A 57,671-nucleotide genomic window follows, 5' to 3' on the forward strand; every position below is an offset into this window, starting at 1 on the left:
TAAGGGTCTTTATCATTAAATTCAGAAGCATCTTGAGTGCTTCCCAATTTAGTTAAAATATCTTGAATAGTCATACGGCCATTACCGAACTCTTGACCATCTAAGAAGACAGCTGGTACAGCCATGATGTCTTCAGACTCCTCACGGAAAACTGCGCCATCAATCATAGTATGCGTAATGTTAGGATTAATAACACTCATCAAATTCAATGCTTGAACAACGTCAGGGCATTTTTGACAAGTTAAACTAACGAAAGTCTCGAAATGAAATGGCCCTTCAAGCCCTTTAATTTGGTCAATCACAGATTGTTTTTCTTTAGGAGCACGGCCACTTACTTGTAATATCGCTAATACAAGTGAGTTAAACTCATGACCTAATGGAATACCTGCGAATGTAACTCCTGTTTCTTCACCTGGGCGGTTTACAGAGAAACTTGGTGTACGTTTTAAATCTTTTTCAGTTACAGTGATGCGCGCTGACATATCAGCAATTTCATCTAGTAACTCTTTAAGTTCTTTAGATTTATCATCTGAGCCAAGGCTAGCGACGAACTCAACGTCGCCCTCCATTAGCTCTAATAATTGTTTTAATTGTTGCTTTAAATCAGCATTAAGCATTTTTTAATGCCTCCTTAGATTTTACCTACTAAGTCTAAACCAGGTTGTAATGATTCAGAACCTTCTTCCCATTTAGCTGGGCAAACTTCGCCTGGATGTTGACGTACATATTGAGCTGCTTTAATTTTGTTAACTAATGTACTAGCGTCACGACCGATACCGTCAGCGTTGATTTCAGCTGCTTGAACTACACCATCAGGATCGATGATGAATGTACCACGTTGAGCTAAACCAACTTCTTCATCTAATACATCGAAGTTACGAGTGATTGTTTGAGATGGGTCACCAATCATTTGATATTGGATTTTGCTGATTGCATCTGAATGATCATGCCAAGCTTTGTGTACAAAGTGAGTATCAGTTGATACTGAGAATACGTTGACACCTAATTCTTGTAATTTATCATATTGGTTTTGTAAATCTTCTAATTCTGTAGGACATACGAAAGAGAAGTCAGCAGGATAGAAGCATACTACACTCCAAGAACCTTTAAAATCTTCTTGAGAAATTTCTTTAAATTCATCATTTTTTGGATCATAAGCTTGCGCTGTGAAAGGTAAGATTTCTTTGTTAATTAAAGACATAGGTAAATACCTCCTGAAATTTTTAAGTATAAATTAGAATTAGTTAACAATAATTGTTTGTTTATAATAATTCTAATCTCTTGATAAGTATTATCACATCTACAATCTAAATAGTCAACTTTAGAAACTTTTTAATTGAGAAAATGAATAACAATAGCCTTTATATAGCGTCATGTTAGAGATGAACAATGCGAACTATAAAGTGATAAGAAGCTTAATTTATCGAATGTAATATTCTTTTTCAACCACTTCTTATACCATAAATAACACATATCATTCTCAACTAAACATGTTTCATTGATAATAGAGTGTAATTTTATTACATCTATACATTAATGATAACATCTGTACCTTCAATTTTCTTTTATGACAGTTTATATAAATAAAATAGAGCTAAATACAAAATAACTGTTACTATTTTGAATTTAACTCTATTTGGTTTAGTTTTATTTAGAAACCTTAAACTCTACGGTACCTATTCCACTATATTCTGCACGATACGTACCATACTCTAATTTAAGCGGAGAGATGAATGTTCCTGAAGAAATGACTTGTCCCTTTTTTATTTGTTTACGGTGGGAATGTAACTTTTTAATAAGCCAAAGTACAGCATTGAGAGGGTTACCTAATACTTCAGATGAGTCACCTGTAGCAATTAATTCTTCATCTTTATATAAATTCAATTGTACATGCGCAAATGCGTCTATATCTAAAGGATCTACTTTATTTCCTACAACAATCAATCCAGTTGCAGTATCATCGCAAATTAAATCACCAAGAGTGAAATTCGGGAACCAATCTTTATATCTTGCGTCAGGTATCTCAATGCCGGCAGCGATTTCAGTATTAAGAATAATTGTTTGTAAATCTGCATCATAAGGTAAGTCTTCTTTTGCAATAAACATAATTTCTGGTTCTAATAATGGGGAAAATAATGAAGAAAGTGAGACAGCGTCACCATTATTTACTATTTTATCTGATAAAATCGTGCCATAAGCAGGCTCATTAGTATGAGCAATTGCTTGTGTTGTAGCGCTCGTCATACTCACTTTGTATCCAGCAACATGTGTACGATCTTTAAATTTTAGCTGTTCAATTAAATCATCTTGAGTTAAATAAGCTTCTTCCTCAGTGATATTGTAATTTTCGCTTACAAAATCAATAGGTTTTTTATTTTTAAAAGAATTGAAAAGGGCATTTGAAATATTTTTAATAGCTTGAGTCATGATATCTCTCCTTAAAATATCTGAAAATTAATACTATTATGATAACTTTTAAATAAGCTGTGTGCAAATAAATTTAAAAGTCCTTTGTTCAGGGTATAAAATATTTAAAGACAAATTAGGATTCATTATATGTGTATAAATTTATTAGGAGTGATTAGTGTGTCAGATTATGTATACAACTTAATGCGTAAGCATCATTCAGTAAGAAAGTTCAAAGATAGCCCTCTTAATGATGATACTGTGAAGAAATTAGTTGAGGCTGGACAAGGCGCATCAACTTCTAGTTATCTTCAGACTTACTCAATTATAGGTGTTGATGATCCCGAAATTAAAGAAAATTTAAAAGAAGTTTCAGGGCAACCTTATGTATTAGATAATGGTTATTTATTCGTCTTCGTTCTAGATTATTACCGTCATAGTTTAGTAAATGAAAAAGTGGATTCAGATATGGAAGTCTCATACGGTTCAGCTGAAGGCTTATTAGTAGGCACGATTGATGTGGCTCTTGTATCTGAGAATATGGCTGTAGCAGCTGAAGATATGGGTTACGGTATCGTTTATTTAGGTTCCCTACGTAATGATGTAGGTCGTGTTCGTGAAATTTTAGACTTACCTGACTATACTTTCCCTCTATTTGGTATGGCTGTAGGAGAACCCGCTGAGGATGAAGATGGTGAGCCTAAACCACGTTTACCATTTGAACACATTTTCCACAAAAATAGTTACGATGCAAGTAATGATAAACAACGTCGTGAATTAGATGAATATGACCAAGTGGTTAGTGATTATTATAAAGAACGTACAAATGGCGAAAGAACTGAAACTTGGACCGAACAAATTGAATCTTTCTTAGGAAGAAAAACTAGGCTAGATATGCTAGACCAACTTAATAAAGCTGGATTTATAAAACGATAATGCAAATAAAAAAAGACGCACCCACTTAGTTGTGAGTGCGTCTTACTTATTGTTCAAATCAGTTTGAAGATAATTCCCCATAATTATTAGATTCAAATGTTTGTTTATCCCAATTTTTTGTTAAGCGTGCAGTACCTGTACCAGCTAAGATTGAATCATTCACGTTCAATGCAGTACGCCCCATGTCTATGAGCGGTTCAATAGAAATGAGTACACCTGCAAGTGCCACAGGTAAGTTTAACGTAGATAGTACTAAGATGGAAGCGAATGTAGCGCCGCCACCAACACCTGCAACACCAAATGAACTTATGATAACAACAGCTATTAGCGTAATGACAAATTGAAAATCAATGTGTACATGTGCCACAGGCGCAACCATGATTGCTAGCATAGCTGGGTAAATTCCCGCGCAACCGTTTTGTCCTATTGATAAACCAAATGTAGCTGAGAAGTTTGCGATACCTTCAGGTACACCTAGACGTTGTGTTTGGGTTTGGATATTTAATGGCAGAGAACCCGCGCTTGAGCGAGAAGTAAAAGCAAAGATTAGTACTTCTAAAGTTTTCTTAACATATCTTACTGGATTAATACCTAATACTCCTAAAATGATTAAATGTATGAGATACATTGTGATTAAAGCAGCATAAGATGCGAGTAAGAATTTTCCTAAAGTCCAGATTGCCGCAAAGTCACTGGTTGCTAATGTAGAAGCCATAATTGCTAGTATACCGTATGGCGTTAATCTTAAAACGAAAGTTACAATGGCCATAACGATTGAGTATACAGCTTCAATGCCGCGTTTTAACAGATTTCCATACTCTGGTTCTTTGCGTGCAACACGTAAATATGCAAAACCGACGAAAGTTGCAAAAATGACAACTGCGATAGTTGATGTCGTACGTTGACCTGTAAAGTCCAAGAATGGATTACTTGGCAGTAATTCAAGAACTTGTTGAGGTAACGTGTTTGCAGTTAAATCTTTAGCTTGCTTACTAATTTCAGTACCGCGAGAATGTTCTGCACTACCTAAATCGATTGAAGAAGCATCAAGTCCAAAGATTAAAGCGTAAATGATGCCGACAATAGCTGCAACGGCTACAGTGCCAATTAAAAACATAAAAATGAATGTCCCAATTTTAGCAAATTTATCTCCAATCTGAATTTTACTGAAAGCTGCCACAATTGAAACGAAGATCAGTGGCATTACAATCATTTGAAGTAAGGCAACATAGCCATCGCCCACGATACTAAACCAATCTGTGGATTGTTTTAATACCTTCGATTCTGCTCCGAATATAAGATGTAAAGCTATTCCTAATACAATCCCTATACCTAAAGCGGTAAATACACGTTTAGGAAATGAAACATGTTTTCTAGCCATTATGTTTAACATAATAATGAAAATAATTAACACTACTACGTTAATAATAGTGAAGAATGCTTCCATAATGTATATACTCCTTTGTTCTAAAATATAGTATTCCGACATATATAATAAGGATATTACTCGCGATTATAGAATTCAAGGTAGTTGAATTCATTTTTTATGGAAATAATATAGAAATAATTTTCTGAATAATTAAATAAAAGAGAATGTGTAGAGTAGGGTGTGGGTAGTTGCGATGAAACACGGTGATTTAAAAAACACTTACCTAAATATGTGTATTTAACACATACTCAGATAAGTGTTTAGAAGTTGTATGCTCATTTATAAATTAAATAAACGCGCAAAGAATCCTTTTTTCTCTTCTCTAGGTTGAGTGTTCATTTCGTTAGGTGAATGAGACGATGTTGTTGAGTTAGAGTTAATAGTAGATTCACTATTAGTTGACTCTGGTTGTTCTGAAGTACTTACAGTAGTACTTGGTGATTGAGAATTTGATGCACTTCCGTTTAATGAATTACTGCTTTCTGATTGAGATGTAGAGAGAGAGTCAGATGTGCTTGCACTTTCACTTTTAGTAGATGATGCACTTTCAGAAATAACTTTCTCCTTATTCTCACTTGATGATAGTGAGGATACAGTTTCACTAGATTGCGTATTCGCCTTCTCGATTTCTTTTGCTTGTTTCTCTTGAGAAGATTGAATAGCTTCTTGTGAAGTTTGAATAGTTTTTAAAGATTCAGTGTTCGCATCAATTTTGTTTGTGATTTCAGTTTGTAAATCTTTAAGTTCTTGCTGTTGTTGATGAACTTGATTGATCATTTGGCCAAGCATTTGGCGTTCTTCGCGCATTTTTTGAATTTCGCTACGTAAATCTTCAACTAACTGCGCAACATTTTGGTCAGTAGGTAATTGGCTATCTTCATCTTTTACAATTACTTGTAAGAAATCTTTTTCTTTTTCAAGTTCATCAAATGCTAAATCATAGCTATTAGTTTGCTTTACTTTATCAGCGATATCTCTAAATAATTCAATATCTTCTTCTTTAAAATCTGTAGCTTCACGTCCACGATATTCAGTTTTACTAAGTTGATATCCACGTTCTTCTAAGTGTTGTACGATTTTACGGACTTGTTTTTCACTTAGTTCGACACGTTGTGCAAATTCTTTGGTTAACATTGAAAAAGTCCCTTCATATTTGGTTTATGTATAGTGACGTTTGTCTTCGGTCAGTGAAACGTCAGTCTTACCTCATGTGATAGTTTACTCTTTCTCGCTTGTGATTTCAAGTTGTTCTATAGAGGGGTTCTTAAATTCATTTCTTCTAAAAGGGGATAAATAATATCGCGTGAAATTCCATTAGCGAAGACATATTTAAGAATGTAATTGGATTTAACACTCGTACCGTATATGTCTTTCGTGAGTTCAATATTGGCTTTAATAAATAAGTCAACTTTTTTAGATTCTTCATTTAAGGCGTAATTTGGGTGAATGTAGTCAATTTCTTTTTGCTTTTCAAATTCATGTTCATAAAGAAATTGTCTTCGATGTTCAAGAATTTTATCAGTTTTATCATCAACAGTCTTTGGTTCTTTTGGAACTTCGAGCATAATAAAATTAATGTCTCTATCATGAACTTCGTTGGATAAAAGATTAAGTTGTTTTTCGACTTCCTCTAACGTTAAAGTAATGAGCTCGTCATGATTAGGTCCATCTTGGGCGATTAAATAGATTAGAAACGCGGCATTGGTTGTCGCTTCATAGTGAGCTGTAGCAAGGCTAACCACTTGGTCATGTTCTACACCTACAACGAATGCATAGTCATTTTCAGTTTTGTTATTTTCAAGTGAACGTTTAAATATAGAACTATCTTCACTTAAACTAATATCTAATTTAGCATCATATAATTGGAGTGCTTTTTCAAATAAAGGATCTTTAGCGGTTTGAATCGTTTTAAACTCCATAACACTGCCCCCATCAAATTTTATTTATTCTATTATAGGATAATTATAAGCTCTATTCACTGCCTGTGAGTGATTTATTTATAAAAAAGCACCACAAGGTCTACGATTTTTAACGTAAACATTGTGGTGACGTAAATTGAAACGTTCTAATTATAAGTACTTATGATTTAGGACCTTTTGATTCAGCAGCATAATGCGTAATATCTATCTCTTCATAAGCTGAATTATTCTCTTCAACTTCATCGTGAGAAGAACGATCACGATTTGCTACAAGTAATAATTTGTCATTTAGAATATCGTTTTTATGTGATTCTAATTCATCTTCAGTTAAATTGTAACGAGAAAGAACAGCCTCTTCACCATCTTCGCCAGTTAATAAACGAGACATGCGATCACTAAATGAACCACTTGTGGCAATCATAGAGATTTGAGAATTGTGTAGGTCATCTAAGTGTAATTTACTTTTACTAATAACTGCTAATTCAGTTTCTAAATAGCCTTCAGATTTCTTTTGGTTAATGACATTATATAATTCACTTTTGTCATTTACTACAGTAATTTCTGCCATGGTTATCGCCCCTTCATCTTAAAACTTGCTTTACAAAGTTATACCCTTGTCCTTTTATATAAAACTTTTACATATATAATTATATAATTTTGATTTAGGTTTTTCCAATATGAATTAATAGTTGAAAATTAAAGCGATTTCACAATAAATTGTTGATATTGCAATCATTAACTTACCTCTAACCATATTGAAAATACATAAAAAGTTTGCTATTATCATTAAATAATTTATATGACTCATATAATCTAGAGAATATGGCTTTAGAAGTTTCTACCGTGTCGCCTCAAACGACATGACTATGAGTAACAATACAATACATTAAGAGCAGTTTAGATCGTAAAACAACACAAAGTAAAACGTTTTTGATATGCATGATAGCTATGAAGTGAGTATTTGTACATAAATACCTTTAGCGCAATTGTAATTAAGCTTTATCAAATTTTAACAAACGTTTTTAGGATTAATTTTGCGTAACTTCTTCTTATTTTTTGCTTTAATGCAAAGTATTGCATGTTCACTCGTAGATCCTGAAACTATTAAATTTTAGTTTGAGGATTTTTTTATATCTAATTTATTCAAATTATTAATTATTTGAGGAGGTTTTTTGAGTGGAGTCGTTAGGACGTAAAGTCAAAGAAGACGGTGTAGTCATCGATGAGAAGATTTTAAAGGTGGATGGATTTCTAAACCACCAAATTGATGCAACGCTAATGAATGAAGTAGGTCAGACATTTTATGACGCGTATAAAGACGCAGGAATAACAAAGATTTTAACTATTGAAGCGTCCGGTATAGCCCCTGCTATTATGGCGGCATTCCATTTTGATGTTCCATGTCTATTCGCTAAAAAAGCTAAACCTAGTACTTTGAAAGATGGATTTTATAGCACAGAGATTCATTCATTTACTAAAAACAAGACAAGCACAGTTATTGTCTCTGAAGAATTTCTTGGAGAGGGCGACAAAGTTCTTATTATTGATGACTTCCTTGCGAATGGAGACGCATCATTAGGTCTTAATGATATCGTGCAACAAGCTAAAGCAACAACTGTAGGTATTGGTATTGTGGTTGAAAAAAGTTTCCAAGACGGACGTCAACGACTTGAGAACGAAGGTCTAAATGTAACGTCACTATGTAAAGTGGCTTCTTTAAAAGGTAATAAAGTGACGCTCTTAGGTGAGCAATAATGAAGAATTTCATTTTAAGTCTTCAACATCTCTTAGCTATGTACGCTGGAGCAATCTTAGTACCTATTATAGTCGGTACGAGTTTGAAGTTCTCCTCTGAACAGATTGCTTATTTAGTAACAGTTGATATTTTCATGTGTGGTGTAGCAACATTTTTACAAGCTAATAAAATAACAGGTACAGGATTACCTATTGTTTTAGGCTGTACATTTACAGCAGTCGCTCCGATGATTTTAATTGGGCAGACAAAAGGTTTAGGAGTACTTTATGGTTCATTATTTGTATCAGGAATTTTAGTTGTTATTATTGCACCATTCTTTTCCTATTTAGTTAAATTCTTTCCACCTGTAGTAACAGGAAGTGTAGTTACAATAATTGGAATTAATCTTATGCCTGTCGCAATGAATTATCTAGCAGGTGGAGAAGGCGCTAAAAATTATGGGAATCCTAAAAATCTAATTTTAGGTGGCGTGACGTTAATTATCATCTTGGTATTACAAAGATTTACTAAAGGTTTCTTAAAATCGATAGCTATTTTAATAGGTCTAGTTCTAGGTACAGCTTTGGCAGCAGTGTTTGGTCTTGTAGATATTAAACAAGTGGGAGATGCCCACTGGGTAGGCTTACCTTTACCATTTAGATTCTCAGGTTTTGGTTTTGATTTAAGTTCGACACTTGTCTTCTTTATTGTAGCAATCGTAAGTTTAATTGAATCCACAGGTGTCTATCACGCACTTAGTGAGATAACTGGTAAAAAACTTGAGAGAAAAGATTTTCGTAAGGGTTACACTGCGGAAGGTCTAGCCATTATCTTAGGATCTGTATTTAATTCATTCCCATATACTGCTTATTCACAAAATGTTGGTCTCGTGTCACTATCAGGTGCGAAAAAGAACAACGTTATTTATGAGATGGTTATTTTACTACTCATTTGTGGTTGTATTCCTAAGTTAGGTGCATTAGCGAATATTATCCCACTTCCCGTATTAGGGGGAGCTATGATTGCCATGTTTGGAATGGTAATGGCGTATGGGGTAAGTATTTTAGGAAATATTAACTTTAATAATCAAAACAATCTATTAATCATTGCTGTATCTGTTGGTTTAGGAACAGGTATTAGTGCCGTTCCCCAAGCGTTCAAAAGCTTAGGAGATCAATTCGCTTGGTTAACTCAAAACGGAATTGTATTGGGTGCTATTTCGGCAATTATCTTAAATTTCTTTTTTAATGGTATAAACTATAAACAAAGTGATGAAAATGTGAAATAATGTAACTAATTATAAATAAAAATGGAGGCGGTTTTTAAATGTGGGAAAATAAGTTTGCTAAAGAATCTTTAACATTCGACGATGTATTACTCATTCCAGCTGAGTCAAATGTTTTACCAAGTGACGTAGATTTAAGCGTTGAATTATCAGATAAAATTAAATTAAACATTCCAGTAATTTCTGCAGGTATGGATACAGTAACAGAATCAAAAATGGCAATTGCAATGGCACGCCAAGGTGGATTAGGTGTTATTCATAAAAATATGGGCATTGAAGAACAAGCTGATGAAGTACAAAAAGTAAAACGTTCTGAAAATGGTGTCATCTCTAATCCTTTCTTCCTAACTCCTGATGAAAGTGTTTACGAAGCAGAAGCTTTAATGGGTAAATATCGCATTTCAGGTGTTCCAATTGTTGATAACGACTCTGACAGAAATTTAGTAGGCATCATTACTAACCGTGATCTACGTTTTATTGAAGATTTCTCAATTAAAATTTCAGATGTGATGACGAAAGAAGGTTTAATCACAGCTCCAGTAGGTACAACTTTAGATGAAGCAGAAGCAATTTTACAAGAACACAAAATTGAAAAGCTACCTTTAGTAGAAAATGGTAAATTGAAAGGTTTAATTACAATTAAAGATATTGAAAAAGTACTTGAATTCCCACATGCTGCTAAGGATGAATACGGTAGATTATTAGCAGCAGCTGCTATCGGTACGTCTAAAGATACTGAAATCCGCGCTCAAAAACTTGTTGAAGCGGGTGTCGATGCATTAATCATTGATACAGCTCACGGTCATTCGAAAGGTGTTATCGATCAAGTTAAACACATTAAAGAAACGTATCCTGAGGTAACTGTTGTAGCTGGTAACGTTGCCACTGCTGAAGCTACACGTGCGTTATTTGAAGCAGGCGCTGACGTTGTTAAAGTAGGTATTGGACCTGGTTCTATTTGTACGACACGTGTTGTAGCAGGTGTTGGTGTTCCTCAAATTACTGCTGTATATGATTGCGCGACTGAAGCACGTAAACATGGCAAAGCTATTATTGCCGATGGTGGTATTAAATTCTCAGGAGATATTATCAAAGCATTAGCAGCAGGTGGACATGCCGTTATGTTAGGTAGCTTATTAGCTGGTACTGAAGAAAGCCCAGGTGCTACTGAAGTATTCCAAGGAAGACAATATAAAGTTTATCGTGGTATGGGCTCATTAGGTGCTATGGAAAAAGGTTCAAACGACCGTTACTTCCAAGAAGATAAAGCTCCTAGAAAATTTGTTCCAGAAGGTATTGAAGGACGTACAGCATACAAAGGTCCTTTACAAGACACTGTTTATCAACTTATGGGCGGTGTAAGAGCAGGTATGGGTTATACTGGTTCGAAAGACCTTAAAGCTCTACGTGAAGAAGCCCAATTTACTCGCATGGGACCTGCTGGTTTAGCGGAAAGTCACCCTCATAACGTTCAAATTACTAAAGAATCACCAAATTATTCTTTCTAATTAGGAATTGAAATACATTCATTATTTTAGAGATCGCTCTTCATGACTATGTTATATGTTAGCTTGAAATTCTTTTTCGTATAATCGTATGAAAAATGATAGCGAAGTATAGCAATGGGAGGAGCGTTTCTCTAAGTTTTATACATAAAAATCACAATAATAAAGGAGATTCGCAATTATGGAGATGGCGAAAGAGCAAGAATTAATTCTTGTCTTAGACTTTGGTAGCCAATACAATCAATTAATTACACGACGTATTCGTGAAATGGGCGTCTACAGTGAATTACATGATCATGAGATTTCAATTGAAGAAATCAAACGAATGAATCCTAAAGGAATTATACTTTCAGGTGGTCCTAATTCTGTATATGAAGAAGGTTCATTTACAATTGGTCCTGAAATATATAATTTAGGTATCCCTGTATTAGGTATTTGCTACGGAATGCAATTAACGACAAAACTTCTAGGTGGTAAGGTAGAGCGTGCAAACGAGCGTGAATATGGTAAAGCTATTATCAACGCTAAATCTGATGAGTTATTCTTTGGACTACCTTCAGAACAAACTGTATGGATGAGCCACTCTGATAAAGTCATTGAGATTCCTGAAGGGTTTGAAGTGATTGCAGATAGTCCTAGTACAAACTATGCTGCGATTGAAGATAAGTCACGTCGTATTTATGGCGTTCAGTTCCATCCTGAAGTACGTCATACTGAATATGGTAATGACTTATTAAGAAACTTCGTACGTCGCGTTTGTAATTGTACAGGCGAGTGGACAATGGAGAATTTTATTGAAATTGAAATAGAGAAGATTCGTGAACAAGTTGGCGACCGTAAAGTTTTATGTGCAATGAGTGGTGGCGTAGATTCATCAGTGGTAGCAGTGTTGTTACATAAAGCAATCGGCGATCAATTAACTTGTATATTTGTTGACCATGGTTTACTTCGAAAAGGTGAAGGCGATATGGTCATGGAGCAATTCGGTGAAGGCTTTGATATGAATATTATTCGTGTTAATGCGCAGGACCGTTTTATGGACAAGTTAAAAGGCGTGTCTGATCCAGAACAAAAACGTAAAATTATAGGTAATGAGTTTGTTTATGTTTTCGACGATGAAGCGGCTAAATTAACGGATGTAGATTTCTTAGCTCAAGGTACGCTTTATACTGATGTGATTGAGTCTGGTACTAAAACGGCTCAAACAATCAAATCTCACCATAACGTAGGTGGGTTACCTGAAGATATGGAATTTGAGCTTATCGAACCGATTAACACGTTATTTAAAGACGAAGTACGTGCTTTAGGTATTGAATTAGGCATTCCAGAGCACTTAGTTTGGAGACAGCCATTCCCAGGTCCCGGTTTAGGTATTCGTGTACTTGGAGAAATTACTGAAGATAAATTAGAAATTGTACGTGAATCTGATGCAATTTTACGTGAAGTTGTGCGAGAAGAAGGTCTTGAAAGAGATATCTGGCAATATTTCACAGTTTTACCTGGCATTCAATCGGTAGGTGTGATGGGTGACTATCGTACGTATGATCACACTGTAGGTATTCGTGCAGTGACATCCATTGATGGAATGACAAGTGACTTTGCTCGTATTGATTGGGAAGTCTTACAAAAGATTTCAAGTCGTATTGTAAATGAAGTTGACCACGTGAACCGTGTTGTCTATGACATTACTTCTAAGCCCCCAAGTACAATTGAGTGGGAGTAATGAAATAATCACAATAAATAGGTTAGAAACACCAAAACAAAAGGGTTTCTAGCCTATTTATTTTTATATTGAATACGTTATGATTACGCATTTCTAAACCTTTAGCCATTGTGGTTAAAGGTTTTTTGGTGTGTTATTCACTTGAATAAATAGAAGGAAAGAAATGATGATTTATTTAGTTATAACTATTAGCCTACCGTTTTAACAATTTAACTTAATCTCACTCTGAAGTTTAATACCGCTATTTATTTGCGTTGTATTATGAAATATAAAAAAATAAAAACTTTGTTGCATAAATATTTAAAGTATATGTATTACTTTCTATATTTTTGTTTAATGAAGCTATCTTCTATTATTTTATTAATTTATATTTTCATCTTTATTGTAAAATTGCACTCAAAAAGTTAAAATTATTTTGGGATTGTGGGAAAAGGGGATTTATATAAAATTAAAATAATATGATTTTAGAGAAATTATCTTTTGTATAAGCAATGTATTTCTAACTATCATTCTTTTAGAAAATCATGATTAATATATCAATATTTCCACTTGCACATTGAGAATTGAATATAAGGGGGGATTCTATATGAACTATTATACTTATGTAGATAGAGAAAATTGTATTTCATGTGCTGCCTGTGGAGTAGCTGCTCCTAATTTATTTAAATATGATGTAGAAGATATTGCATATGCGTGCTTAGATAATAACCGCGGATGTGAATCGGTGCCATCTAATGAAATTGAACATTTGAAAAATGCACTTGAGGGATGTCCAACAGAATCAATTAAAATATCGCAACATCCTTTTAATGAAAAGGGTGAGTGATGAATATGAATAAAAATGGTTTTGGCAAGTTATTGTTAGAAGTTCAAAATAAAGTTCAGTGTTTAAAGAATCCATCTACAATTATTCGTACGCTTTTTACGTTAGATGGGAAAATAGCTGAGTCTGTTGGAGTGAAATGTCTCAATATAGAACAAAATGCTATTTATCAATGTTTAAACGAACATAATTCTAGAATCGTTTTTACCTCTGAGTTAGAAAATGTTGATGAAAATAGAATTTATTTCGGTATAACTGAATATGGAAGAATACTCTTGGGTGCGGATAACTTTTTTGATGATTATGCATTTGTATTAGGTTACTTCGTTGTAAATGAACAATTGATAAAAATTATAAATGAAAAGATCAGAAAAGCGTTAGAGATAGAAGAAGAAATATACAATAAAGAAGTAAAGAACTTTTTCAAAGGTAAAAGCAAAGATGAGATTAACGAAATAATAAAATTTATTAAGTTTAATATCTATCACATGGCACCCATATTGCTTTATGTTAAAGATAAAACTTTTAGTACATTTTATAATTATAATAATTTGATAAAAGAATTCGATGGAGATACAGAGGACTTTTTATTAAATGATTTGCCCTATAAAAGTGTTAAAAAGTGGGATAAAGCAGAAAAAATTTTTGTTTTTAATATGTATCTATTACTTAAATCTGGACCTCCCTCACGTGGAGAGGAAGTAAATGGTATACATTTCTCGCTGTCATTTTTAAAAGATTATTTTAATGAAAAAATCAAAGAATATAGTCATATTTTGAAAAGAGAGACGAATAGTAGTCTTAGCCTAGAAAAACAAGCGGCACGTATATATTCGTTGAGAAAAGAAATTGAAAATAGCTATTTAATCTACAGGTATATCAATGGTCTGAATTTACATAAAGAGGAAAGATATATCGATAAAAGCGAACTAGCTAAACTAAATGACGATAGTTTAAAAACTGATTTAGAAAAATTCACTTCTATTAAATTTACAAAAGATTATTATCATTATTTTTGCCAAATTATAGAGAAAAATATTGATAAAGAACCATATCAAATGATTGAAAAAATTATGGATATGATTATCAATAAAGCAATTGACCGAACTTCATCCGATATAGGTATGGCTAGAGGTTTTAGAGCGCCACTCAAATTTTATGAAGCCCATCAAAAAGATAAGTTAGAAGAAATTTTTAACTGGGGACAAAATCAATATTTTTGTTGTGTTATCCCAAGTTCACTCATGAAAGATGCATTTCAAGATAATTCTAAAGTATTAGCAGGAATACTTACCGCTATAAGTAAAAGAATGGAATATAACAGTTGGCATTATACCCCGGGAAATTTTTTGAATAATCAAACAAGGATCACTCGTCATTTTTATTTTCCACCCGTTATGGCTGACATAACTATGTGGAGTGATCAGCATCATAAAGGACATGTGTTCGCTAAAGTTAGACATGCCATTCGTTGTCCGGGATTTATTGAAAATGGGGCAACAATATATAACGCATTTTTTGATTTAAGATTAATGAAGCAAAGCGGAAGTGATTACAGTAAGAATGATCTAGTCATCGCTATATATTATAAAGAAATATTGAAGTCATTATTTCAATCTTGGTTTGATATATGTAAAAAAACTAAGAAAGAAATAAAGATCAATATTTATAGTAGAGAATGGTACCAAAATAAATATACTAAAGATAAAGTGGGTGGTTAGGATATGGAAACCTTATTGTTTATAAATATAAGAAGCCATAAGGTAGAAAGAGTTCAACCTATTATAGAAGCTAAAAATTTAGGGTATCGTGTTGCCTTAATGGCAGATAAAAATCCTAAGTTAATCGGAAAATTAGTAGATGAATTAATTATTATAGATTCTTATGATATTCAAAAAACGATTAATACAGTTATTGAATACAACAAAAATATAAAAATTAGTGGTGTTTTTACTTGGTCAGATAAAGATGTAGAGCTTGTGTCATTTTTAAACAAAGAATTGGGTTTGCCTGGTATCAATCCAGAAATAGTACAAAATGTGAGAAATAAATATTTTATGAGACAAGCTATGTCGAGTGTTAAGGGGCTTTGCCCTAATTTTCAAGAGGTTAAAAGCTTGAATGATTTAAATGAGGCCGTAGCTAATATTGGAATGCCAGGTATATTAAAACCAGTTGGTGCCTCTGGTAGCAAAGGTATTTTTAAAATTGAAAGTAAAGCACATTTGGAAGATAATTTTAGTTTATTATTGGATTCTACCTCTCCAATTAAAGATAAGGTTTATAGTTACTACCCTAATCAATATATTTATGAAGAATACATTGAAGGAGAAGAGTTCTCTGTCGAAGGTGTTGTGCAAAATAAAGAAGTATTTATTGCTGGAATTACTGATAAAAGGGTAACACCTAAATTTTCTTTAGAATATATTGCATTTTTCCCTTCTGATAAGCCTGAAAAGGTGAAAGATGAAATTAAAAAGAAAACTAAATTAGCGATTCAAAGTTTAAAAATTGATCACTGCGCATTTCATTTAGAAGGTCGGTTGACGGAATCTGGTTTTAAAGTGATAGAGATTGCAGCGAGACCTGCTGGTGGCTTCATAACGTCGCATCTTATTAGACTCTCTTCGGGTCACTCATTTATCGAAAAAATCATTGATGTTGCTGTTGGAAATAATGTTAAAGATAGCTGGCCAGATTATGAAAATGGTAATAAAAAATTATGCTTTTATAGTATACGTGCACCTCAAAGTGGACTGTTCAAAAAAATTGCAGGTCTAGATTTTATTATGGAAATTCCCGGAGTCATTGCCGTCATACCTTTGAAAGAAGAAGGCGATGAAGTCATTATGCCACCGCAACATTTCTCTAGTTGCTTCATTGCAAATATTATTTTAGAAGGAGAAAGCACTGAAGATATTGAAAATACTATCGATGAAATCGAATCGTTTATAAAGGTTGAGATACAATGACTGTAATTATATTGTCTAGTACCGATGGAAACAAAACGCCTTACGATTTATGGTTTCCTAATGCTAAAGAAAATATTATTCTTTTTTGTCCAGTAGAAAAAGAACATACATTCAATTCACAGCATTTTTTATTAATTGAAGCATTTGAAAATTACATGGATAACGTGGAGGTTGAAACTAAAGCGATACAGCTAAGCAAAAAGTACAATATCACAAATGTATTATCCATATCGGAATTTGACGTTGTACGGAGTGCGTGGTTAAGAGAGATACTACATTGTCCCGGTCAGTCATTGATGAGTGCGGAATCATATAGAAATAAAATATTGATGAAACAATTACTATATGATTCATCTGTAAATATTCCTAAATTTGAAAAAGTAATTTCTAAAACACAAGTTGAAAAGTTTATTCAACAAACGAGCTATCCTGTGGTTTTAAAACCAATCTATGGTTCAGGATCCATGGATGTATATATTATTAAGAATCAACAAGATATAGACGCCTTTTTTGAAAAAAATCGAAATATAAATAATTATGAAATCGAAGAATTTATCAATGGAGAAATGTATCATGTTGATGGATTAATTCAAAATCATGAAGTCATCGTTTCTTATGTTTCTAAATACTATAAAGGCTGTTTAGAATTTCAAGAAAATCAACCTTTATCGAGTTTTATGATTGAAGAAAAAAATTCGATCAATAAAATTTTAAAAGCACAAGCTGAAAAAGTCATAGATACATTACCTAGCTCTCCAAACGGCTCATTTCATGCTGAATTTTTCGTAACTAACAGTGGCGAAGTTTATTTTTGTGAAATAGGCAGTAGAACTGGAGGCGCAGAAATAGGAAAAGTGATTCAAAATTCGACGAATATACACTTAAATAAAGAAAGTTTATATTTGCAAATGTTTGAGGAACATACAATTTCAATTCCACAAGAACCAGTTGAAAGATACTCTGGTTTTGTTTTAATTCCACCTCAACGTGGCGTCTATAAAGGGATTAAGAAAAATTTAGATTTTGACTGGGTAGTAGCGATTAAAATTATTGCTAAAAAAAATAAAACATATAACGATGCGCAATTAAGTGTTGATCATATCATATCTGTTGTGATAGAAGGCAACAGTGAAAAAGAACTTATTTCTAGAATTAATATTGTCAATGAATGGTATGACAAAAATGTTATATGGGAACATCATCAATGGAATAAAGGAGTTTTTATTGAAAAATTTACCTGAAATCACATATATATTATTTTTAGCTACATTTCTTGAAAGATTTAGCTATTTTCTGATTATACCTTTTTTATCTATTTATTTAGCTCAAAATTATCATTTAAGTGGTTTGGAAATAGGTTTGGTAGTTTCGACATTTGCGATTACATCTCTATTTATGAGTTTTATAGCGGCGCCTTTTATAGACAAAATCGATAAAAAAGTCATTATTTTTGTTGGTTTATTTCTATCGGCAATGAGTTTCCTATGTTTCCCTCTAATCAGTAAATGTCTATTTTTCGTTATATTTGCTTTAGTTAATAGTATTGGAAGTAGTCTTCTTTCGCCGACATATAAAACAATTTTGGCGTTATCCACTGATAAAATGTATAAGGAATTTGTATTTAATATACGCTATTATCTTGTTAACATTTCAGCTACATTAGCTCCATTGGTGTCAGTACAATTACAATTCTTAGGTGTACATATTATTTGTTACATCATTTTTATGGCTTATTGTATCAATTTCAATGCGTTTATATATGCAATTTACGTACTTAAAATAGATTTACAAAATAAAAATAATACTTTGAAAGTTGATATTAGTCGTATGTATACTACATTCCGTGATGATAGAGCATATTCATATTTAATCATTGGATTAATCCTGTTTGTGTTTGGTTATACCGTTATGACTAGCATATTACCCCAATATTTTGCTATATATTATAAAAATCTTAATGCCTCAAAGTTATTTGCGTTGTTACTTTCAGTAAATGGAATTACTGTTATCACATGTCAATTCTTCGTTTATGTCTTTAGCAAACGCGCATCCATCAAAACAGCAATGATTACGGGGGCCTCCTTATTACCTGTGAGTTTATTTGCTCTAGGGATAATTGATGATGTTATCTTAAAATGTATATCAATGGTCGTGTTTACTTTAGGCGAAATGTTGGTTTTTACAATGATGGATATACGTATTGATGCATTATCTAATGATAATTTTAAAGGGACATATTATTCGTTAGCTGGGTTGCAAAACCTGGGAGCTTTGTTAGCGCCAATCATAGGTGGTGTGTGTTTAGACATTATTCAGCAAGGTTGGATAATATTCGGATTGTTATCAATCATAACCTCTTTCAGTATATTATTTTTCTATAAAAGTAATAAAATTGCATAATCATCAAGATTGGAATTGTATATTTAAATTCATAAGTGTATAAATATAGATTTAAATGTTATATATTGTGATGATTTCAACGTCTAAGTATTCAAGTCTGTCAGTTAAGCAAAATTTATTCATTATATTTTAAAGGTTTTATAATAATAATGTAAAGAAATAATTGAGAGGAGATGAATTTCATGAGTGATTTAATTCAATTCGCGAAAAAAGTCTTCGACTTCTTAAGAAGTATTCTAGTACATGGTGGACCTAAGTTTTAAATAAATTGCCACTCCATTAAGGAGTGGCTTTGTTGTATTGAATTGTAGTACAACGTAAAAATTAAACATTAAGATTTTTGAAATTTTCGAAAGTTTAATATATATTTGTTAAACAAACTTTAAGACTAAAATTATGGAGGGGTATATGAAGACTGTCAGTCCATTTATTTATGTAAAAGACGTAGATAAATCATTAAGTTATTATAAAGATGTATTTCAGGCAAATACTAAAATTCTGATGGGTAAAGATGGTAAAACGTATCATGCCCAATTGATTATTGGAGAGAGTACTTTTGTTCATTTCGCAGATACTTTCCATAAACATCCGATTTCTAAAAATCCTCACCTCATTATCGAATGTGATTCGCAAGAAGAATTGGAACGTGTGTATCAACGATTAGTAGATGACGGTGGCCAAATTAAAGTGAAATTAGAGAAGACGTTCTTTAATGCGTATCATGCTGAAGTTAAAGACCGCCTAAATGGTATTACATGGGTATTAAATTACTTCATCAATGGCACATTTTAAAATTAAACAATTCGTTATGGGTTAGTTAAAAACGAGAAACGTTTTTAACTAACTTTTTTTATTTGTGCTATTGCTAAAATCATTTTCAAAAGAATAGGTTGATTCTTAAACCAACTTTCTATAAAATGTAAAACGTAATAATTACTATTTACATAAAGAGAGGTTCTATGAATGGCTAAGATACCAGTGACAGTGCTAAGTGGATATTTAGGTGCTGGAAAGACAACATTGCTTAATCATATTCTTAAAAATAGAGAGGGGCGTCGAATTGCTGTCATAGTCAATGATATGAGTGAGGTCAATATTGATAAAGACTTAGTCGCTCAAGGCGGAGGGTTATCTAGAACGGATGAAAAACTTGTTGAACTTTCAAATGGGTGTATCTGTTGTACTTTAAGAGATGATTTACTTAAAGAAGTCGAACGTTTAGTTAGAAAGGGTGGTATTGACCAAATTGTCATTGAGTCTACAGGAATTTCAGAACCTGTACCGGTTGCGCAAACATTTTCCTATATAGATGAAGAATTGGGGATTGATTTAACCGCTCTATGTAGGTTAGATACTATGGTAACTGTAGTGGATGCGAATCGTTTTGTTAACGATATACAATCTGAAGATTTATTAGCTGATAGAGATGAAAGTATAGGAGATGCTGATGAACGCACAATAGCAGATTTACTGATTGACCAGGTTGAATTCTGTGATGTGATGATTATCAATAAAACTGATTTAGTAAGTAAAGAGGCATTAGGTCGTTTAGAACAGACTCTTAGAGCGTTACAACCTGAAGCAAAGGTGATTAAAACAGTAAATTCAGAAGTTGATTTATCAGAAGTATTAAATACACAGTTATTTGACTTTGAGAAGGCAAGTGATTCTGCGGGATGGATCAAAGAGCTTACAGTAGGTGGTCATGAACATCATACGCCTGAAACAGAGGAGTATGGAATTTCATCATTTGTTTATCGCAGAAAACTCCCCTTTAACGCAGAACGTTTTAAAGATTGGTTCGATCATTTACCTAGCAATATCGTGAGAGCAAAGGGAATTGTTTGGTTTGCACAACACAATAGTGTAGCTTGTTTATTATCGCAAGCAGGCTCGTCATGTGATGTTCATCCTGTGACATATTGGGTTGCTACTATGCCTGAACAAAAGCAGAAAGAAATACTTCAAGCACGTGCGGAAGTAGCTACTGAATGGGATTTAGAATATGGGGATCGTCATACGCAATTTGTTGTAATAGGAACTGACTTAGACCAAGAGGAAATAACGAGACAGCTAGATGCTTGTTTAATAAATACTTCAGAAATTAATCAAGATTGGCGATTACTTTACGATCCTTATCAATGGAAATATGATAAAAGAATGTAGTGAGGAATTGATGCGTACCATTTACTATTCTGGGTGAACTTAGAGTCTTGAGTTTCAAGAAAATAAGAGATTGTTCCACGTGAAAAATACATAAAAAATACAGGTTATTGTAAAAGTGAATGTAATTAAGCACTCCTGCAATAACCTGTTTTAATTTATTTAATATTCTTTCTAACAAATTGACCTGCCGAACCTTTAAATGATTCGCCACCAGCCATTTCTTGTTTCGCATATTGGTCTGTTGATTTTCCATCTAAATTATATCCATATGTTCTCAAGCCATAAATTTTGCTGAATTTGGAATCTAACATCGGTGAACCTGAAGCGCCTGATCTGAAAATATCTTTTGTTAGTATTTCTGAACCATTTCCAGAAAATTGTACAAAGCGTAAACGATTAAAATATGCCTTAGTATTATCATTATGTTGCCATGGATAACCTAATGAGTAAAGTGTCGAGTTGAATTTTAAACTTTTAATTTCTTTGTCCGTAGCGATTCGTATAGGTTTAACATACTTGCCCATATTTTCTTTAGTATGTACTACCGCAATATCGCTTTGAGGTACTTTAATCACCTTTGAGGCATGAAAATGATATGGGATAGACTTACCATCTCGATTCATATCGAATGAAATGTATTTAGCAGCTGCAGCTTTACCATATCTGTCATCAATGACATGGGCATTCGTAATAAATGTATGCGAACCTATCACTGTTCCTGTTCCCATTGAATCTTGTTTTCTTACTTTTGGGTCGTTGCTTCCTTTTTTCCAGCCATTCTTATTAGATACTCTACCAATTGCTTTTAATTTACTTTGTTTAGTAGTTGTGTAATGCGAGATACTAAGTTTCTTATTACTGATTTTTTTAGCTTTATTCAAAGCTGTAACATATGTTGGATACTGAAACCCGTCTCGATAATAATGATCAACTTCAGCTTTAGCTTTTTCACTGTGGTACAAACTAAATGTAATAGTGGATGTTGAAATCAGTGTACCAGCAATAACAGTTTTAATGATTTGAGATATTTTCATAATTAGCTCTCCCTTTGTTAATGAAAATAAATGATCTAATTAGACAATAGCGAATGGCGTAGTGAAAATGAGTAACACAAAAAAGTTAACGAAGAATAGAGAAATATTAAGTGATTTATTATTTCTAAACATTCCTAAAATGTTAACAATGATAGATATAACGAAAAATGTTGCACCTGGGAAATACCAAAAACTAAATCCACTTTCGTTATATAGATTAGTGAACATTGTTGTATAGCAAATAAACACGCTAATTAGTGTGAATAAGATGGATAAGATATCTAAAATTGATAGATTTTTCATGTATGTCGTTCCTTTCGATGTCGTAGTAATAATTAAATTTTTAGCATTGAAATCATAGTTAAGAGTTAGCAAATTTCATTCTATATATTCTATTATATGTATAAATATGTTTATTACAATAGTTATTTTAATTTTTAATATAAATAAACAAAAAGAAAGGGCGTTTAGATAGTGGGGAGATCTATTATTCAAGTGGTAAGTGATTCGCACATAAAAAACCACTACCTTATTAGGTAGTGGTTTGGATAAAAATTATAGACTATTTTTTGAATTTTTTAACTAAGTCTACGATAGTTTTAACGATTTCGATGATAGTTGTAACGATACCCATGTTTGTTGCCTCCCTTCACAACATTGTATGTTAGAGAATTTTTATTGAATATTCATAAGCTATGAGTAATAGCTAAATGAATCAATAAACTTATTTGTTAGTGAATTTTTCAATTAAGCCTTTGACAACTTTAACGATTTGATTGATGATATCACTCATTAAAATTACCTCCTTTGCTTAGTTGATATGTATAGTTTAACGAGAAAGAGATGTTTTGGGTGTGATATTCCCTAACTCGTTTATTAAATAGCCTAAGTGAAATTTTTAGGTCATTAAGTTACACACAATTATTCCTAGATGTAGTTAAGTAGTGTAAACCTTTACAAAACCTTACATTCATATTTTGAGCTTGTTCTTCACTTCACAATTTAACCTTATTTTAGGTAGATAAATTGGTGTGATAAGCCAATTTAAATTGACATTAGTATTAAAATGAATTACATTTATACTAATGTGCGCAAAAGTAACAGCTAAGTCTTACTTTAGCGATTATGGATTTCGACATCCAAATTGATGAAGAAGAAAGAGTTTTTACTTTGCTATAAATGATATATAGGCAGCTTATTTAAATAAAGTTAATAATAGTACATGTTTAATTGATTAACATGTTTACTCTATACATACTTGAGTTGAATTGAAGCCTACAGTAGTTATAAATTCTTTTAAACCATCATTGTATTCAATGGTGGTGAAGGGATTAACTATTGTAGGCTTTTTTATTATGGAAATTAAGTGAAATAGAAGTCATTTTTGAAAAGTGGGGGACGTGCAATGCTAAGTATGAGCATCATTTTAATAGTATTTTTTATAACACTTGTCATTGCTATACTGAGTGGATTAGTATTTCTCATTCCATCAGTACCAATTAAATACATTAAAATACACCTTTATCTCATTGTTCTACCAATTATTATAAGTGTTATAGGACTATTGAATGTTAGTGATAGAGAACAAATTGGGCCTTTTACAATGGATCATCTCGCGTGGTTAATGGGAAGTTTCATACTTATTTTAGGTTTTATTATTCAAAAGTTCTCAGTTCGTTATTTAATAGGTGATCGTAATTATCGTAAGTATTTTCCTCTATTTACGTTAATCACATCTTTTGCATCTATTGCATGGTTGAGTGGAGATTTAAGGTTGATGGTTTTATTTTGGGGAGCGACGTTACTTTCTTTAACGCTACTTATAAGAGTAAATCGTTCTTGGAAGATACCTTACGAGGCGGCTAAAGTATCTGGAAAGTCATTTGCTTTGGGATGGCTCTCATTACTTGTTGCTGTCATCTTATTATATGTAGCTACAGGAAACTGGCATATTAATGTAACTTTAGCAAACGATGACGTAATAACTAGTGGTATGAGATTCATCATTGATATGCTCATCGTTTTAGCAGTAGTCGTACCTGCTGCTCAATTTCCATTCCAAAGTTGGTTAATTGAATCAGTAGCTGCACCTACGCCTGTTTCTGCAATTATGCACGCGGGCATTGTGAATGCGGGAGGCATAATACTAACACGGTTTTCACCTGTCTTTAATGACCCATTAGCAATTACTATCTTGTTAATTATCGCAAGTATTTCTGTATTACTAGGGTCTGGCATCAGCTTGGTACATGTGGATTATAAAAGACAATTAGTTGGTTCTACGATGAGCCAAATGGGCTTTATGCTTGTTCAATGTGCCTTAGGAGTTTACTCAGCAGCGATTATTCATTTAATTTTACATGGTGTATTTAAAGCAACGCTATTCTTACAATCAGGTTCGGTTGTGAAACGATTTAATATACCAACACCACCTAGCGCTAAGCGTTCTTATAGTTGGGTAGTATTAGGTCGTTGCTTAGCAATTATTATTGCTATTTTATTTTGGTTAGGTAGTGACCGCAGTGCATATGAAATTTTAAGTGCCTTAATATTGGCGTGGTCGCTAATGGTATCATGGAATCAAATGGTGGCATTTAGTAGAGGACTAATCGGAAGAGTGATAGGTATTATAATGATTATTATTGTTGCTCTTGTTTATATTGTTACACATCATTATTTCTACAATACATTAAGTCATGTTTATATGAATGTTGCTCATCCACCATTAATGAGTGTGATCATTGGTATTTTAATTTTAGTGTTTGGAAGCGTTCTTAGTATTTGGGTTGCACGTCAGAGAGATTCAAAAGCGTTTGCTGTTTTGTATTTGTGGCTGGTTAAATTAGGTGAAGCCAAGACGAAATCAATCGAAAGTCACCCAACTTATCTGAAGAAATACTTATAAAAGAGGAGAGAAAGGTTATGACTCAATATCAACAAGATATGAATGAATTGGTATCACGTGCAAAACGTGTCATTACACCCTTATCACCTATTTCTATATTTGCTGCACGCAATCCATGGGAAAGTTTAGAAGATCGTACCTTTGATCAAGTTGCAAAGTGGATTAGAGAGGTAAGAGATATTGATATGTATCCTAACCATGCTTCTATTCATGCAGGAATTAAAAATGGAGAGATTGATAAGAAGGTGTTTGAAGACGTTCTTCAAGAAGATATAAACGCTTTTGATACGCCTCTCTCTGAAAATGAAGTTCACGCATATATGGATAATGCTAAACATTTATCTCACATTGATGAGGAATATTTTAATGAAAATGATCAAACAAAATTAGAAGAATGGTTGAAAGATCATTTTAAAGATTCTGTGAGTCAAACACGTGTTAGAGCTAAGAGTGCTGACCGTCTTAGTTCAAACGGAGAAAAACTTATCGATATTTTAGACGCACACATGATTAAATGGTCAAAATTATATTTAGACGATTTTCAATCAAGTTGGACAATGCCACAACGTGATAAAGGTTTTTATACAGCATGGTTACATTTAGCACAACACGACCCAATGTTACAGAAAGAACAACGTCAAAAAATTAAAATGCTATCTCATGACGTCAATGAAGCGATTTATCAAGCTTTTAAATATTTGAACATTAAGGAAGAAAACCAGCAAGCATATGTAGAAAGTCATTTATTATCATTACCTGGTTGGGCTGGAATGATGTATTACCGTGCAGAAAAAAATGAATTTGAAAAAGACTTACTTACTGAATATGTAGCTATACGCTTGTCTATGGAAGCATTGCTGATTAATAGTCAATTTGATACCTCTAATGGACTGCCTTTTCATATAAAAAAAGGTTTGGAGCAAGTTCATACGTTACTTTATCACAGCAACATGTCTGTAAGTGAATGGTTAGAGTTACCGGAGTCTAAACAGAGTGATTATTTAAAATTAGTAGAAACTTTTAGTCCGGCATATTTCCAGAAACTGTGGCTTTATGCGTGGGAAGAAACGCATGAAAATGAATTAGTTGAAAAAATCTATGATTCACCACGTAAGATACATGATAAACAAAGAACACAAGTACAACTAGCATTCTGTATTGATGTACGTTCTGAACCGTTTAGACGTCATTTAGAGAGTGAAGGTCCTTTTGAAACGATAGGTATAGCAGGATTCTTTGGTTTACCTATTCAAAAAGAAGTGCTAGATGAGCAATTTACGCATAATTCATTACCGGTCATGGTAGAACCTGCATATAAAATTAAGGAATATGCTGATCGACAAGAGTTAAATATGTATAATCAACAACAACGTTCTGTAACTTCGATGTTTTATACATTTAAACTAATGAAGCATAATGTATTACCTAGTCTATTATTACCCGAACTAAGTGGACCATTTCTCAGTATTAATACTATTGCTAATACCATTTTACCGAAGAAAGCACATCAATTTGTGAATCGTCTTACTAAAAAATGGCTTCGTAAACCTGATGCCAAATTAACAATTGAAAGAGAACACGGTCAATACTCTGAATTACCGATAGGGTTTACTGAGGAAGAGCAAGTTCAATTTTCTAAAAATGCTTTACAATTAATGGATTTAACAAAAGACTTTGCACCACTTGTAGTTTTAGGCGGTCATGGTAGTGAGTCTCATAATAATCCTTATCATGCCACATTAGAGTGTGGTGCTTGTGGCGGGGCATCGAGCGGATTTAACGCTAAATTATTAGCTACCATGTGTAATATGCCATCTGTAAGAGAAGGATTAGCCCAAGAAGGTATTCATATTCCTGAGGAAACTGTTTTTATAGCTGCAGAACATAAAACATCAGTAGATCATTTAGAGTACATTTACATGCCACACTTAAGTGAAGCCGCACAACATGCTTTTGATCAATTAGAAGCAGCAATGCCTAAGGTAAGCTATAAAGCTAATTTAGAACGTCTAGGTGAATTACCGAGTATTGATGAACATCACAAGAACCCTATTGGTGAAGCACATCGTTATGCAAGTGATTGGAGTGAAGTTCGACCTGAATGGGGATTAGCTAAAAATGCAGAATTTATAATTGGTAAACGTGAAATTACTGAGAATAGTGATCTAGAGGGGCGAGCATTCTTACACAATTATGATTGGGCGAAAGATGAAGATGGCCAAATTTTAAACACGATTATCTCGGGCCCTGCCCTTGTTGCTCAATGGATTAACTTACAATATTATGCGTCTACAGTGGCACCACACTTTTATGGTAGTGGAAATAAAACGACACAATCTGTGACTTCAGGTGTAGGTGTGATGCAAGGGAACTCAAGTGATTTAATGTATGGTCTGCCATGGCAATCAGTAATGGCAGGGGATAATGAGATGTATCATTCGCCAATACGCCTCCTTGTAGTTATCCAAGCACCTGATGCGCATATTCAACGCCTGCTAAATGAAAATGATCATTTTCGTCGTAAAGTTGATCATCATTGGGTCAGACTTGCTAGTATTGATGAAAATAATAGCTGGAAAGATTGGTAATTGTTAATTAGTGTGATAAAGAATTGTAATCTAAATTAACGCGATTTCGGAAATATCTAGATTAATGTTAAACTATAGTTAATCAAGATATAGGAGTAGTCTAGTTATGAAAAAGACTAAAGGTATTTATGAATCCGAAATTAGTAAAGCTATTACGCAATGGGAAAAGGACTTTCTAGGTAGAGGGTCATTATCTGTAAAAACTGACATATTACGCGATATGATAATTGTTAATTTACAAGGTATATTAACACCTGCTGAATATCGTGTATGTAAGACGAACGAAGGCTTATTAAATATTAAGCGTACACGTTCAGAACTTGTCGAATCAGGAGAAGATGATTTAAATGCGATTATTTATGATTTGACGGGCGTAAAAGTTGTGACATTTCATAGTGATTTAAGCACAGTTACTGGTGAGCGCGTGATCGTATTTAAATTAGAAGATAATTTTGAAAAAAGAATAAATCAATAAACGGAATGAAGACAGTACTATCGAAGAGATAGTGCTGTTTTTTATTTTAGATGAAATAAATCATTAACGTATACAACTAAACGATAGATGATTCCCATTAAATTAGGAATAATAACCATTGTGGCGATTAACTTTTCAGATTTAAATGCAATTAAACTTAAAATAATAGGGATCATATAAAGTATAAATAACCATAATAATAACGTGTCAAAGTTGGGATGGAATGGTATAAAAAAGCGTATAAGTGTAATAATGAGAGCAATGTAAATGAGTATTCGCTTATCCTTCAAAATATTCCTTCCTAACATATATAAAATAGATAAAACTTATTATACATTAATTTTCATGTAATAAGTATAAAATCTTAATGATAAATGATAGCTTAGTGCATAAATTAATACAAGAGATTGTTTGAAAAAGTAATTGATTAGAATTTGAGGTAGAATGAGAAATAATAAATCATTTAGCAAGTGAATTTGTGGTTAAAGTGAGGCGTATTCAATGAGAGTAAATCAATTTAATCAGCCTATAGGGGATGAAGTATCTCATAATTATCAATTCCAATTTCCTAAAAAAGAACAATTAGACGGAAGGTATAGTTCATTAGTTAAATTAAATGAATCTCATATTGACGATTTGTTTCAAGTTTTAGGTAAGGAAGATAGTCGGCCTAGTTGGACATATTTATTTGAGAATCCAATTCTACACAAAGAGGAATTTAATAAGTACATCCAACGTTTAATACACAAGGAGGACTCAGTATTTTACGCAATTATCGATCGCAACCAGCAACGTGCATTAGGCTATGTCTCACTAATGAGGATAAATCAAAATCATGGCTCAATTGAGATAGGTAATGTACATTATTCTAATCAGTTAAAACGTACAAGAGTTGCTACTGAAATCCAATTTTTATTAGCACAATATGTCTTTGAAAATTTAGGTTATCGGAGATATGAATGGAAATGTGATCATTTGAATGAGCCTTCTAAAAAAGCTGCACAACGCTTAGGATTTACCTTTGAAGGTGTGTTTAGACAGGCAGTTATTTATAAAAATAGAAATCGTGATACTGCATGGTTTTCTATGATCGATAAAGAGTGGCCTCAAATAAAAAAGAGATATGAAATTTGGCTAAAACCTCAAAATTTTGATGAAAAAGGCAATCAAGTTAATAAGTTGTAAAAAGTTAGTTTTAAGAAGAACAAGAATATGATTTATCTTCTATCACAACTAAGAGAAATAGGTGTTTAAATGAAGATTGAAAGGTTGAATTTAATAAAAGTAACAATTCCTTTGCTTATCATGTTGCTTATTATTTTTAGTTTCATGATGTATGGTGTAATGACAAACTGTCACTTACTCAAAGTTATAGATAAATCATCTTTAGAGTGGTTTACACAATGCTTTGGTCACCCACCAAGAGTATATGAAGGTGATATTTTAAATTTATATATGACTTTTTGTGCTACAGTTGGCGATATAAGTGCCGTTCTTAAATTAGCATCAATACTCGTTATATGTTTGTTTATTTTCAAAAATAAACATCAAGCGATATGGGTATTATTATTAATGACTACAGGTACATGGATTAATTATCTTATTAAGCAAACTGTGGAAAGACAGCGTCCATATAGTCATTTAGCTATTGATTCTGGATGGTCCTTTCCTAGTGGTCACTCTAATGCGAGTACCTTACTCTTTTTAGTGATTATGCTTACAATTGTACCTGTTATAAAAGTAAAAGTGATTCGAATCATTATTATTATTGTGACAAGCATACTCTGGATAAGCATTTTGTTTTGCAGATTATATTTTCATGCACACTATCTCACTGATGTTATTGGCGGTGGAACATTAGCAGTTGTATGGGTATTACTATTTATAATGGCTTACCCTTTGTTTACTTTACGGAATAATAAGAAAAACTAGAGTGATATAAGGAGTTTAGATAATATGGGAAATGATAAAGCACTTGTACTAGGCGGTGGTGGAATCACAGGAATGGCATGGGAAGCAGGTGTTCTAGCAGGATTAATTGAAAATGATATAAATGTATCTAGTGCCGATGCGATTATTGGGACATCAGCTGGTTCATTTATTGGTGCTATATTAGCAAATCAAGTGGATATGAAATCCTATTATTTAGAATTACCATCTCAAATTAGTTCGAATGATAGAGGTTCATTAAATTCGGATTTATATCGTCTTTGGCAAAATGCATTTGTTGTAGGCAAAGATGATCCAATTAAAGTAGGTCAAATGCTTGGAGATATTGTTTATACGCATCCATCTAAAATGCCATTAAACCAACGTATGCATGCAGTTCGTCAGCGCTTAGGTAATGTGGATTGGACAGGTAATCTTTTTATAACCGCTATTAATGCCAAATCTGGACAGCTAGCCACTTTCAATAAAGAGAGCAACATACCGTTAGAAGAAGCGGTAGCAGCAAGTGGTGCTGTACCAGGTTTATGGCCTCATATACGCCTATTAAATCAAGATTGGATTGATGGAGGAATGACTTCTCCAGCAAATGCAATGGTAGCTAAAGATTTTAAAAATATCATTATCATAGCCCCGCTAGCTGATGGTTATGGAAATCTATCTAGTGTAAACGATGATGCAAATAAATTAAATAAAAATAGTAATGTAATTACTGTCACACCAAATAATGATAGTCAAAAAGCTATTGGTGAGAACATTTATAGTCCTGATAATTTAATTAATATTGGGCATGCTGGTTATGAGCAGGGCATATCAATAGCTGGAGAAATCAAACAACATCATCATGTATGGATGTCATAGATACCATCATCCATTTGTTAAAATAAATAGAATAGCTCATTAATAATGTGTTTTTAAATGATTCAGTCTATCTGTATCATGCGAGCCGTCTAAAATTGAGAAAACGTAATTATATTAGGAGTGACATTAAGAAATGAAGATTAAAGCACCTCAACCAATTTATTTAAAGGGAAATCGTGACCAAGCGATTCTCTTATTACACTCTTTTACAGGTACAGTGCGCGACGTCAAGCACTTAGCAACAACCTTAAATGACCAAGGTTTTACCTGTTATGTGCCAAACTATCCAGGTCATGGTTTACCATTAGATCAATTTACGGAATTTGATATTAATGATTGGTGGAATGAAGTTAAAGATGCGTATCACTTCTTAGAGGACGAAGGTTATCAACATATCTATGCTACAGGTGTTTCTTTAGGAGGATTGTTTACGCTTAGGCTAGCTGAGCAATTTGATTTAGAGCGAATAGCTGTCATGTCAGCACCTCATAAAAAAGGTGAGAGTGGTATTGCTAAAAGACTTGAAACTTACGGGCGAAGAATGAATCAAATTTTAAACTTCGATGACGCAGAAAGCTTTGATCAATTGGAAAATATTCAAAAGTATAATAAACAAATTGAGGTTTTTCAAAATATCATTGATGATATCATGTCTCATCTTGATAGAATTACAATTCCAGCTAAGGTAATGTATGGCGAGCAAGATGATAAGGCGTATTCCCATAGTGCGCAATTTATTTTTGACCATATTGCTAGTGAGGATAAAGAATTGCATTCTTTTGAAAGAAGCGGTCATTTAATGACATATGGAGAGGGCCGAGAAGCATTAGAACAAGCTATTGTTGAATTTTTTAACGATAACGAGTAAGAGCTATAAAATATTAAAGGAGACTAATAGTTTATGAAACGCACATTCTTACTTACTTATACAACTATTTCAGGTAAAACTTATACAGAATTTAAAACTTTTGAAAATGGTCCCGACTATGACACTTGTGTGAGACGTATTATAGATGAGTTTGATGAACTCCCGTATCTATATATTAAAAAAGATATTGTTCATTATATTAATGTAAATCATATCGAGAGTTTAGATATTGAGGAAGTATCTGAGGGGCAAAATATTGTTTATGGATTAGATGATGAGTAAAAGTTAAAATTCAAAAATGTTAAATCTAATTATTCTGACAATATATAGGTACATTGCACTTAAAATCAACTCGTGATACAGTGGTATTTAAGCACAAAAACACTTTAGCGCTTTAAAGGGAGTTGGTAAAATGAGCAACCAATCGCAGTGGAAGACATCTACCGGTTTTATCCTAGCTAGCGCAGGTTCTGCAATTGGCTTAGGCGCAATGTGGAAATTCCCATACATGGCCGGAATATACGGCGGTGGCGCATTCTTATTAATGTTTTTGATTTTCACTATTTTTGTAGGACTTCCGTTACTCATAATGGAATTTACTGTAGGCAAGATGGGGCGTACATATACGACTCAAATTTATAGTAAATTAACTGGTAAGAAATGGTTAAATCTCATTGGATGGAACGGGAATTTAGCCGTATTAATATTATTTGGATTTTATAGTGTTATAGGTGGTTGGATCATCATCTATATGGGCAATGTTATTGTACAAGCACTATCATTCAAGCCCATTTCTCTAACTAGTATCAAATTTGAAGATATTATTAGTAATCCTTGGCTAACAGTACTCGGACAAGGGATATTTATTTTTCTAACGATGATTATTGTTATGCTCGGTGTTGAAAAAGGTTTGGAAAAAGCATCTAAAATTATGATGCCATTATTATTTATCTTTTTATTAATTATTGTAGTAAAATCTTTAACTTTAGACGGTGCGCTAGAGGGCGTGCGCTATATTTTACAACCAAGACTTCATGATGTCTCAATGGAAGGTGTGCTCTTTGCATTAGGGCAATCTTTCTTTACTTTATCACTTGGTACAACAGGAATGATTACTTATGCAAGCTACGCACCAAAAGAAATGACTATTAAATCTTCAGCAATTTCAATTGTAGTTATGAATATTCTAGTGTCTATCTTAGCAGGTTTAGCCATTTTCCCAGCTTTAAAAGCGTTTGGTTACCAACCTCAAGAAGGTCCTGGTTTATTATTTAAAGTTTTACCTTTAGTATTTAATCAAATGCACTTTGGAGCGATTTTCTACTTTATCTTTTTAGTATTGTTTTTATTTGCAGCATTGACGTCCTCTATTTCATTATTAGAGTTAAATGTTTCTAACTTTACTAAAAATGATAATCGCAAACGTAAACCAGTAGCATTCATCGGCAGTGTATTAGTATTTGTGATTAGCATTCCGGCTACCCTTTCATTTAGTAGTTTAAGTGGTGTGAAAATAGGTGCGGGCACCATCTTCGATAACATGGATTTTATTGTTTCAAACATTTTAATGCCAATAGGTGCTTTAGGTACCACATTAGTTGTAGGTCAATTGTTAGATAAAAAGTTATTACAAGAGAGCTTTGGTAAAGACAAGTTCAAATTATTCTTACCTTGGTATTATTTAATTAAATTTGTAATGCCAGTGGTGATTATATTAGTCTTTATCGTTCAATTAGTATAAAAGGGATCGTTACCAGAAAAATAATTCATTGGTAACGATCCCTTACTCTTTAGTTAAAATATGCTTCAAGATATGCTTTATCTAGTTTAAGTAACTCTACAAAATCATCAGACATAATTTCTTCGCTTAATTCAATATTTTTATCTAAAATAAAATGTGCTAATTTTTCATTTTCTTCATTAGACTCGAAGAACGTTTTAGCATTTTCTACAATACTACTATCGCTATAAATGATGAGCGCTCTACCATAAGGTAAGTCACGTTTACTACGTTGATAAGCAGGTTCTAATAAACTCATTACTTTAGCGCCATTTTTATAATTAAAAGCTGCATCTAAATCACTTTTAACCTTATCATTAATATTGGATAAACGTTCTTTTTCTGGTTCGTTATCAGGTCTAAACTCATCTTTTAAATATTCTTTCCAATCATTTAAATCTTTTTGTATTTGTTGTTCAAGCTTTTTACTATCTTCCGAATTTGAATCATTAAGTTGTTTAATTTTCTCTATATTTTGCTTAATTTTATCAAAAGATGTTAAATCTTCTTTATTTAAATTACTTTTATCAAATTCTTCATAATGGCCAGTGACATTCATATAAAGGCCTCCTCAAAAGTTTTAATTTAGGTTTAATTTACCTAGCTTAGACCTATCTTAAACATAATTATATTAAATCTACTTTGAAGGTTGAACATTCTCTAATTCGACGTGTTGCTTTTGTAATTCATTTATAAGTTTTTGAGACATTGTAGCATTTTTAATGACTACATTATCGAACGCACAATTTTTGAATTTAACATTTTCAAATGAAGCATTATCAACTTCAACATTTTTAAAGTTAACGTTTTTGAATGTAGTATCCGTCATTTTAACATTACGAGCGAGATTTTCGTCGAACAAGATATCTTGGAAGACCATGTTATTAAGAACAGTTTCATCAAATGATGTATTCACAAACGTTGTGTCTTTATATTGATTCTTATAAAAATGGACACTCTCAAAGATGCAATTATTAAAACCACATGTAGTGAACTTACTATTAGAAATGGCTTTTATATTTTTAAAAATACCTTCATTAAAGTTGCAGTTTTTAAAACGACTTTTATTGACTTCTAATTCATCATACATTGAATTTCTAAAATTAGACGATGTATAACGTAGATTTTTAAAATTTTCTTTCGTAAATACTGATAAGGACAAGTCACGTTTCGTCATAATTTGTTATCTCCTTTAGTTTATAATTTCTCTCAATTTTGGATTCATATATTTAGATGTGTATATACATCTTTAACTTTGCTCTATTCATATCAATGATAACATGTTGCACATATAATCACATATGATTGACTTTTAATTAATTTCTAAGGATTTTATATTTCGCAAAAGTATTTTGATTTCTTCGCTTAGTATGTGTTCTTCATTTTCGAAAATTGCAAAAAGGGAAGGTTTCGTTTATAATTCATACCTGATAAGTAAGAATTTTAAAAACATAAATTAGAAAGTAGGTTACGTTCGTAAGGCGTGTAGAGCGTTAATCGGACAAGGTGGAATATGATAGCTTATGATTTAATTGGGCAGACACCACTGGTGTTATTGGAAAGTTTTAGTGATGAAAATGTAAAAATATATGCGAAACTAGAGCAATTCAACCCTGGAGGCAGTGTAAAGGATCGTCTAGGAAAATATTTAGTTGAAACGGCAATTGAGGATGGGCGTCTCAAAGAAGGTGGCACAATTGTTGAGGCGACAGCTGGAAACACTGGTATAGGACTTGCCATAGCTGCGAACCGTTTCAGAGTCAAATGCGTTATTTTTGCACCGGAGGGCTTTTCAGAGGAGAAGATCTCAATTATGAAAGCGTTAGGTGCAGATGTTAGGCGAACACCAAAAGTTGACGGTATGATCGGGGCGCAAGAAGAAGCGAAGTCTTATGCTAAAAAATACAATGCGTTGTATATGAATCAATTTGGTACTGAAGACAATCCTGGTGCATATACGAATACCTTAGCCAAACAGATCACTCATCAATTAGACCATATTGATTATTTCTTAGCGGGTGTAGGTTCAGGTGGTACATTTACTGGTGTTGCGAAACATATGACAACACTGGGAGTTAAGAATTATATAGTTGAGCCTCAAGGATCTATTTTGAATGGAGGCCCAATACACGCGCATGCGACAGAGGGCATAGGTTCTGAAAAGTGGCCTGCATTCTTAGATAGAGATTTAGTGGATGGCATATTTACTATTTCAGATAAGGATGCCTTTAATAACGTCAAACTCATCGCTAATAAAGAGGGATTACTAGTAGGAAGTTCATCTGGTGCTGCATTGCAAGGTGCCTTAGAATTAAAAAAACACATTAAAAAAGGCGTAATCGTAACGATATTCCCTGATGGTAGTGACCGTTATATGTCGAAACAAATTTTCAATTATAAGGAGAGTAATGACAATGAATAAAAAAACGCAAATGATTCATGGTGGACATACAACTGACGATTATACTGGAGCAGTAACAACGCCAATTTATCAAACAAGTACGTATTTACAAGATGATATCGGTGATTTAAGACAAGGGTATGAATATTCACGTACAGCTAATCCAACACGTGCGTCACTAGAGAGTGTTATTGCGGATTTAGAACATGGTAAGCATGGGTTCGCGTTTGGTTCAGGCATGGCCGCGATTAGTGCAGTTATAATGTTGTTAGATAAAGGTGATCATTTAATTTTAAACTCTGATGTCTATGGAGGAACATATCGTGCATTAACTAAAGTATTTACACGATTTGGTGTAGAAGTTGATTTTGTAGATACAACGCACATTGAAAATGTTGAAAAATACATTAAGCCAGAAACTAAAATGTTATACATTGAAACACCATCAAATCCATTATTACGTGTAACTGATATAAAAGCATCAGCTGAAATTGCTAAAAAACACAATCTTATTTCAGTGGTTGATAATACATTTATGACACCTTATTATCAAAATCCTCTAGATTTCGGAATTGATATCGTTTTACACTCGGCAACTAAATATATTGGTGGACATAGTGATGTGGTCGCTGGTTTAGTAGCAACTGCTGATGATGAATTGGGTGAGCGTTTAGGTTTTATTTCTAATTCAACAGGTGGCGTTCTTGGACCTCAAGATAGTTATTTATTAGTAAGAGGTATTAAAACACTTGGTTTACGTATGGAACAAATCAATCGCAATGTTGAAGGTATTGTTAAAATGTTGCAAGACCACTCGTCAGTTCAACAAGTTTTCCATCCAAGTATAGAAGGTCATTTGAATCATGATATTCACCAATCTCAAGCAAGTGGACACACTGGTGTTATTGCATTTGAAGTGAAAGACACTGAAGCGGCTAAACAAGTGATTCATGCTACAAAATATTTCACTTTAGCTGAAAGTTTAGGTGCAGTTGAAAGTCTTATTTCAGTACCAGCATTAATGACACATGCTTCTATACCAGCGGATGTCCGCGCAAAAGAAGGTATTACTGATGGCTTAATTCGATTATCAATTGGTATTGAAGATACAGATGATCTTGTGAATGATTTAAGTCATGCATTAGACACATTAAATTAGTTAATCATTAAAGAAACGGCAATGTTTATTTAGACGAATAAACATTACCGTTTTTTTTATTTTGATAAAACAATTTTTAGAGTGTGCAGTTGTAATTTTAATGCATTTTAGATTGAATGATTCCCATTGCATTTTTATCATCTAAAACGGATTGAGCATGTTTCCAACTATCGTGTTCAATATCCAATAATGAACGTAAATATGCCCAAGTAACATACTGTACTAATGATACTCGCTCTGGATTTTCATCTGTGGTTTCTTTCACTTCATATCCAGCTATGCCGCCAAGAGAATGTTCGGCATCATATAATTTAAGCAATGATTTTTTACCGGGACTTAAATAGTAAGGTTCTTCCATCCATTCAGGCCCTAAATGTGTTAATGGAGAATCATCCTTATCCCCAGCAATAATAAGAGCAGGTTTGGACATATGTTTAAATGTCGGATTAAGGAATGGGAAGTTATCTTTGGCGAATTGAGTTAATTTATCTCCACCTTCACCTGCAGTTGCTAACAGTACACCGCCTTTCACTCTTGAATCTAGGTAATCGGTATAAGAATTTGTTAATGGATCAAAGACTTGTAGACCAAGTAGATTGCCGGCAGTCTGACCTCCGAATGAATGACCCACTACTGCAATATTATCTTTATCAATTCGTTGATGTAATGTTGGAATTTCTATAGTGATTTGGTCTAAATGATCGATGATATTTTTCATATCTTGCACTCTATATCTCCAGAGTTCTGATTGTCTTTTATCATCTTTATCTAAATTTATCGTTCTTGAATCTAGAAAAGTTGGTTGAATAACTATGAAACCATGACTCGCGTAAAAATCAGCTAAGGGTCCATAGCCCTCCATAGATGAACCAAATCCATGTGCTAACAAAATAATAGGAAGTTGATGTCCTTCATTAGGGAAAGAGACCTTTAGCTGTAAATCTATTCCTCTGTAAGAAGCGGGTAGTACAATAGGCTTCATTGACAACATTGACGTTGAAGTTGGTGTTTTAAATTCACTTAAACTCATAATCTCTTCCTTTCTTTATAGAAATGAGGTGATTCTGAGTATATTAAAAAGCATAAATATGATGAATTAATTTGCTTAAAATTCAAGATATTTAAGAGGGCGAAAGGATTGCTCATCAACATCATAGGACGAAAAACGATATTAATTATTCAGAATATTTATTAGATTTAAAAAAATCAAAAAATACTATTGACGGTATTAAGACAATTCAATATAATTCAAATATTCAGATAAGTATAATCAGAATTGATGAGGGTGAATCGAATTGATTGAATTTCGTAATGTGAACAAAGTCTTTAAGAAAAAGAATAAGACTGTACATGCTTTGAAAAATATTTCATTTACGATAGATAAACACGATATATTTGGTGTCATTGGATATAGTGGTGCTGGTAAAAGTACACTAGTTCGACTAGTTAATCAACTGGAGAAAGTGACAGATGGCCAAGTTGTTGTAGATGGTCATGAAATTGATACTTATAAAGAAAAAGATTTAAGAAATGTTAAAAAAGATATCGGAATGATATTTCAACATTTCAATTTACTCAATTCTAAAACAGTTTATAAAAACGTGGCCATGCCCCTTATTTTGAGTAAAAAGAATAAAAATGAAATTAAAGAAAAGGTTAATGAAATGCTAGAGTTTGTTGGACTAGCTGATAAGAAGAATCAGTTTCCTGATGAATTATCAGGAGGACAAAAGCAACGTGTAGCAATCGCACGTGCTTTAGTAACAAATCCCAAAATTTTACTCTGTGACGAAGCTACAAGTGCTTTAGATCCTGCAACAACGAGCTCGATATTAAAGTTATTAAGCAATGTCAATCGTACATTTGGTGTAACGATTATGATGATTACACATGAAATGAGTGTCATTCAAAAGATTTGTAATCGTGTTGCAGTGATGGAGAATGGTGAAGTTGTGGAGATGGGGACAGTAAAAGACGTTTTTAGTCATCCTCAAACAATAACAGCTAAAAATTTCGTATCAACAGTGATTAGTACTGAACCTTCGAAACGTTTGCGAGAATCGTTCAACCGGAGTAGAAAAGATGATTTCTCTGACTATAAATTATTCTTAGACGCGAAACAAATCCAGAGGCCATTATTAAATGAATTGATTCATCGTCATCAGCTAAATGTGAATGTACTTTTCTCATCTATGTCAGATATTCAAGATGAAACCGTTTGTTATATGTGGTTGAGATTTGAGCATGATTCGCAGTTTAAACGATTTAATCCAGAAACATATTTCACTGAACGGCATATTCAATTTGAGGAGGTGCAATAAATATGTTTGGTTCAAGTTTAGATGCATCCCAACTGTTTCAAGCATTATATGAAACATTGTATATGGTTACTGTAGCACTAGTAATTGGTGCGTTAATTGGTATACCTTTAGGGATTTTATTAGTAGTGACCCGTAAAAATGGTATTTGGCAAAACCTAGTGTTACATCAAATTTTAAATCCCATAATCAATATTTTAAGATCTATCCCTTTCATAATTTTACTTATAGCAATCGTGCCATTTACTAAATTGTTAGTAGGTACGTCTATAGGGACGACGGCGGCTATTGTGCCTCTAACGGTTTATGTAGCGCCGTACATAGCGCGTTTAGTAGAAAACTCTTTACTGGAAGTAGATGACGGTATTATTGAAGCAGCTAAAGCGATGGGGGCATCACCTCTTCAAATTATACGCTACTTTTTGTTACCTGAAGCATTAGGTTCACTGATTTTAGCTATAACTACAGCAATTATAGGTCTTATTGGCAGTACGGCTATGGCAGGTGCTGTAGGTGGCGGCGGTATAGGTGATCTTGCATTAGTATACGGTTATCAACGTTTCGATACTATGGTGATCATTATTACTGTCATTGTGTTAATTATTATCGTACAAGTTATTCAGTCATTAGGTAACTTTATTTCAAGGGTTATTCGTAGAAATTAAGTACTTAATTATATATTGAAAATTACAATTGTTAGGGGGCATTTTCTAGATGAAGAAAATTCTTGGTTTATTAATAGCGGCAGTTATTGTGTTAGCTGCTTGTGGAGGCAATAATGACAAAAAAGTAACTATTGGTGTAGCTTCTAATGATACAAAAGCTTGGGAGAAAGTAAAAGAATTAGCTAAAAAAGATGATATAGATTTAGAAATTAAACACTTTTCAGATTACAACGTACCTAATAAAGCTTTGAGTGACGGTGATATTGATATGAATGCTTTTCAACACTTTGCATTTTTAGATCAATATAAAAAAGCGCATAAAGATGCTAAAATTCAAGCGCTATGTACAACTGTTCTTGCGCCACTGGGTATTTATTCTGATAAAATTAAAAATATTAAAGATGTTAAAAAGGGCGCTCAAGTAGCCATTCCTAACGATGTATCTAATCAAGCACGTGCGCTTAAATTATTAGAGTCTGCTGGATTAATTAAATTGAAAAAGAATTTCGGTTTAAATGGAACTACTAAAGATATTGAAAGCAATCCCAAAGATCTCAAAATCAAAGCTGTAGATGCCCAACAAACAGCACGTGCATTATCAGATGTAGACATTTCAGTTATTAATAATGGTGTAGCAACTAAAGCAGGTAAAGATGCTAAGAAGGACCCAATTTATTTAGAAAAAGTAAGTTCAGACGCTGTGAAACCATACATTAATGTTATAGCAGTAAATTCTAAAGATATGGATAATAAAACATACAAGAAAATTGTAGAATTATATCATTCTAAAGAAGCCCAAAAAGCGCTTAAAGAAGACACTAAAGATGGTGAAAAAGCAGTAGATTTATCTAAAAAAGAAATCAAAGAAATTGAAGATGACTTAGTTAAAAAATAATTAACAAATTTATATTTAAGACGTAATACTCATTACAATACTGCCGACAAAATATCATTTTGTCGGCAGTATTTTCTTGCTTTAGGCATTATGAAAGTTATGTAAATATCTTTGTTTTTATTGAATGTTCGACTTAATTCGTTTATCTTTTGATATTACTTTTTAAATAAAAGGAAAATTGTATTCAGATGTGAGGGTAATACTGTGTAGTTGTCATTAGTGAATTCGTAATAAAATTGTCATTGTAATTTATGATAAATTGTATTAGTTTAGATAGGCAAAATGATATTTGTCTGGAGTGCTATTTTTTAAATGAAATAATATTTTGTAATCATAATGTCATCTAAAACACACATCCTATACATAATTAAAGAGTATAATGTGCTTGTATTAAAAAATTCGGGGATAAAAAAAGACAAGTAGAGGAGGATTTCAAGTGCAAAAAAAATATATTACTGCCCTTATCGGAACAACAGCAATTAGTGCTTTAGCAACTACGCAAGCACATGCAGCAACGACACATACAGTAAAAAGTGGAGAATCAGTTTGGTCAATTTCTCATAAATACGGTATTTCAATTGCTAAATTAAAATCACTTAATGGCCTAACTTCAAACTTAATTTTCCCTAATCAAGTACTTAAAGTATCAGGATCATCATCTAGCGCGTCAAAATCTAAGACATCATCTAATAGTGGTTCAGTGTACACTGTAAAAGCGGGAGACTCATTATCATCTATTGCAGCTAAATACGGAACTACTTACAAAAATATTATGAAGTTAAATGGTTTAAATAACTTCTTAATTGTACCTGGTCAGAAGTTAAAGGTTTCTGGATCAGTATCAACGTCTAAATCTACAAGTGGCTCTAAAAAAACGACTTCAAGTAGCTCAGGTCGTACATCTACGTACACTGTTCAATATGGTGACTCTTTATCATTAATTGCAAGTAAGTACGGTACTTCATATCAAAAAATCATGCAATTAAATGGACTTTCTAATTTCTTTATCTATCCAGGTCAAAAATTAAAAGTGCCAGGTGGAGGTAGTGGAGGTTCAAGTAGTTCATCTACTAGTAAATCAACTACAAGTGGTGGCTATTATACGCCAGTTTTCTACCACCAAAACTTATATACATGGGGTCAATGTACTTGGCACGTGTTTAACCGTCGTTCTGAAATCGGAAAAGGTATCAGCACATATTGGTGGAATGCAAATAATTGGGACAACGCAGCAGCTGCAGATGGTTATACTATTGATTATAATCCGACAGTAGGTTCAATTGCTCAAACTGACGCTGGTTACTACGGTCATGTAGCCTTTGTTGAACGCGTGAATAGTGATGGTAGTATTTTAGTCTCTGAAATGAACTGGAGTGCAGCACCAGGTTACATGACTTATAGAACTATCCCTTCATATCAAGTTAGAAATTATAAATTTATTCACTAAGTGATATATCATCTAAACAATAAATTAAGCTGACGAGGTCACTCATCCTCGTCAGCTTTACTGTGTTTAGATGTTTAAATTAAATTGAGATTTCTTAGTAAGTGATGATAATTCTTTACTGCTGCAGAATATGTTAATTTCTCTTGATTTCTTACATTTCTTAATGGATGTTCCACAATGTCTATCATTCGATGAGCTAATTGCTCGATGTGATTTTCCTCTATTAAATAACCATTTTCTCCATGATTGATAATTTCGTTAGGTCCATATCGAACGTCATATGATAGAACAGGGCAACCCATTTCAATACTCTCCATAATAGTCAATCCAAAACCTTCATACTTACTTGTTAATATAGAAGCTTTCGATTTTTCAAATTCTACTAAAGGCTTTTTTGTATATTTTGAAATTTTAACCATATCTTCAAGATGGTACTCAGCAATCAAGCTTCTCATCATAGGTAATTGATTATCTTCATCCCTACCAAATAAATGTAATTTTGTTTGATGACCACTTTTAACAAACTTATCATAAGCTTTAATTAAATGATCCATTTGTTTTTCACTACTAAATCTACCGATATAAATGAAACGATCTTCTTGTATAACTTCATTTTCACCTTTTCTATGATTGAGTTCTATAAAATGAGGTATGAGTTCAAAGCGTTCATTTTCAATAGGATACATCTCTTGAATATCTTTCATTTGTTGATGCGTAAGTACTATATATTTATCCACGTTATTGCTATGTTCTAAAGCATATTTATAAGATTTTTTAGTTTTACCCTCTTTTAAATGCGAACTATGAAAGACTAAGATATTTTTAGTTTGATGTGTTTGTTTAATTAATGGTGCATCTAAAAATCTTGCATCACTAAACACCACATCGTTGTCTTTAAAACGCGATTGAAAGTAATATTGCGCAAGTACTTTATCATTTTTAAAAGTTTTAATAACTTTGCCATTTTCGTATAACTCGACGCAGTTAATTTTATTTTTCTCATTATTATTAAAATATCTTTTACAATACATGGTACCTTCAGCATCTATTAATTCATCACTGTGTCTTATTGATGAGTTATTTACATAGAAAATTTTTCTGTGAAGTAAGCCATATAAATTATATTCATGTCGCTCATACTTTAAACCAGTTGAAGGCGAGATATAGTCTTCATATTGAAGAACATCAGATTGGCCATAATATTTGCGAAAACGGACATATGACTTCTTATTATAGTAATGAACCTCGCTTTGGTCTTTGCCTAATTCATATTTTAGACCTTTAATTTTACGTTTAGTTTTAACGTATTTAGGATTTTTAGTAATAAAAGTTTTGGGAACCTTATAAAGTTTGAAATTAGACAACCATTCATACATATTTTCAAACTCTATATTTTTAGTAATTTTATTTTCTTTTAAAAAACGTTTGTAGACACTTGGGTAGTTGCCGTAATAGTTCGTGGTAAGAATTTTAGTAGGTAAGTTAAATTCTTCATCTATAAGTTTGATACGTCTTAAAAGAGCTTGTGTTCTTCCACCGTGAGAAATAGGAAGTGTTGTTGTGACAGTGTAAAGCATGTAAATGTCTCCTTTAGTAGTTACCTTCATACTGTTGCATTAGAATACTATCAAAAATTAATTATCAAACATGTTAAAGATTTTTATGAAAATTACAAGAAAATCGAATAAAAAAAGACGAAACAATTAGTACATTCTTTAAGAATGAATAACGTTTCGTCTTCCTTTATCAATCATAATCTTTAATATTCATTTTTAACTTTACGGAAACTAGTAAATAAGCGTAAACCGTTTATCGCGAATGAAGTAAGCGCACCTAATTTACGTAATTTTGATGGTGACTTAATAGATACATAAAAATCGATGATTGTACCAATAGCACTTAGACCTAATGATAAATATACCATTTGTTTATTTTTAGCATCGTGACGTATTCCATTATAACCGTCGACGATGAAACCTGCCATGTTAAATAAGTTAGATAAACGTACAGCGCCAGTTTGTTTTGCCATAAAAATTCCCTCCGAATGATATCTTTGCATGAAAAGCATACGCTCATAAATGATTGATATATTGTTATACTCAAAATTATCCATTTTGAACTCAATCACTTCATCATTTAATTTATGATAACATAATACTAAATATAAAAAGCTTTTTGAAGTAATAAAGAATAGGGTAGGGTGTTTATTCTAAATGATTAAATGTGTTTGTTTAGTTGAAGAGAAAGAAAATCAAATTTTACTCGTTCAAGTTCGTAACAGAGATAAATATTATTTCCCGGGTGGTAAAATCGATGAAGGTGAAAGCTATGTTGAGGCGTTACAACGAGAACTTAAAGAAGAGTTATGCCTCGATTTGGCTGAAACTGATTTAGAATTTATAGGTACCGTTGTAGGAAAGGCGTATCCTCAACCAGATACGCTTACTGAATTAAACGGATTTAAAACGACAAAAGCTATTGATTGGTCCAGTATAACTACTGACAATGAAATTACTGATATTAGATGGTTTAATATCAATGATTCAGAGAACATAGCACCTGCCGTATTGACTTGGATAGACCAATTTTCTAAAAAAGCTAAAGGCTAGGTGAAAAATGTGTATTTAAAAGCATATGAACCGGAATTATTTGAGCAAGTCGAAAACTTAGAAATTCTAGAAAGTGACTATAAATATACGAAATCACCAGTTGAAAACATCAAATCGGCTAATCAAGATAGTGATAGACATCCTACGTTAGTTATGAATAATGAGTCGTGTATCGCGTTTTTCACTTTACACGAAGGAAATGGGCCTAAACCATTCACTGATAATCCAAAGGCCATTTTCTTTAGATCATTTAGTGTTGATCAACGTTATAGAGGACAAGGCATAGGTAAGAGGACCCTTGAAATGTTGCCTGCATATATTAAACAACATTATCCACGCATTAATGAAATTACATTAGCAGTAAATACAGATAATGAGAAAGCAATCAATTTATATAAGCAAGCTGGTTATCGCCACACACATGATAGTGAATTAATAGGGCGACCTGTTTACGTGATGTCGCTAAAAATTTAATCATAATAATAAGACCCCAATGCTAAGAGAATAAGGCAATGGGGTCTCTAAATATATTAATCATTATTAAGTTGTTGTGATTGAGTAGAATTTTTACGTTTTTTATTTTTAATCATCAAAGCAGTTACCCATGCAGTTATTGGAATACTAAGTGCAACTGCAATGCCTCCTAGTAATATCGACACAAATTCTTGAGCGAAAATTTTAGAATTAATAATATTTCCAAAAGAATAATGTAATTTAAAGAACCAGAAAAATAAAGTTAATTGACCCCCAAAATATGCTAAATAAATAGTATTGGCAGAAGTAGCTAAAATTTCTCTACCTACTCGCATGCCAGAAGTGAATAGTTGTCTTTGATTTAGTTCCGGATTGGTCTCGCTTAATTCATACATTGGTGAGCTAATTGTAATGGCTAAATCTATTACAGCGGCTATAACAGCCAAAACGATTGTAAAAACCATAAACTGTATCATATCAATACCAATATTCATTGAATACACATATGTTTCATCTTGTTGTTCTGTCGCAAACCCTTGAAGATGACCTACCTTAACCGATAGGAAAATAACTAGTATCAATATGAGTGTCGTAATTATTGTACCGATAAATGCTGCTTGTGTTTTAACGTTATAACTATTTAACACGAATAAGTTCACAGCAGCAATAACTATGCAGAAGATAAAAGTTACTAAGTAAATCGGTACACCAAAAATTATTAAAATGATACTAATAATAAGTATGATGAAGTTTAAAAATAGTGTGAAGAAAGAAATGAGACCTTTTTTTCCTCCGAAAATTATCATTAGCACCAAGAGTAATAAGCCTAAAATTGTTATCGCACTCATTGTTTAGCACCTCTCAATTTTAGCAATACTTCCATTAATGCAATGGTAATAGGAATTGTTAACACAATGCCTATGCCACCTGTCATGGCTCTAGCAACTTCTAATGACCAATTCATTGAAATGGTGTAAGTGATTGTATTAGCATTTTTCAAATAAATTAGAAACATTGGTAAACTTCCAGACAGGTAAGAAAAAAGTAAAATATTGGTCATTGTACCCATAATGTCTTGGCCGATGTGACGTCCCGCAAGTGCCCAACGCCTCATTGTTATATTTGGAGTACGTTGAAGAATTTCATACATTCCACTTGAAATAGTAATGGCTACGTCCATAATAGCTCCGAGCGTTCCAATTAAGACGGAAGCGAGAAAGACGTCTTTAGGAGGTAGTGTAAGGAAGGTCATTGTTTCATACTTAATCCCGTTACCACCTGTCATTTTAATCACTAATTCTGTAATTCCAACGCAAAGAAATGTACCAATGAGTGTACTTACTATTGTGACGAGTGTACGCATGTGCCACCCAGTTACAAGTAATAGGGTTAACGTTGTCGAGACAATAATCGCGATCGTCATTAATAGGAATAAGTTGATTTGCCCATTTTGATTGTGTATATAGATTGCCCCTATGACGGCAATCGTATTGATGATTAGTGATAATATTGATTGTAAGCCAACTTTTTTACCAACGATGAGTACTGTGAGTAGGAAGATTCCTGTTATTGCCACAACCAAACCATCACGTTTTTTCTCTATAATATTGGCATCACTAGGTTTCTTAGAAATATGTAATAACACTTTGTCATTTTTGGAAAATGACTCCGAGTCCGCTTGAGATTTTACATATTGGTGGTCAATCGTTGCTGTTTGACCTTTAAATTTACCATTCAAAATTTCTAAAGTGAGTTTTTCTTTATATTTAATATCTTTATTGTGTTGTTCATCCGTAATTTTTTCAGTGTGAATAGGATGTACATTTGTAATTTTCCCTATCGGCATATTGTAAAATTTATCGTTAAAAAACGTAAATATAAATAAGCCAAGAAAGATGCAACAAAAAATTATAATCATCCAACTGAAAGGCTGTTTAAAAAAAGATTTGAACTGCATATTTGAACCTCAATTCTCAATTTAGTGTATTAAATTGACATAGTGATTATACGCCCATTAATCAATGATTACAAAAATTTACAAAATGAGTTAATTGAATTATTCGTCGGATTTTATAAATAAAGCGAGTGTGATTAACGATGTGTTCAACTAAAATTGAGCCGTTTGATTAATCATAGTATGAATATAATGCCATACTAAATCTATATCTTTTTTCTTATTATCATATTTAGTGATGGCGCATATTGTTCTTTTTAATTCAGTATGTGAAAGAGGGATTTGGACCCAATCTTCGCTTTCGTTAAGATGAATATTTTCATTGCTAATAATAAATCCTTTATCTTGACGCACGAGATACTGAGCAAGTTGTTTATTCGATAATGTATACACATTTGCTTTAATTAATTGTTCGAGTTTCTTTTTTATTGAGTTGGCGAAAGGCATGAGACAGTATAGTGATTCATTTTCAAGTTGAGTTAAAAGGGGTTGAGTTGTCAAAGTAATAGGATGATCTTTAGGCGCATACATATGATATTTCTCTTCGAATAAAGGTGTGACATGAAGTTCTGTCTGTGTTGTTATATCCTTAGTCATTTCAATAAGCCCTATATCGAGTTGGCCCGAATTTACTCGATCTACAATGTGATTATGTTTCAAGAGTTGTGGCGTTATAATACTCTCACTTTGTTGTTCAAAGGATTGCACTAGTGGCAACATCATTTGTGAAATGTCGCCTTCTTCATAACCAATATAAATCGTCCGTTGATCTGTAGAAGCTTGCTGTTTGAATAATTGAATCGTGTGGTCCATTTGTTTGAGAATTTGAGTAGCTTGAGACATGAGTTTCTTTCCCTCGGAGGTGAGGATGATATTCCTACCACTTCTTTTAAAAAGGCTTACGTTCAACTCTTTCTCAAGTTGTGTGATTTGACGACTTACCGCTGACTGCGCAATGTTTAATTCTAAAGCTGCATCTGATATATGCTCACGACGTGCCACTTCTACAAAGTATTTAAGTTGTTTAATCTCCACAATAGCCACTCCTTATTAATTGACGAAAAATTCTAAAATTTAAAATGGTGTAAGTGTATTATAGCAATAATTTGAGTAATTGTTCTATTTTTTAGATGAGTTATATCTAATTTATATATTGAACAGATAAATATATTACATTATAGTAATTATTATCAAACTAAAATTGTCAGAAAATTCTAATAAGAGGAGTGTGCATCATGTACAATGAGAAATTAAAAAAAGGTTTATATGATTATCGTGAAGAGCATGATGCGTGTGGTATTGGATTTTATGCCAATATGGATAATAAAAGGTCTCATGATATTATCGAAAAATCTTTAGAAATGTTACGTCGGTTAGACCATCGAGGTGGCGTTGGTGCTGACGGTATCACTGGTGATGGTGCGGGCATAATGACTGAAATTCCATTTAAGTTTTTTGATCAATTAGATGAAATTAATATTCCCGGCGAAGGTAACTATGCTGTGGGATTATTTTTTTCTAAAGAAAAAGTTAAAGATTCGATTCATGAACCCATTTTTAACTCATATTTCGAAAATGAAGGTTTCAAAGTTATTGGTTATCGAGATGTCCCTGTAAATACTAATGCAATTGCTAAACATGTTGCTGATACAATGCCTTACATTCAACAAGTCTTTGTAGATATTAGAAGCGTTGAACATGTTGAAAAACAATTATTTTTAGCGAGAAAACAGATTGAGAGATATGGAGAAGAGCAATCACTGGAGTTATATTTCACAAGTTTATCCAAGAGGACAATTGTTTATAAAGGTTGGTTACGCTCTGATCAAATCAAAGAATTATATTTAGATCTTCAGAATGAAACGTTTCAATCTAAATTAGGATTAGTGCATTCAAGATTTAGCACAAATACTTTTCCCAGCTGGAAACGTGCACATCCTAACCGAATGCTCATGCATAATGGTGAGATTAATACAATTAAAGGTAATGTGAATTGGATGAGAGCACGCCAAAATAAATTGGTTGAGACGTTATTTGGAGATGAAAAAGATAAAGTTCATTTCATAGTAGATGAAGATGGAAGTGATTCAGCTATTGTGGATAATGCGCTTGAGTTTCTTTCATTGGCTATGGAACCTGAAAAAGCAGCAATGTTATTGATTCCAGAACCTTGGTTATATAACAAAGCTAATGACAAAAATGTGCGTGCTTTTTATGAATATTATAGCTATTTAATGGAACCATGGGACGGTCCAACGATGATTTCATTTTGTAACGGCGATAAAATTGGTGCGCTTACAGATAGAAATGGTTTACGTCCAGGCCGCTATACGATTACTAAAGATAACTTTATTGTATTTTCTTCTGAAGTTGGTGTAGTTGATGTGCCGGAAGAGAATGTCGCTTTTAAAGGACAACTTAATCCAGGCAAATTGTTACTCGTCGACTTTTTACAAAATAAAGTAGTCGAAAACAATGACTTAAAGGCAGATATAGCTAGCGAATTACCTTATCAACAATGGTTAGAAACATTTAAAATTGATGATCGCTTTGATCGAATAGATTATGAGCCGTCTGATTGGGATGAACATACGTTATTTCGTCTGCAAAAGCAATTTGCCTATACTAAAGAAGATATAAATAAATACATGGTTGATTTAGTTAGTAGCAAAAAGGATCCTATTGGAGCGATGGGGTATGACGCACCAATTGCTGTTCTTAATGATAAGCCAGAATCATTATTTAATTATTTTAAACAATTATTTGCGCAAGTCACTAACCCTCCTATCGACGCTTATCGAGAGAAGATTGTAACGAGTGAAATGTCATATTTAGGTGGAGAAGGTAATTTACTTCATCCTGATGAGACAGCGCTACAACGTATTCAATTGAAGAAACCTGTTATTACTGAGGCACAACTTGCTTCCATAGACTCAAGTTGCTTCAATGTAACCCATCTATCAACGGTGTATACAGGGGAGCTTGAAAGTGCATTAAACTCACTTGGAGAACAAGCAGTTGAAGCAGTAAAATCAGGTGCTAAGATCATTGTGCTAGATGATCAAACACTTGTCTCACAGGAAGGTTATGCGATGCCAATGTTACTTGCTCTTAGTCATGTTCATCAGTTACTGATACGTGAAGGATTGCGAATGGAGACAAGTCTTGTAACTCTAACAGGTGAAACTAGAGAGGTACATCATGTGGCATGTCTACTTGGATATGGTGCTAATGCAATCGTACCTTATCTTGCGCAACGTACGATTGAACAATTGACACTTCAAGGACAGTTATCTGGTTCAGTAATTGAGAACGTAGAAACGTATACACGCGTATTATCAGAAGGTGTCATAAAAGTTATGGCGAAAATGGGAATTTCAACTGTGCAAAGTTATCAAGGGGCGCAGATTTTTGAAGCAGTTGGATTATCTCAAGATGTTATAGATCGTTATTTTACTGGAACACAGTCAAAAATATCTGGAATAAGTATTGAACAAATCGACAATGAGAATAAAGCGCGACAAAGTAATGCAACAGATTACTTAGAATCAGGTAGTACATTTCAATGGAGACAACAAGGTCAACATCATGCATTTAACCCTCGTACAATCTTTTTACTACAACATGCTTGTAGAGAAAATGATTATGAACTGTTTAAAGAATTTTCAGAGGCAGTCAATGATAAACGTACAGATCACATACGTCATCTGTTAGAGTTTAAAAAACAAAAAGCCATTGATATAAGTCGTGTGGAGCCGGCGAGTGAAATTGTGAAAAGGTTTAATACTGGTGCTATGAGTTATGGTTCAATTTCAGCTGAAGCGCATGAAACTTTGGCACAGGCGATGAATCAAATTGGTGGTAAAAGCAATAGTGGTGAAGGCGGTGAAGATCCGTCTCGATATGAATTGCAAAAGGATGGAAGTAATAAAACGAGCGCAATTAAACAAGTTGCGTCCGGACGATTTGGTGTAACGAGTGATTATCTCCAACATGCAAGAGAGATTCAAATCAAAGTAGCACAAGGCGCTAAACCAGGGGAAGGTGGACAATTACCAGGGTCAAAGGTCTATCCGTGGATAGCTGAAACAAGAGGTTCAACGCCTGGTATAGGATTGATTTCTCCTCCACCACATCACGATATTTATTCAATAGAAGATTTAGCTCAACTTATTCATGATTTAAAAAATGCGAATAAAGAAGCGGATATTGCAGTTAAATTAGTTTCTAAAACAGGTGTAGGAACCATCGCTTCAGGGGTAGCTAAAGCATTCGCCGATAAGATAGTCATTAGTGGTTATGACGGAGGTACTGGGGCTTCACCAAAGACCAGTATTCAACATGCTGGAGTTCCTTGGGAAATAGGACTAGCGGAAACACATCAAACATTGAAATTAAATCATTTACGTAGTCGAGTGAAGTTAGAAACAGATGGTAAGTTACTCACTGGAGTAGATGTAGCGTACGCTTGTGCGCTTGGAGCGGAAGAGTTTGGATTTGCGACAGCCCCACTTGTTGTATTGGGATGTATAATGATGCGTGTATGTCACAACGATACATGTCCAGTAGGAGTTGCTACGCAAAACAAAGATTTACGTGCGCTATTTACAGGTAAGGCGCAACATGTAGTCAACTTTATGTATTTCATTGCTGAAGAACTACGAGAGATTTTAGCTTCTCTAGGTCTAGAGACAGTAGAGGAGTTAGTAGGTAGAACAGATTTACTACAGCGTTCTTCTAAGTTAACTCCTGGAAGCAAAGCTGCAGCAATTCAAATAGAGAATCTTATCGAACAGTCTGAAGGACCTAATACGAAACAAATAATGCAAGATCATCACTTAGATATCGGCTTTGATTTGAATTATCTATATCCAGATGCTAAGCACAGTATTCAAAATGGACATTCATTCACAGGAAGTTATGTGGTCAACAATGAACAAAGAGATGTAGGCGTTATCACAGGTAGTGCCATTGCACGTCAATACGGAGAAGAAGGTCTCCCTGAGGATACAATATTCGCTTATACAGAAGGACATGCCGGCCAAAGTCTTGCTGCTTATGCGCCACACGGTTTGACGATTCATCATACTGGTGATGCGAATGACTATGTAGGTAAAGGTTTATCAGGTGGAACAGTTATTGTTAATGCGCCAAATGAAGAGCGAGAACAAGAAATTATCGCAGGTAATGTAAGTTTTTATGGAGCATCAAGAGGAAAAGCTTATATAAATGGTAAGGCGGGAGAACGTTTTTGTATTAGAAATAGTGGTGCTGATGTTGTGGTAGAAGGTATTGGAGACCACGGACTAGAGTACATGACTGGTGGACACGTCATTATTTTAGGTGATGTTGGTAAAAACTTTGGCCAAGGTATGAGTGGCGGCGTAAGTTATATCTTCCCATCAAGTATTGAAGAATTTAAAAAGGTCAATTCATTAGAAACTCTTGAATTTAGTGAGGTTCGCTATGATGAGGAAAAAGCATTAATTAAAGATATGCTTGAAGCGCATTATAAACATACACGTAGTACGAAAGCACGACAAATTTTGAATCAATTTGAAAATGTAAGCCAATATGTAGTGAAAGTCATACCGAAAGATTACAAATTGATGATGCAAAAAATTGATTTACAAAAACGACGAATAGAACAAGTAGATGAAGCGACACTCGCAGCATTTTATGATGATAGGAAAAGTATTGAAGAAGAATTACAACCAGCAGTAGTTTATTAAAAAAGTGGGGGATAATCATGGGCGAATTTAAAGGATTTATGAAATATAATAAACAGTCTTTATCAGAATTGTCTTTGGTAGATCGTCTTTCTGGTCATGATGCGTTTCAACAACACTTTACTAAGGAAGATGCCTCCGTTCAAGGTGCACGCTGTATGGATTGTGGCACACCATTTTGCCAAACAGGACAGTTATATGGAAGAGAAACTATCGGCTGTCCTATTGGAAATTATATACCAGAGTGGAACGATTTAGTATATCATCAAGACTTTAAAACGGCTTATGAAAGATTGAGTGAGACAAATAATTTTCCGGAATTTACTGGACGTGTATGCCCCGCGCCATGTGAGAATTCTTGTGTCATGAAAATCAATAGAGAATCCGTTGCAATTAAAGGTATTGAGCGTACTATTATAGATGAAGCTTATGATAATGGTTGGGTTAAACCAAAGTATCCTGAAGAACGTAAAGAGCAAAAAGTTGCAATAGTAGGAAGTGGACCTGCAGGACTTACAGCTGCTGAAGAACTCAACATTAAAGGGTACCAAGTGACCGTGTTTGAAAAAGCACATGAACCAGGTGGCTTATTAATGTACGGCATCCCTAATATGAAATTAGATAAAGATGTAGTACGTCGTCGTATAGCGTTAATGAAAGAGGCAGGTATAGAGTTTAAAACAAGTGTTGAGATTGGCGTTGATATCAGTAAAGAAGAGCTTGAAGATGCATTTGATGCAATTGTTTTATGTACGGGTTCGCAGAATGCGAGAGATTTACCTTTAGAAGGACGTATGGGCTTTGGTATTCATTTTGCAATGGATTACCTAACTGAACAAACACAATATCTCAATGGAGAAATTGATGAAGTTTCTATTACTGCTAAAGATAAAAACGTTATTATCATAGGTGCAGGTGATACAGGTGCCGACTGTGTAGCGACTGCATTGCGTGAAAACTGTAAATCAATTGTACAATTTAACAAGTATACTAAGCAGCCTGAAGAAATTACCTTTGAAAGTAATACATCTTGGCCTTTAGCCATGCCTGTATTTAAAATGGATTATGCGCACAAAGAATATGAAGCTAAATTTGGTAAGGAACCAAGAGCTTATGGAGTACAAACAATGCGCTATGATGTAGATGGTCTTGGTCGTGTGAGAGGATTGTACACTCAAGTGCTGCAAGAGACATCTGAAGGCATGGTAATGTCAGATGGTCCAGAACGTTTTTGGCCAGCTGATTTAGTCTTATTATCAATTGGTTTTATAGGAACAGAAACAACTATTCCTCATGCGTTTGGTATTAAAACTGAACGTAATAAAATAGTTGCTAATGACATTGACTTCCGAACTAATCATCCTAAATTTTTTGCAGCTGGAGATGCTCGTAGAGGTCAAAGTTTAGTCGTATGGGCAATCAAAGAAGGTCGCGCTGTAGCACGATCTGTTGACCAATATTTAAATAAAAAAATTCTGGTGTAGACACAAAATAATTATATTGACTTTTAATGAACGCTATTATATGATTGTTATTGTGTTCATTGGAGGAATACCCAAGTCCGGCTGAAGGGATCGGTCTTGAAAACCGACAGGGCCTTAACGGGCCGCGGGGGTTCGAATCCCTCTTCCTCCGCCATTAGAATTAAAATCCAAGACTAATAGATATAAAAGGCAAGTACTTATTTTAATGAGTATTTGCCTTTTTTATTTTGCTTTTACCCTCCTCTAACTGAATTGCTCATACATACAAATAGAATTTTTTAAATTTATCGATTTTTATATATTAGCAATGTGCCTATCATTTCGAAATTTTGAGTTCATTAAAAGAGTAATCTAAACTCATATATAAGTTATTGATGAAATTTTTACGCTTGCAAAGGGATATGAAATTATAGTATTATAAATCTTACCGTGCTAGGTGGGGAGGTAGCGGTTCCCTGTACTCGAAATCCGCTTTATGCGAGACTTAATTCCTTTGTTGAGGGCGCATTTTTGTGAAGTCTGCCCGAAGCACGTAGTGTTTGAAGATTTCGGTCCTATGCAATATGAACCCATGAACCATGTCAGGTCCTGACGGAAGCAGCATTAAGTGGATCCTCATATGTGCCGTAGGGTAGCCGAGATTTAGCTGTCGACTTCGGTAACGTTTATGATATGCGTTCGATACAAAGGTGCACGGTATTATTATGAGATTTAAGCAAATATCACATAGATAAAAGGCTAGGACATATCAGATTGTCGTAGCCTTTTTTATTTTGGCAGTAGTTAACTGATCTGGAAATATGTTTGAACCGAGCTTCTCATACTTCTAAACAACTTTGTCAGCTAGCCTCTACTAGAGATGAATTATAAAAAAATTTATATACAAACCATGTTGGAGTGGGATAATGAAATTAATTTTTTACAAATTTAAATTTCTATCCCACTCTTCTTTCATTAAATAGATTAATTTTCAATAATTTGTTAAGGTTATAACGAACTAAGCAAATAATATATAACGTGTATTGATATATCATTAAAAAGTTGATAGAAAAATTGGAGGATACATGCAAATATTTTTAAGTACTTTAACTGAAGTTGATTATGAACGATCACTTGATAGCATTGAACAAAATTATGATCAAGACCCAGAGATGAGTTGGAAAGAACGTGCCAGAGTTAAGAATCTCAGAAAATCCGAGAATTATAATTCTGAATTAGAAGTTATTGCTAAAAATGATACGAACGATGTCATTGGCCATGTCTTATTAGGAGAAATTTTATTAGTTTCTAATAATCATCAAACTACTGCACTAGCAGTTGGAGCTTTATCAGTACAACCAGATGTGCGTGAACAAGGACTAGGAAAAGCTTTAATGCAAGCAGTAGAAGAGCGTGCCAAAGCTGAAGGGTATCCAGCAATTTTTGTTCATTGCTATACTGAATTTTTCAATCACATAGGATACGTTGATGCGAAACAAAACGGTATTGTTATGGAAGAATTAGGTAACGATGACACCTTAAGTGTGAAATTTTTAACTTCAGACATCGCATCACTTCATGGTATGACTGTTATGTTACCTGAAGTATTTGATTAATTTTTTCATTGAAAAGAATTGTTACGAACATGATATAATGATGAGTAATTGTTAATGGAGGTGTTACAGTGGATTACCAAGCTTTGTATCGAATGTATAGACCGCAAAGTTTCGATGATGTTGTTGGACAAACACACGTCACGAAAACGTTACGTAATGCCATCTCTAAAGGTAAACAATCACATGCTTACATTTTCAGTGGACCCAGAGGAACTGGGAAGACAAGTATCGCAAAAGTGTTTGCCAAGGCGATTAATTGCCTTAATAGCGATGATGGAGAACCTTGTAATGAGTGTGCGATTTGTAAAGGTATTACTCAAGGTACAAATTCTGATGTGATTGAAATTGACGCGGCGAGTAATAACGGTGTGGATGAGATTAGAAATATAAGAGATAAAGTTAAATACGCACCAAGTGAATCCAAATATAAAGTATATATTATAGATGAGGTACATATGTTAACGACGGGGGCGTTCAACGCCTTACTTAAAACTTTGGAAGAGCCTCCTAGTCACGCGATATTTATTCTAGCGACTACAGAACCACATAAAATTCCTCCAACTATTATCTCTCGAGCACAACGTTTTGATTTTAAAGCGATTAGTATGAATCAAATTGTAGACCGCCTAAAGTTCGTAGCTGAATCACAGTCACTAGAGTATGATAATGCAGCATTAGAATTTATTGCTAAAACTTCAGAAGGTGGTATGCGTGATGCTTTAAGTATCATGGATCAAGCGATTGCTTTTGGGGACGAGCGTTTGACACTACAAGATGCGTTGAACGTGACTGGTAGCGTTGATGAAGCGGCATTAAATGATTTGTTCAAAGATGTTGTTGAGGGGAATGTTAAAGAAGCTTTTGGTAGATATCATCACTTTATTTCAGAAGGAAAAGAAGTGAATCGACTTATTAACGACATGATTTACTTCGTTAGAGATACGATAATGATAAAAACATCAAATGAATCAATTGAATATGATGCTTTAGTTAGTTTTGAATTAGACACACTATATCGTATGATTGATATCATTAATGATACACTTGTTTCAATTCGTTTTAGCGTTAACCAAAACGTTCATTTTGAAGTGTTACTAGTTAAACTTGCGGAAATGATTAAAGCGCAACCACAGACTGTTCAGAATATGGCTACAACAGCTGTAGCTACTGAACCTGATAATGAT

General features: G+C 33.4%; 53 protein-coding genes, 1 tRNA gene, 1 other RNA gene and 1 riboswitch (2 of these 56 cut by a window edge). Of the genes, 35 read left to right on the top strand and 20 right to left on the bottom strand.

The genetic code is table 11. The annotated features are described in order from the left end of the window. The 3 genes from ahpF to MHI13_RS22475 form a co-directional block, all read right to left on the bottom strand. On the bottom strand, positions 1–617 hold the 5' portion of the coding sequence (gene ahpF / locus MHI13_RS22465) for an alkyl hydroperoxide reductase subunit F (RefSeq protein WP_058121724.1). Its footprint begins 907 nt before the window's first position; 617 of the gene's 1,524 nt are visible here — the first part of the coding sequence; the start codon lies at positions 615–617; the stop codon falls past the left edge of the window. Between the two features lie 14 nt (positions 618–631). Next, the gene (gene ahpC / locus MHI13_RS22470) at positions 632–1,201 is read right to left on the bottom strand and encodes an alkyl hydroperoxide reductase subunit C (RefSeq protein WP_002434612.1); all 570 of its coding nucleotides are present in this window, start codon (positions 1,199–1,201) and stop codon (positions 632–634) included. Positions 1,202–1,647: 446 nt separating this feature from the next. Beyond that, positions 1,648–2,427 (bottom strand): 2-keto-4-pentenoate hydratase, encoded by a 780-nt coding sequence (locus MHI13_RS22475; protein WP_002434126.1) that lies wholly within the window; start codon positions 2,425–2,427, stop codon positions 1,648–1,650. Positions 2,428–2,586: 159 nt separating this feature from the next. Here MHI13_RS22475 and MHI13_RS22480 point away from each other — a divergent pair, with 159 nt between their 5' ends. Continuing rightward, positions 2,587–3,342: an NADPH-dependent oxidoreductase gene (locus MHI13_RS22480; RefSeq protein WP_002434470.1), complete on the top strand. Its 756-nt coding sequence runs from the start codon at positions 2,587–2,589 to the stop codon at positions 3,340–3,342. A gap of 58 nt (positions 3,343–3,400) precedes the next feature. Here MHI13_RS22480 and MHI13_RS22485 read toward each other — a convergent pair whose 3' ends face one another. From MHI13_RS22485 to MHI13_RS22500, 4 genes are all read right to left on the bottom strand, one after another. Next, positions 3,401–4,789, bottom strand: coding sequence for an L-cystine transporter (locus MHI13_RS22485; protein ID WP_002434104.1), 1,389 nt, complete (start codon positions 4,787–4,789; stop codon positions 3,401–3,403). 261 nt (positions 4,790–5,050) lie between these two features. After that, positions 5,051–5,905 (bottom strand): hypothetical protein, encoded by an 855-nt coding sequence (locus MHI13_RS22490; protein WP_002434634.1) that lies wholly within the window; start codon positions 5,903–5,905, stop codon positions 5,051–5,053. A 116-nt stretch (positions 5,906–6,021) separates the two neighbouring features. Beyond that, positions 6,022–6,690 carry a hypothetical protein gene (locus MHI13_RS22495; protein WP_340762084.1) on the bottom strand — a complete coding sequence of 223 codons (669 nt, stop codon included), beginning with the start codon at positions 6,688–6,690 and terminating at the stop codon, positions 6,022–6,024. Between the two features lie 160 nt (positions 6,691–6,850). After that, the gene (locus MHI13_RS22500; RefSeq protein WP_002434071.1) at positions 6,851–7,258 is read right to left on the bottom strand and encodes a general stress protein; all 408 of its coding nucleotides are present in this window, start codon (positions 7,256–7,258) and stop codon (positions 6,851–6,853) included. A gap of 216 nt (positions 7,259–7,474) precedes the next feature. Beyond that, positions 7,475–7,577, top strand: a riboswitch (purine riboswitch). Between the two features lie 289 nt (positions 7,578–7,866). On the opposite strand from MHI13_RS22500, the gene xpt reads away from it, so the two are divergent. The 11 genes from xpt to MHI13_RS22555 all read left to right on the top strand — a co-directional run bounded on the left by xpt (position 7,867) and on the right by MHI13_RS22555 (position 21,299). Further along, entirely contained in the window at positions 7,867–8,445 is a 579-nt protein-coding gene (xpt, locus tag MHI13_RS22505) for a xanthine phosphoribosyltransferase (RefSeq protein ID WP_002434618.1), read from the top strand. Next, a complete protein-coding gene (gene pbuX, locus MHI13_RS22510) occupies positions 8,445–9,713 on the top strand; it encodes a xanthine permease PbuX (protein WP_002434013.1) in 1,269 nt (422 codons plus the stop codon). Before xpt ends, pbuX begins: the two co-directional genes overlap by 1 nt. A 38-nt stretch (positions 9,714–9,751) precedes the next feature. After that, positions 9,752–11,218, top strand: coding sequence for an IMP dehydrogenase (gene guaB / locus MHI13_RS22515; protein ID WP_002434485.1), 1,467 nt, complete (start codon positions 9,752–9,754; stop codon positions 11,216–11,218). A gap of 178 nt (positions 11,219–11,396) precedes the next feature. Next, positions 11,397–12,938, top strand: a complete 1,542-nt coding sequence (gene guaA, locus MHI13_RS22520; RefSeq protein WP_002434012.1) for a glutamine-hydrolyzing GMP synthase — start codon at positions 11,397–11,399, stop codon at positions 12,936–12,938. A 586-nt stretch (positions 12,939–13,524) separates the two neighbouring features. Next, the gene (locus MHI13_RS22525; protein WP_002434152.1) at positions 13,525–13,764 is read left to right on the top strand and encodes a ferredoxin; all 240 of its coding nucleotides are present in this window, start codon (positions 13,525–13,527) and stop codon (positions 13,762–13,764) included. 5 nt (positions 13,765–13,769) lie between these two features. Further along, complete coding sequence (locus MHI13_RS22530) at positions 13,770–15,482, top strand: hypothetical protein (protein ID WP_002469644.1); 1,713 nt, start codon at positions 13,770–13,772, stop codon at positions 15,480–15,482. Between the two features lie 3 nt (positions 15,483–15,485). Beyond that, positions 15,486–16,733 carry an ATP-grasp domain-containing protein gene (locus MHI13_RS22535; RefSeq protein ID WP_002434628.1) on the top strand — a complete coding sequence of 416 codons (1,248 nt, stop codon included), beginning with the start codon at positions 15,486–15,488 and terminating at the stop codon, positions 16,731–16,733. Further along, positions 16,730–17,974 carry an ATP-grasp domain-containing protein gene (locus MHI13_RS22540; protein WP_002434449.1) on the top strand — a complete coding sequence of 415 codons (1,245 nt, stop codon included), beginning with the start codon at positions 16,730–16,732 and terminating at the stop codon, positions 17,972–17,974. Before MHI13_RS22535 ends, MHI13_RS22540 begins: the two co-directional genes overlap by 4 nt. Beyond that, on the top strand, positions 17,958–19,133 hold the full coding sequence (locus tag MHI13_RS22545) for an MFS transporter (RefSeq protein WP_002434622.1): 1,176 nt from the start codon (positions 17,958–17,960) through the stop codon (positions 19,131–19,133). Before MHI13_RS22540 ends, MHI13_RS22545 begins: the two co-directional genes overlap by 17 nt. A gap of 408 nt (positions 19,134–19,541) precedes the next feature. Beyond that, complete coding sequence (locus tag MHI13_RS22550; protein ID WP_002434601.1) at positions 19,542–19,925, top strand: VOC family protein; 384 nt, start codon at positions 19,542–19,544, stop codon at positions 19,923–19,925. Positions 19,926–20,096: 171 nt separating this feature from the next. Beyond that, a complete protein-coding gene (locus tag MHI13_RS22555; RefSeq protein WP_002434092.1) occupies positions 20,097–21,299 on the top strand; it encodes a GTP-binding protein in 1,203 nt (400 codons plus the stop codon). Positions 21,300–21,454: 155 nt separating this feature from the next. Here the strand turns inward: MHI13_RS22555 and MHI13_RS22560 are convergent, their stop codons facing one another. The 4 genes from MHI13_RS22560 to MHI13_RS23530 form a co-directional block, all read right to left on the bottom strand. Then, positions 21,455–22,333 (bottom strand): trypsin-like serine peptidase, encoded by an 879-nt coding sequence (locus MHI13_RS22560; RefSeq protein ID WP_002434468.1) that lies wholly within the window; start codon positions 22,331–22,333, stop codon positions 21,455–21,457. A 39-nt stretch (positions 22,334–22,372) separates the two neighbouring features. Continuing rightward, positions 22,373–22,708, bottom strand: coding sequence for a hypothetical protein (locus MHI13_RS22565; RefSeq protein ID WP_340762088.1), 336 nt, complete (start codon positions 22,706–22,708; stop codon positions 22,373–22,375). Positions 22,709–22,895: 187 nt separating this feature from the next. After that, positions 22,896–22,967: a PSM-delta family phenol-soluble modulin gene (locus MHI13_RS23525; protein WP_095323428.1), complete on the bottom strand. Its 72-nt coding sequence runs from the start codon at positions 22,965–22,967 to the stop codon at positions 22,896–22,898. A 90-nt stretch (positions 22,968–23,057) separates the two neighbouring features. After that, a complete protein-coding gene (locus MHI13_RS23530; RefSeq protein WP_098905584.1) occupies positions 23,058–23,126 on the bottom strand; it encodes an alpha-1/alpha-2 family phenol-soluble modulin in 69 nt (22 codons plus the stop codon). 612 nt (positions 23,127–23,738) lie between these two features. Here MHI13_RS23530 and MHI13_RS22570 point away from each other — a divergent pair. The 3 genes from MHI13_RS22570 (at position 23,739) to MHI13_RS22580 (ending at position 28,301) form a co-directional block, all read left to right on the top strand. Next, positions 23,739–25,238 carry an NADH dehydrogenase subunit 5 gene (locus tag MHI13_RS22570; RefSeq protein WP_002434127.1) on the top strand — a complete coding sequence of 500 codons (1,500 nt, stop codon included), beginning with the start codon at positions 23,739–23,741 and terminating at the stop codon, positions 25,236–25,238. Between the two features lie 17 nt (positions 25,239–25,255). After that, on the top strand, positions 25,256–27,826 hold the full coding sequence (locus MHI13_RS22575; protein WP_064210513.1) for a DUF2309 domain-containing protein: 2,571 nt from the start codon (positions 25,256–25,258) through the stop codon (positions 27,824–27,826). 106 nt (positions 27,827–27,932) lie between these two features. Then, the gene (locus tag MHI13_RS22580) at positions 27,933–28,301 is read left to right on the top strand and encodes a DUF2294 domain-containing protein (protein WP_002434441.1); all 369 of its coding nucleotides are present in this window, start codon (positions 27,933–27,935) and stop codon (positions 28,299–28,301) included. Between the two features lie 41 nt (positions 28,302–28,342). Here MHI13_RS22580 and MHI13_RS22585 read toward each other — a convergent pair whose 3' ends face one another. Continuing rightward, on the bottom strand, positions 28,343–28,591 hold the full coding sequence (locus MHI13_RS22585; protein WP_100066273.1) for a hypothetical protein: 249 nt from the start codon (positions 28,589–28,591) through the stop codon (positions 28,343–28,345). Positions 28,592–28,802: 211 nt separating this feature from the next. Here MHI13_RS22585 and MHI13_RS22590 point away from each other — a divergent pair, with 211 nt between their 5' ends. The 6 genes from MHI13_RS22590 to MHI13_RS22615 all read left to right on the top strand — a co-directional run bounded on the left by MHI13_RS22590 (position 28,803) and on the right by MHI13_RS22615 (position 33,718). Next, the gene (locus MHI13_RS22590) at positions 28,803–29,486 is read left to right on the top strand and encodes a GNAT family N-acetyltransferase (protein ID WP_002434610.1); all 684 of its coding nucleotides are present in this window, start codon (positions 28,803–28,805) and stop codon (positions 29,484–29,486) included. A 69-nt stretch (positions 29,487–29,555) separates the two neighbouring features. After that, entirely contained in the window at positions 29,556–30,233 is a 678-nt protein-coding gene (locus tag MHI13_RS22595; RefSeq protein ID WP_340762090.1) for a phosphatase PAP2 family protein, read from the top strand. A gap of 24 nt (positions 30,234–30,257) precedes the next feature. Then, positions 30,258–31,109: a patatin-like phospholipase family protein gene (locus MHI13_RS22600; RefSeq protein WP_064210514.1), complete on the top strand. Its 852-nt coding sequence runs from the start codon at positions 30,258–30,260 to the stop codon at positions 31,107–31,109. Between the two features lie 133 nt (positions 31,110–31,242). Further along, positions 31,243–31,977, top strand: coding sequence for an alpha/beta hydrolase (locus tag MHI13_RS22605; RefSeq protein ID WP_064210515.1), 735 nt, complete (start codon positions 31,243–31,245; stop codon positions 31,975–31,977). 33 nt (positions 31,978–32,010) lie between these two features. Then, positions 32,011–32,259, top strand: coding sequence for a hypothetical protein (locus MHI13_RS22610; protein ID WP_002434073.1), 249 nt, complete (start codon positions 32,011–32,013; stop codon positions 32,257–32,259). Positions 32,260–32,389: 130 nt separating this feature from the next. Then, entirely contained in the window at positions 32,390–33,718 is a 1,329-nt protein-coding gene (locus MHI13_RS22615; protein ID WP_002469645.1) for a sodium-dependent transporter, read from the top strand. Between the two features lie 49 nt (positions 33,719–33,767). Here MHI13_RS22615 and MHI13_RS22620 read toward each other — a convergent pair whose 3' ends face one another. Together MHI13_RS22620 and MHI13_RS22625 are read right to left on the bottom strand one after the other, a co-directional pair. Then, a complete protein-coding gene (locus MHI13_RS22620) occupies positions 33,768–34,316 on the bottom strand; it encodes a hypothetical protein (protein ID WP_002434499.1) in 549 nt (182 codons plus the stop codon). Positions 34,317–34,394: 78 nt separating this feature from the next. Then, complete coding sequence (locus MHI13_RS22625) at positions 34,395–34,934, bottom strand: pentapeptide repeat-containing protein (protein WP_002434461.1); 540 nt, start codon at positions 34,932–34,934, stop codon at positions 34,395–34,397. 336 nt (positions 34,935–35,270) lie between these two features. On the opposite strand from MHI13_RS22625, the gene MHI13_RS22630 reads away from it, so the two are divergent. Both MHI13_RS22630 and MHI13_RS22635 read left to right on the top strand, forming a co-directional pair. Further along, a complete protein-coding gene (locus MHI13_RS22630; RefSeq protein WP_002434608.1) occupies positions 35,271–36,179 on the top strand; it encodes a PLP-dependent cysteine synthase family protein in 909 nt (302 codons plus the stop codon). Then, the gene (locus MHI13_RS22635; RefSeq protein WP_002434084.1) at positions 36,172–37,317 is read left to right on the top strand and encodes a bifunctional cystathionine gamma-lyase/homocysteine desulfhydrase; all 1,146 of its coding nucleotides are present in this window, start codon (positions 36,172–36,174) and stop codon (positions 37,315–37,317) included. Before MHI13_RS22630 ends, MHI13_RS22635 begins: the two co-directional genes overlap by 8 nt. Positions 37,318–37,414: 97 nt before the next feature. Here the strand turns inward: MHI13_RS22635 and MHI13_RS22640 are convergent, their stop codons facing one another. After that, complete coding sequence (locus MHI13_RS22640) at positions 37,415–38,347, bottom strand: alpha/beta hydrolase family protein (protein WP_002434523.1); 933 nt, start codon at positions 38,345–38,347, stop codon at positions 37,415–37,417. A gap of 265 nt (positions 38,348–38,612) precedes the next feature. Here MHI13_RS22640 and MHI13_RS22645 point away from each other — a divergent pair, with 265 nt between their 5' ends. The 4 genes from MHI13_RS22645 to MHI13_RS22660 all read left to right on the top strand — a co-directional run bounded on the left by MHI13_RS22645 (position 38,613) and on the right by MHI13_RS22660 (position 42,642). Beyond that, positions 38,613–39,638, top strand: coding sequence for a methionine ABC transporter ATP-binding protein (locus MHI13_RS22645; RefSeq protein WP_002434132.1), 1,026 nt, complete (start codon positions 38,613–38,615; stop codon positions 39,636–39,638). Positions 39,639–39,640: 2 nt separating this feature from the next. After that, on the top strand, positions 39,641–40,300 hold the full coding sequence (locus tag MHI13_RS22650) for a methionine ABC transporter permease (RefSeq protein ID WP_002434501.1): 660 nt from the start codon (positions 39,641–39,643) through the stop codon (positions 40,298–40,300). Between the two features lie 49 nt (positions 40,301–40,349). After that, positions 40,350–41,195, top strand: a complete 846-nt coding sequence (gmpC, locus tag MHI13_RS22655; protein ID WP_064210517.1) for a dipeptide ABC transporter glycylmethionine-binding lipoprotein — start codon at positions 40,350–40,352, stop codon at positions 41,193–41,195. 436 nt (positions 41,196–41,631) lie between these two features. After that, on the top strand, positions 41,632–42,642 hold the full coding sequence (locus tag MHI13_RS22660) for a LysM peptidoglycan-binding domain-containing protein (protein WP_002434563.1): 1,011 nt from the start codon (positions 41,632–41,634) through the stop codon (positions 42,640–42,642). A gap of 74 nt (positions 42,643–42,716) precedes the next feature. On the opposite strand, the gene MHI13_RS22665 is transcribed toward MHI13_RS22660, so the two are convergent. Both MHI13_RS22665 and MHI13_RS22670 read right to left on the bottom strand, forming a co-directional pair. Further along, entirely contained in the window at positions 42,717–44,219 is a 1,503-nt protein-coding gene (locus MHI13_RS22665) for a glycosyltransferase (protein ID WP_002434497.1), read from the bottom strand. A 182-nt stretch (positions 44,220–44,401) separates the two neighbouring features. Beyond that, on the bottom strand, positions 44,402–44,671 hold the full coding sequence (locus MHI13_RS22670) for a hypothetical protein (RefSeq protein ID WP_002434052.1): 270 nt from the start codon (positions 44,669–44,671) through the stop codon (positions 44,402–44,404). 184 nt (positions 44,672–44,855) lie between these two features. Between MHI13_RS22670 and MHI13_RS22675 the strand changes: the two genes are divergently transcribed. After that, entirely contained in the window at positions 44,856–45,251 is a 396-nt protein-coding gene (locus MHI13_RS22675; RefSeq protein WP_002434472.1) for an NUDIX hydrolase, read from the top strand. A gap of 9 nt (positions 45,252–45,260) precedes the next feature. Then, positions 45,261–45,725: a GNAT family N-acetyltransferase gene (locus tag MHI13_RS22680; RefSeq protein WP_064210519.1), complete on the top strand. Its 465-nt coding sequence runs from the start codon at positions 45,261–45,263 to the stop codon at positions 45,723–45,725. 56 nt (positions 45,726–45,781) lie between these two features. Here the strand turns inward: MHI13_RS22680 and MHI13_RS22685 are convergent, their stop codons facing one another. The 3 genes from MHI13_RS22685 to gltC form a co-directional block, all read right to left on the bottom strand. Beyond that, positions 45,782–46,573: a YibE/F family protein gene (locus MHI13_RS22685; protein ID WP_064210520.1), complete on the bottom strand. Its 792-nt coding sequence runs from the start codon at positions 46,571–46,573 to the stop codon at positions 45,782–45,784. Beyond that, the gene (locus MHI13_RS22690; protein ID WP_002469651.1) at positions 46,570–47,682 is read right to left on the bottom strand and encodes a YibE/F family protein; all 1,113 of its coding nucleotides are present in this window, start codon (positions 47,680–47,682) and stop codon (positions 46,570–46,572) included. Before MHI13_RS22690 ends, MHI13_RS22685 begins: the two co-directional genes overlap by 4 nt. Before the next feature lie 150 nt (positions 47,683–47,832). After that, positions 47,833–48,714, bottom strand: a complete 882-nt coding sequence (gene gltC / locus MHI13_RS22695; RefSeq protein ID WP_002434453.1) for a glutamate biosynthesis transcriptional regulator GltC — start codon at positions 48,712–48,714, stop codon at positions 47,833–47,835. Between the two features lie 200 nt (positions 48,715–48,914). On the opposite strand from gltC, the gene gltB reads away from it, so the two are divergent. From gltB to dnaX, 6 genes are all read left to right on the top strand, one after another. Further along, the gene (gene gltB / locus MHI13_RS22700) at positions 48,915–53,411 is read left to right on the top strand and encodes a glutamate synthase large subunit (protein WP_064210521.1); all 4,497 of its coding nucleotides are present in this window, start codon (positions 48,915–48,917) and stop codon (positions 53,409–53,411) included. Positions 53,412–53,428: 17 nt separating this feature from the next. After that, the gene (locus MHI13_RS22705) at positions 53,429–54,892 is read left to right on the top strand and encodes a glutamate synthase subunit beta (RefSeq protein WP_002434483.1); all 1,464 of its coding nucleotides are present in this window, start codon (positions 53,429–53,431) and stop codon (positions 54,890–54,892) included. Positions 54,893–54,953: 61 nt separating this feature from the next. Continuing rightward, positions 54,954–55,046 (top strand) — tRNA-Ser (locus tag MHI13_RS22710). A gap of 273 nt (positions 55,047–55,319) precedes the next feature. Beyond that, positions 55,320–55,589: signal recognition particle sRNA large type (gene ffs, locus MHI13_RS22715), an RNA gene on the top strand. 367 nt (positions 55,590–55,956) lie between these two features. Then, entirely contained in the window at positions 55,957–56,487 is a 531-nt protein-coding gene (locus MHI13_RS22720; RefSeq protein WP_002434069.1) for a GNAT family N-acetyltransferase, read from the top strand. Positions 56,488–56,555: 68 nt separating this feature from the next. After that, positions 56,556–57,671: the 5' portion of a DNA polymerase III subunit gamma/tau gene (gene dnaX, locus MHI13_RS22725; RefSeq protein ID WP_002434430.1), read on the top strand. The gene runs 591 nt beyond the window's last position; the window shows 1,116 of its 1,707 coding nt (coding positions 1–1,116); the start codon lies at positions 56,556–56,558; its stop codon lies beyond the right edge, outside the window.

This window comes from Staphylococcus sp. FSL K6-0223 (assembly GCF_038008285.1).

Excerpts from the sequence above, each read along its gene's own strand:
- guaA (WP_002434012.1), top strand. The coding sequence starts at position 11,397 with ATGGAGATGGCGAAAGAGCAAGAATTAATTCTTGTCTTAGACTTTGGT.
- ahpC (WP_002434612.1), bottom strand. The coding sequence starts at position 1,201 with ATGTCTTTAATTAACAAAGAAATCTTACCTTTCACAGCGCAAGCTTAT.
- MHI13_RS22675 (WP_002434472.1), top strand. The coding sequence starts at position 44,856 with ATGATTAAATGTGTTTGTTTAGTTGAAGAGAAAGAAAATCAAATTTTA.
- MHI13_RS22640 (WP_002434523.1), bottom strand. The coding sequence starts at position 38,347 with ATGAGTTTAAGTGAATTTAAAACACCAACTTCAACGTCAATGTTGTCA.
- MHI13_RS22650 (WP_002434501.1), top strand. The coding sequence starts at position 39,641 with ATGTTTGGTTCAAGTTTAGATGCATCCCAACTGTTTCAAGCATTATAT.
- MHI13_RS22500 (WP_002434071.1), bottom strand. The coding sequence starts at position 7,258 with ATGGCAGAAATTACTGTAGTAAATGACAAAAGTGAATTATATAATGTC.
- MHI13_RS22575 (WP_064210513.1), top strand. The coding sequence starts at position 25,256 with ATGACTCAATATCAACAAGATATGAATGAATTGGTATCACGTGCAAAA.
- MHI13_RS22590 (WP_002434610.1), top strand. The coding sequence starts at position 28,803 with ATGAGAGTAAATCAATTTAATCAGCCTATAGGGGATGAAGTATCTCAT.
- guaB (WP_002434485.1), top strand. The coding sequence starts at position 9,752 with ATGTGGGAAAATAAGTTTGCTAAAGAATCTTTAACATTCGACGATGTA.
- MHI13_RS22610 (WP_002434073.1), top strand. The coding sequence starts at position 32,011 with ATGAAACGCACATTCTTACTTACTTATACAACTATTTCAGGTAAAACT.
- MHI13_RS22665 (WP_002434497.1), bottom strand. The coding sequence starts at position 44,219 with ATGCTTTACACTGTCACAACAACACTTCCTATTTCTCACGGTGGAAGA.
- MHI13_RS22625 (WP_002434461.1), bottom strand. The coding sequence starts at position 34,934 with ATGACGAAACGTGACTTGTCCTTATCAGTATTTACGAAAGAAAATTTT.
- MHI13_RS22535 (WP_002434628.1), top strand. The coding sequence starts at position 15,486 with ATGGAAACCTTATTGTTTATAAATATAAGAAGCCATAAGGTAGAAAGA.
- MHI13_RS22495 (WP_340762084.1), bottom strand. The coding sequence starts at position 6,690 with ATGGAGTTTAAAACGATTCAAACCGCTAAAGATCCTTTATTTGAAAAA.
- MHI13_RS22705 (WP_002434483.1), top strand. The coding sequence starts at position 53,429 with ATGGGCGAATTTAAAGGATTTATGAAATATAATAAACAGTCTTTATCA.
- MHI13_RS22540 (WP_002434449.1), top strand. The coding sequence starts at position 16,730 with ATGACTGTAATTATATTGTCTAGTACCGATGGAAACAAAACGCCTTAC.
- MHI13_RS22525 (WP_002434152.1), top strand. The coding sequence starts at position 13,525 with ATGAACTATTATACTTATGTAGATAGAGAAAATTGTATTTCATGTGCT.
- MHI13_RS22720 (WP_002434069.1), top strand. The coding sequence starts at position 55,957 with ATGCAAATATTTTTAAGTACTTTAACTGAAGTTGATTATGAACGATCA.
- MHI13_RS22690 (WP_002469651.1), bottom strand. The coding sequence starts at position 47,682 with ATGCAGTTCAAATCTTTTTTTAAACAGCCTTTCAGTTGGATGATTATA.
- gltB (WP_064210521.1), top strand. The coding sequence starts at position 48,915 with ATGTACAATGAGAAATTAAAAAAAGGTTTATATGATTATCGTGAAGAG.
- MHI13_RS22490 (WP_002434634.1), bottom strand. The coding sequence starts at position 5,905 with ATGTTAACCAAAGAATTTGCACAACGTGTCGAACTAAGTGAAAAACAA.
- MHI13_RS22485 (WP_002434104.1), bottom strand. The coding sequence starts at position 4,789 with ATGGAAGCATTCTTCACTATTATTAACGTAGTAGTGTTAATTATTTTC.
- gmpC (WP_064210517.1), top strand. The coding sequence starts at position 40,350 with ATGAAGAAAATTCTTGGTTTATTAATAGCGGCAGTTATTGTGTTAGCT.
- MHI13_RS22685 (WP_064210520.1), bottom strand. The coding sequence starts at position 46,573 with ATGAGTGCGATAACAATTTTAGGCTTATTACTCTTGGTGCTAATGATA.
- MHI13_RS22605 (WP_064210515.1), top strand. The coding sequence starts at position 31,243 with ATGAAGATTAAAGCACCTCAACCAATTTATTTAAAGGGAAATCGTGAC.
- MHI13_RS22630 (WP_002434608.1), top strand. The coding sequence starts at position 35,271 with ATGATAGCTTATGATTTAATTGGGCAGACACCACTGGTGTTATTGGAA.
- MHI13_RS22560 (WP_002434468.1), bottom strand. The coding sequence starts at position 22,333 with ATGAAAATATCTCAAATCATTAAAACTGTTATTGCTGGTACACTGATT.
- MHI13_RS22580 (WP_002434441.1), top strand. The coding sequence starts at position 27,933 with ATGAAAAAGACTAAAGGTATTTATGAATCCGAAATTAGTAAAGCTATT.
- MHI13_RS22635 (WP_002434084.1), top strand. The coding sequence starts at position 36,172 with ATGAATAAAAAAACGCAAATGATTCATGGTGGACATACAACTGACGAT.
- MHI13_RS22570 (WP_002434127.1), top strand. The coding sequence starts at position 23,739 with ATGCTAAGTATGAGCATCATTTTAATAGTATTTTTTATAACACTTGTC.
- pbuX (WP_002434013.1), top strand. The coding sequence starts at position 8,445 with ATGAAGAATTTCATTTTAAGTCTTCAACATCTCTTAGCTATGTACGCT.
- MHI13_RS22555 (WP_002434092.1), top strand. The coding sequence starts at position 20,097 with ATGGCTAAGATACCAGTGACAGTGCTAAGTGGATATTTAGGTGCTGGA.
- MHI13_RS22600 (WP_064210514.1), top strand. The coding sequence starts at position 30,258 with ATGGGAAATGATAAAGCACTTGTACTAGGCGGTGGTGGAATCACAGGA.
- MHI13_RS22670 (WP_002434052.1), bottom strand. The coding sequence starts at position 44,671 with ATGGCAAAACAAACTGGCGCTGTACGTTTATCTAACTTATTTAACATG.
- MHI13_RS22620 (WP_002434499.1), bottom strand. The coding sequence starts at position 34,316 with ATGAATGTCACTGGCCATTATGAAGAATTTGATAAAAGTAATTTAAAT.
- MHI13_RS22615 (WP_002469645.1), top strand. The coding sequence starts at position 32,390 with ATGAGCAACCAATCGCAGTGGAAGACATCTACCGGTTTTATCCTAGCT.
- MHI13_RS22550 (WP_002434601.1), top strand. The coding sequence starts at position 19,542 with ATGAAGACTGTCAGTCCATTTATTTATGTAAAAGACGTAGATAAATCA.
- MHI13_RS22595 (WP_340762090.1), top strand. The coding sequence starts at position 29,556 with ATGAAGATTGAAAGGTTGAATTTAATAAAAGTAACAATTCCTTTGCTT.
- MHI13_RS22475 (WP_002434126.1), bottom strand. The coding sequence starts at position 2,427 with ATGACTCAAGCTATTAAAAATATTTCAAATGCCCTTTTCAATTCTTTT.
- MHI13_RS22530 (WP_002469644.1), top strand. The coding sequence starts at position 13,770 with ATGAATAAAAATGGTTTTGGCAAGTTATTGTTAGAAGTTCAAAATAAA.